This window comes from Candidatus Limnocylindrales bacterium, assembly GCA_035626395.1.
Taxonomy (GTDB): domain Bacteria; phylum Desulfobacterota; class Binatia; order UBA1149; family CAITLU01; genus DASPNH01.
In genome coordinates this window covers 57,672-115,342 of sequence record DASPNR010000011.1, presented here as the reverse complement: position 1 = coordinate 115,342, position 57,671 = coordinate 57,672, and the positions used below count along the sequence as shown (strand labels likewise).

The following is a 57,671-nucleotide window of genomic DNA, read 5'->3' as shown; positions in this document are numbered from 1 at the left end:
AGAGCTGCTCGAGCACTCCGCGCAGCCGCATCTGCCAGTCCTCCGGGTAGAGCTCGGCCAGCAGCGCGATCAGCTTCTCGATGGCCTTGATCTGCGTGTGCGAATGCTGGATGCCGCTGCCGAAGCGGTCGAGCATGTAGGCGAAGAGCTCGCGCTCCGATGCGATGGAAGCCGGCTCGGCCGTGTTCTGGAGCGACGCGGCGGGCGCCGCTGCCTGCGCATGCGCGGGGGCACCTTCGTTCACTGCCACGGCCGACGTTTCGGTGGTCACCGATGGCTGCTCGGGCTCACCCGTGCGCTGCAGCCACGACGCCGCGGCGACCGCCGCCAGCGCGACGGCCAGGGACGCTGCGGCCTTCCTCGTTCTGTTCATCGAGTGTCGCGATCGGTTGCGGGGCCCTCGCCGCTGCCGGCGAAGGCCCCCGGAGCGTCCGGTCGTTCAGTAGCCGGTGTCGGCGATGTAGTCGGTCAGCGCGGCGTAGAACTCCATCTCGTCGAACGTATCGGGCGGGATGCCGATCACGTCGAGGTGATCCTGCGGGATCTTCCACGCGTGCGACGTCATCATGATGGAGGTCGGCGCGTTCAGGCTCGTGCAGTTGCCGGTGTCGGTCTTCTCGTAGACGTAGTCGAGGCAGGCGAAGCACTCGGAGTGCTGCAGGCGAAGGCCCATCTGCTGCGAGTTCAGGCCTACGAGGCCATCGTCGTCGGTGTCGCTGCGGCTGCCGTCGCCGATTCCGCCGGCGCCGTCGTTGTCGGCATCGGTGGTGGCGTAGCCGTCGCCGTCGATGTTGTGCCAGCCCTCGGACACGATGTAGAGCGCCGGGTTCATGTCCAGGCCCTGCTGCGTGGTCAGGAAGCTGCGCGAGCGCGCGATGTAGGTCGTGCTGTTGGGATAGGTCGTGTTGAACGCCTTCATTCCCGTCGTCACGCCGTCGGTGGAGCTGTAGTCGTCGTAAACGAGCTGCTTGAGCGCGGCATAGACGTCGTTGCCTGAACCGTAGACGACGCTGCCGTAGAACTCGGCCAGCGTCGCTGCCGGCGACTCGAGCGTTCCCAGGCCGCCGTCGAGCACGTACTTGGCGATCGGCGAGCCGCGATGCGGCGAGGAGATGCTGATGCCGTACTTGACGACGTTGCGGGCCTTGGCGGTGTACAGCGACTTGGCGGCCTTGCGCAGGTCGATGCCGCCCTGCGAGTGCCCCACGATGTTGACGTACTGCGCGCCCGAGCTGGCCATGTAGCCCAGGATGTCCTGGTAGAGCTCGTACCCGCGCTTCTCGGCGTTGTTGAACGGAGTGACCGAGGCGACGAAGGACTGCTGGCTGCCGTTGATGTTCACGTTGCAGCCGACCTCGAGAAAGCTGCAAGCGTCCAGGACGTAGACGCCGTAGTCGTCGCCCCAGTAGTCGTAGCCGAGGATGTTGTCGAAGCCGCCCATGCCGTGGGCGAAGACGATGGGATAGAGGGTTTTGTTGGCGTCGCGGGCCGAGGCCGGGACGGCCGAGCAGACAAGCAGCAGGCCGGCAAGAAGCCAGGCGGTCGGTTTCATCAAGTGCTCCCCTTTCAGACGGAATTGGCTGGCCAGTCGCATCGAGGCTTGTACACCAGCGGTCGCGGGGGCGGCAACAACGGCGAAGGCTGTTTGTCGCGATTCGCACGATGACGCATCGCACAGCGCTACGAACGTCGCTGTAACATGACTGCAGTGCAGAAAGGCGGCAGCCGGCGCGTGTCGGGCCTCAGGTGCAGGTCGTGATCAGCCCCATCGCCGTCCATCGCGCGAACGCATGGAGCACTGCCGCCGGCTCGGCGCCGCGCTCGCAGAGCGCCTCCATCGTCGCACCGAGCCGCGTTCCGGCGCGCAGATAGGACAGCGCGCGCGCCGCATCCTCCTCGAGGTCGTCGAGCTGGACCTCGAGGCCGCTTTTCCAGATCAGCACGCGCTCGGGCCGGCCATTCAGGGCGATGTCGACGTCTTGCACCGCCGTGCTCCGGCTGCGCCAGATGGCACGCAGCGGCCACCGGGAGGTGACCACGGCCAGCGAGGGCTGGAAGCGCAGCACGGCCTCCTCCCATCGCTGCTCGTCCCAGCCTGCAAGGGCGGCCGGATCGAAGGCCGGCTCGACGTCGGCATGAAAGGCCTGCGCGATGCGCAGCTCGAGCTCGGCCAGGTCGGGCAGGAACGGAAGCTGCTCGGCCAGCCGATCGGTGGCCAGAAACCTCGGCAGGTCGTTGCCGGCGTGGTTGAGGTTGTAGGACCGCGGCGGGCAGGCCCGCACGTACCGCAGGGTAAGCTCGGTGAAGGCGGCCGCCCCGGCAACGTGCTCGACCGCCTCGAAGGTCTCGGCAAGCGCTTCGCGGATACGCGCCGGATAGCCGGCGGCATACGCGGTGATGCCGGTACGCGCATTCGCCCGTTGCGGGCCGCGAACGTGCCGCTCGAGCAGCGAGAGATCCTCGCGCGCCGCATCGCGGCGGCCGGTGAGGAACGAGGCCAGGATCGCCTGCGTCCGGCGCAGCTCCTCCGGCGCGGCTGCGCTACGCTGCGCGTCTGCCATGGCTCTCCTCGAAGATTCCGCGGGCGATGGCGACCTCCTCGCACAGGCGCTCGAAGCTCGGGATGTCTTCGTCCCATTCGACCATCGTGGCAGCCTCGCCGAAGCGGGTGACGGCGAGGCGATACAGATCCCACACCTCGGCTGCGACGGGCGCGCTGTGGGTATCGAAGAGATGGGTGCCCATGTCGGTGAAGCCGGCAAGATGGATCTGGGCGACGCGACCGGCCGGAATCGCGTCGAGGTAGGCGCGGGCATCCACGCCGAGGTTGCTGGCGGTGACGTAGACGTTGTTCACGTCGAGCAGCAGTCCGCAGTCGGCGCGCTCGCACAGCTCGGCCAGGAAGTCGTGCTCGCTCATCGTCGAGCACCGCAGATCGACGTAGCGCGAGGGGTTCTCGAGCGCGATGCGGCGCCCCAGGACCTCCTGCACGCGCGCGACGCGGCTGGCGACATAGCGCAGACATGCGGGCGTGTAGGGCAGCGGAAGCAGGTCGTAGAGCGGCCGCCCGCTGACGCCGCTCCAGCACAGATGATCGCTGACCAGCGCCGGCTCGATCCGATCGCACAGCCGGCGAAGCTTCCTCAGGTAATCCTCGTCGAGAGGATCGGCCGAACCGATCGAAAGGGCCACGCCGTGCAGCGCGACCGGATAGTCGCACCGCACGCGTTCGAGAACGGCCAGGGGGCGACCGGCGGTGTCGATGTAGTTCTCCGTGATTGCCTCGAACCAATCGAGCCGCCGCGGCCCCTCGAGCACGTCCCGGTAGTGCTGGGCGCGAAGGCCGGCGCCGAAGCCGAGCCGCGGCCACTGCGGAACGTCGCGGCCGCGAAAAACCGCGGCGGCCGGCGAGGCCACTTCTCAGCCTTCCTCGCCGGGACCGGCAACCAGGTGGCCGCCCTGGATGCGCAGGCACAGCTCTTTGGGAAGGTTGATGTGTCCCTGCCCCTTGCACGCGTTCTGCCCGGCGCACGGATGGCCCTTGCCGCTGCAGTCGCCGGTGCCTTTGCAGGCGTTGATGCCGTAGCAGTGCACCTTCTCCGACTCGGCCTTCTCGGCCGCCGCGGCGGCGCCGGCGTTCGAGGCCGCGACGAGGCCGAGCACGGCCGAAGCGAGCAGCAGCCGGGTGTTGCGGGTGGTGGTCATGGGATCTCCTCCATCGATGAGATGGAGGTGAGATGCCGACGGGCCGGCAAAGGGAACACGCAGGTAGCGGCCGATCGCGGTGGGACTGCGCCCGTCGGCGGTGGGACCACCGTGCGACGATCACGCCACGCCGCCGGGCGGCTACGCCACTTCGACCTACTTGACCTCCGCCTCCACGAGCCGCGCGAGCAGCGTCAGCGACTCCTGCCAGCCGAGGTAGCACGACTCGAGCGGAATCGCGTCGGGAATTCCCTCCTGCACGATGTCGAGCTCGGTGCCGCACGAGACTGCCCGCAGCGAGACCGTGGTCTCCATCGTGCCGGGGAGGCCGGGGTCGTCGAACTGGTCGGTGTAGCGCAGGCGCTCGTTGGGGATCAGCTCGAGGTACTGCCCTCCGAACGCATGCGTCTGTCCGGTCGTGAAGTTGGTGAAGGACATCCGGTAGCTCCCGCCGACGCGGGCGTCGAGGCTGTGCACCTTCCCGGTGAAGCCGTCGGGCGGAAGCCATTTGGCCATCGCGTCGGGATCGAGAAGCGCGCGGTACAGGCGCTCGGGCGTGGTGCGAAGAACGCGGTGGAGGCGGACGGTGCTGGGCATGGGTGGCTCTCCTTGTAGGATGCGGGGCGGCTTGCGCCCCACTGACACGCCTAATCGGTCGGCACCCGCCCGATTCGACAGGTCGATCGCACCGGGTACAGAAAAATTGGCTGCGCGTCTTGGCCCGGGTCACGGGCCGGCGTGCGTCGCTGCCGGTTTCGGCCCAGAACGGGGCGTCGTCGTCGCCGGCGATCGGCGCAGAGCGAGGCGTCGTGGTCGTCGCCGGCGAATCGGCGCCGAGCGGACGGTGCCCCTCGCTCGCAGAGTCGGCGCAGAGGCGGGCGAGGGCAGCGTCGGCCCGTACCAGGTCCGCTCCCCCGGCGTACTTCGCGCGATTGACATCGTCCTTCGAGCCTGGGACTGGTCCGACCACTTGGTAAGACCAATGCCGCGCTCCTCGCTCAGCCCCGCTGCCGTCCCCAAAGCCCGTCCGCGCAGCGTCGCTGCGCCGGCCGCCGCCGCCGTGACGGCCGCGGCCACGGTGCCCGATGCCGTTTTCGATCGCCTGCTGTCCGATATCGTCCGGGGCGTCCATGGCCGCGGCGTGCGTCTTCCGGCCGAGCGCGATCTGGTGCGCGACCTCGGCGCCAGCCGCGTCAGCGTGCGGGATGCACTGCGCCGGCTCGAACACTGGGGGCTGATTTCGATTCGACACGGCTCGGGCGCCGTCGTTCGGCCGCGCGGCCAGTGGACGTTCGATGTCCTTCCGGCATCGCTGCGCGAGGCCGAAGCGGTCGACGGCGTGACCGCCGCCTCGCTCATCGAGGACGCGCTGGCGCTGCGCCGCATGATCGTGCTCGGCATGCTCGAGCTGGCAGCAGGCCGCCTGCAGCACGGCGCGCTCGCGCAGGCTCGCGCCACCGTCGCGCAGGCGTGGCGCTCGCGCACCGACCTCGATCTTTTCGCCGCGCTCGACTTCCAGGTCACGCAGCAGGTGCTCGAGGCCGCGGGGATGCTTCCGGCGATGTGGCTGCTCAACAAGATCACGCCGGCCTACATCGAGTCCGTGCGCGCGATCGGACGGCGCGCAGCCGTGCCATCCGACTACGTGGCGGCGCACGAGCGCGTCTTCGACGCTCTCGAGGAAGGCGACGGCCGCCGCGCCACCAGGCTGATGCAGAAGTACATGGAGGCCGCCGACCGGCGGCGGCTGTCCGCATGGAGAAAACGATGATCAAGCAGGCAACCGCGGCTGACCACGACGCAGCGGCGAGCGACACCGGCTCGCGTTACGCGATCTCGCACTGGCCCGACACGGACGATCTCGTCGCGCGCGGCAAGCGCCTGATCGCCGAGGCGCCGCGGCCGGTGCGGCGCGAGCGAATGGCGGAGGTGCTCGAATGGTTCGAGACCCGCTGCCGCGGCTCCAAGGAGCAGACCGCGCGGGCGGCGCAGCGCATCCCAGGCGGCGTCCAGCACAACCTCGCGTTCAACTATCCGTTCCCGCTGAGCGTCACGCGCGCGGACGGGCCCTACCTCTGGGACGTCGACGGCAATCGTTACATCGACTTCCTCCAGGCCGGCGGCCCCACCGTTCTCGGCAGCAACTATCCGGCGGTCCGCGACAAGGTGATCGAGGTCCTGCGCGAGTGCGGGCCGGTGACGGGGCTGTTCCACGAGTACGAGCTGAAGCTGGCCGAGCTCATCCATCGTCACATGCCCGCGGTCGAGATGTTCCGCATGCTCGGCAGCGGCACCGAAGCGTGCATGGCGGCGGTGCGCGCGGCGCGCAACTTCACCGGCAACGCCAAGGTCATCAAGGTCGGCGGCGCCTATCACGGCTGGAGCGATCAGATGGTGCTCGGCACGCGCATTCCAGGCAGCGGCGCGTTCGAAGCTGCCGGGATCCCGGCCGACACGCTGGCGCACACACAGGAGTTCTACCCCAACGACATCCACGCGCTGCGCGCGCTGCTGGAGGCGAACCGGACGCAGGGCGGAACCGCGGCGGTGCTGGTCGAGCCGATCGGGCCCGAGAGCGGGTCGAGGCCGGTTCAGCGCGACTTCAACGGTCGCGTGCGCGAGCTGTGCGACGAGTTCGGCGCGCTGCTGGTCTTCGACGAGGTCGTCACCGGCTTTCGGCTGGGCATGGGCGGCGCGCAGGGCTACTTCGGCGTGCGTCCGGACCTGACGGTGTTCGGCAAGTGCATCGCCGGCGGTTTTCCGGCCGCGGGCGGCGTGGGCGGACGCGCCGACGTGATGAGCACGTTCGCGGCGGGTATCGGCGGCGGCACGCAGAAGACGCTGGTCGGCGGGACGCTGTCGGCCAACCCGATCAGCTCGGCGGCAGGATACTTCGCGATCCTCGAGATGGAGCGCACGGACGCGCCGATCATCGCGGGCCGCGCCGGCGATCGCCTGGCGGCGGGCCTGCAGGCGATGTGCGAGGAGCTGGGGCTGCCGTTTTTCGCCTACAACCACGGCTCGATCGTGCACCTGGAGACGCACGGCGTCCTGCTGGTGGACGTGGACGACCCCGAGTTCTTCTTCAAGATCATGCAGCGAAAGAAGATGGGCGAGGAGTACGGCGCCGCGTTCACGGCGGCCGGCATCATCACGCTGGCCGGCAGCCGCCTCTACACGAGCATGGCGGACACCGATGACGTCATCGACGATGCGCTGGCGCGATTCCGCACGGTGCTCGAAAGCGTGGAGTAGGACCGGGGCTTCGAGAGCCGGCCCCGAAGGAGCGAGGATGGGAAAGTACGACGCTTGGAAGCGGCAGGTCCTGGAGGTCAGCAAGCGGCTGTCGGAGCGCGGCTACTTCGGCACGCACTCGGGCAGCGCGGGCAACGTCTCGGCGCTGGTCGATGGCGAGGAGGCGGTCGTCGTCACTCCCTCGACCTTGCCTTACGACGACATGCAACTCGACGATCTCTGCGTCGTGGACTTCGATCTCGGCCGCATCGAAGGACATCGCGACCCGTCGATCGAGACGCCGATGCACATCGCCTGCTACCGCAACCGGCGCGACGTCAGCGCCGTCATCCACACGCACCAGATCAACGCGAGCGTGCTGGCGGTGCTGAACAAGCCGATCCCGGCGCTCTTCGACGAGGTGGTGATCTCGATCGGGCCGACCGTGGAGGTGGCGGCATACGGGCTGTCGGGTTCCGAGGAATTGCTGTCGAACGTCGTGGCCCGGCTCTCCAACCGATGCCACTGCTATCTGCTGCAGAACCACGGCGCGCTGGCCGTGGGCCCGAACCTCGAAAAGACGTTCACGTACGTCGAGCTGCTCGAGAAGGTGGCGACCATCTACGTGCAGGCCCTGGCCACGGGCCAGCCCATCACGACGCTGCCCGAGCCGCTGACCGACGCGCTCTTCGGCATCGTCACCGGCAAGCAGGACATGGAGATCGCGCGCAAGGACGGCCTTCGCGGCGCATGAACGCGCCCTCGCAGTGGATTCTCGCCATCGACCTCGGGACGTCCGGCTGCAAGGCGGCGCTCGTTTCGGTCGACGGCGAAGTGGCAGCCTGGGAGTTCCAGAGCGTCGAGACGATCCTGCTGCCGGGCGGCGGGGCCGAGCAGGATCCGCACGCGTGGTGGTCGGCGCTGGTGAGCGTATCGAGGCGGCTCGTCGCCAGGCACCCCGACATCGCAAGGGCCGTCGTCGCCGTCTGCTGCAGCACGCAAGGCGAGGGTACGGTTGCGGTCGATCGCGACGGCAAGGCGCTGATGAACGCGGTCCTGTGGATGGACGCTCGCGGCGCGGACCATCTGCGAAAGATCACGCATGGGCCCGTACGCGTGGCCGGCTACGACGCGCGCCGTTTGTGGCGCTGGATCCGCCTGACCGGAGGCGCGCCCTCGCTGGCGGGCAAGGACCCCGCCGCCCACATGCTGTTCGTCAGGCACGAGCGGCCGCAGGTCTACGAGCGCACGCACAAGTTCCTCAACGTGCTCGACTATCTGAACCTGCGCCTGACGGGACGCTTCGTCGCCACGCACGACTCGATCCTGACATCGTGGGTCACCGACAATCGCGGCGGTAGCGTCTCGTACGACGACCTTCTGGTGCGACGCTCGGGCATCGACGCCGACAAGTTCCCCGACATCGTCGCCTGCACCGAGACTCTCGGGCCCCTGCGGGCGGAGGTTTCCGCCGAGCTGGGGCTGCCGCCGACGGTCATGGTCGTCGCGGGCGCCATCGATACCTCGGCTGCGGCCGTCGGCTCGGGCGCGGTGCGCGACTACGACACCCATCTCTACATCGGCACGTCTTCGTGGCTCGGCGCCCACCTGCCGCGCAAGAAGACGGATCTGGTCTCGGCAATGGCGGCGGTGCCGTGCGCCATTGCGGGCCGCTACCTCTTGACGGGGCTGCAGGCGACCGCCGGCGGCAATCTGACGTTCCTGCGCGACCGGATCCTCTACCACAAGGACGAGCTGCTGCAGGAAGCGCAGGTGCCGGACGTCTTCCAGGTGATCGACCGGATTGCCGAGAAGACGCCGGCCGGCAGCAACGGCGTCATCTATACGCCGTGGATCTACGGCGAGCGCGCGCCGGTGGAGGACCGGCACGTGCGCGCGGCGATCTACAACCTGTCGCTGGAGAACTCGCGCGAGGACATCATCCGTGCCGTGCTCGAGGGCGTGGCGCTGAACACGCGCTGGCTGCTCAGCCCGTTCGAGAAGGTGCTCGGCCGCGCCACGGGCCCCATCCACATGGTCGGCGGCGGCGCCAACTCGCCGGTATGGTGCCGCATCTTCGCGGACGTGCTGCGGCGGCCGGTGCGCCGCATGAAGGATCCGATCCAGGCCAACGTGCGCGGCGCCGCATTCATCGGCGCCGTCGGCCTCGGCCTCATTCGCTTCGACGAGGTGCCGGCGCGCGTCCGGTGTGTGCAGGAGTACGAGCCCGACGCCGGCAACGGCGCCCTCTACGACGAGAGGTTCGCGCAGTTCGTCCGCATCTATCGCGCCAACCGCGGCGTCTACGCACGGCTCAACGCTCGGCGGTAGCGACTGCACGCGCGCGCCGCGAACGCGGACGCGCAAGCGGCGACGTCGATGTCGGATCGGACGCAGCCGCAGTGTGCTCGCCGCAGGCTGGACGCGTTGCAGAAGCTCCGCGTTTTCTTGCCATCGCCTTCCTCGCGTAACCGGCGTCGGTGCGCGGGCATCGGAGCGGCACAGGAGGCCGTTCCATGCAGCGCATCCGCTACTTCGTCCATGAGCTCCCCGCTCTCGTCGCCCGGCCGCTGAGCTGGCTGCCGCCGCTTCTGGCGCGCATCGTCGTCGGCTGGACGTTCGCGTCCACGGGCTGGGGCAAGCTCGGCAACCTCGAACAGGTCATCGGCTTCTTCGCCGAGCTCGGCATCCCTTTTCCCGAGCTGCAGGCACCCTTCGTGGCATTCACCGAACTGACCTGCGGGCTGCTGCTCGTCGCGGGACTGGCCACGCGCATCGCTGCGCTGCCGCTCATCGGCACGATGGTCGTCGCCATCGCCACCGCGCAATGGGCAAGCATCGACGGCGCTGCGGCGCTCTTCGGCCTCGTCGAGACGCTCTACATCGTGCTCTTCGCGTGGCTGACCGTCGCCGGCCCCGGTCCTGTTTCACTCGACGCTCTCGTGGAACGGGCTTTCCAGCCGCGGGAGAGCGATCCGTCGCCGGTGTTGCCGTCCGCGCTGCGGCCGACGATGCCGGCGCGCAGCTGAACCACACAGACGCCGGCTCACGCCGGAACCAACCAAGGAGAAGACGATGAACAAGACGATGAGAACCTCTCTCATGGCCGCAGCGGTGGCCGGGCTGTTCCTGAGCGGAACGGCGATGGCCGAAGAGGCCGCCAAGGCCGCGGACAAGGCGACGGCCAAGGTCAAGTGCCACGGCGTCAATGCCTGCAAGGGCACGGGCGGCTGCGGCGGCGCAGGCCATGCGTGCGCGGGCAAGAACGCCTGCAAGGGCCAGGGCTTCACGATGACGACCGCCGAAGAGTGCAAGAAGCTCGGCGGCAAGGCCGAGTAGCTTCCCCACGGCGCACGCTACGGCCGACGTCCAAGCGACCTCGACGCGGCGATGCGCACGCGGCGCCGGGCCGGAACCCCGCCCGGTCCGGCGCCTCCCCGTCCTTTTCGGACCGAGATACGCATGATGAACCGCAATTTCGTTTTCCCGTCTCCGGTGCTGCTGGCGCTGGCAGTGATGACCATGTCCGCGACGGTGTCCGCGACGGCCGGTGCTCAGCTCGGGCCGTATGCAACATCGCCGGATGCCGCCGTCGATCTTTCCGACCCCGCGGCACTGGCGGTGGTGGGAGGCGAGTGGCGCTACGCGGATGCGGCCATCGAAGTCGTCGCGCACCGCAGCGTCGGCGCCGACCTCAAGGCCAGTGGTGCGGCCAACCGCACGCACGACATCTCGCCGCGAGCGGGCACGGCCGGCTTCGACGACTCCGGCTGGCCGGTGATCGAGCCGCAGACGCTCCTGCAGCGGCGCGGCAACGGTCGGCTGTCCTTCGGATGGTATCGGCTGCGCGTGACGCTGCCCGGCCACGTCGCGCGGCATGCGGTGGCCGGCTCCACGGTCGTGCTCGAGGTCGTCGCCGACGACTATGCCGAGGTATGGGTCGACGGCGAGCTGCCCGCAGCGGTCGGGCAGAGCGGCGGCTCGGTGATTGCTGGATTCAACACCGCCAACCGCGTCGTGCTGACGCGCGACGCGAGGCCGGGGCAGACGATGACCGCGGCGATCTTCGTCGCCAACGGCCCTCTGTCCGACCCGCCGGCGAACTTCGTATGGCTTCGTTCGGCCACCCTGGAATTCTACGGCAGGGAGAAGGCTCGCGCCGGCGAGCCCCTCGAGACCAGGATCGAGCGCAACGACGCTGCGCTCGATGCCATCGTCGCGCCCGATGTCCGCATCGAGAAGGTGGCCGCAGGCTTCGAGTTCATCGAGGGGCCGGTCTGGACGCCGGACGGCCTGCTGTTCAGCGATCCGAACGCCAATCGCATCTACCGGTGGAGCCGCGACGGCCAGGTGTCGCTGTACCGCACCAGGAGCGGCTATGCGGGCCTCGACATCGGCGAGTATCGCCAGCCCGGCTCCAACGGCCTGGCGCTGGACGGGCAGGGGCGCCTGACCATCTGCGAGCACGGCAACCGGCGCGTCACGCGCATCGAGAAGAACGGCGTCGTTACGACGCTGGCCGACAGCTACGAGGGCAAGCGGCTGAACAGCCCCAACGACCTCGTCTATCGCAGCGACGGCGCTCTGTGCTTCACCGATCCTCCCTTCGGCCTTCCGCGCTATCACGACGACCCGCGCCGCGAGCTCGGCTTCACCGGCGTGTTCTGTCTGCGCGACGGGCGGCTCGAGCTCGTCAGTGACGAGCTGAGCGGTCCCAACGGGATCAACTTCTCACCCGACGAGAGCCACCTGTACGTGACCAACTGGGACCCTGGCGCCAAGACGATCACGCGCTTCTCCCGCAACGCGGCCGGAGGCTACGGCAACGGCGAGCTCTTCTTCGACATGACCTCGCAGCCGGGAGAGACGGCGCTCGATGGTCTGGAGGTGGACGAGCTCGGCAATCTCTACGTTGCCGGCCCTGGCGGCCTGTGGATCCTGTCGGCGAAGGGAGAGCACCTCGGGACGATCCAGGGACCGGAGCTGCCGGCCAACTTTGCGTTCGGCGACGACGACCGCAAGACGCTCTACATCACGGCGCACACCGGCTTGTACCGCCTCAGGCTGAAGGTGCCCGGCCGCGCACGGTAGCGCGATCTTGGTTGCCGCCATTCTCCGTGATATCGGCGCGCGCGTGACCTGCGCCGAGTTCGTGGCCGCCATCGAGAGCTACCTTGCGCGCGAGCTGACCGCCGAGACCGCGGCCGAAGCCGACACGCACCGGCGCTCCTGCGGCGCCTGCGCCGGCTACCTTCGCCGATACGAGGCCACCATCGACGCTGCCCGCTCGGCCTTCGAGGACGAGGAGCTGGAGACCGAGCTTCCCGACGAGCTGGCCGAGGCGATCCTGTCGCGGCGTCCGAAGCGTTGAAAAAGTACGCTCTCGCCCGTTCCCTTTTTCCGCAAGCGGCATCCAACGAAGCAGCGAATCCATGCGCGATGGCCGGGCGCGCGTGCTCGCAACAGTTTTCCGGATGCGCAAGATCGAGCACCACCGCCTTCCCAACCTCGCTCTTGCCGCCAAGCTGACCGTTTCGATCGCGCTGCTGTTCGCCTGGGCTCTCTACGCCGCGAGCTGGAGCGTGGCGGTGCTGGAAGCGAGCTGGGCTTCGGGAACGACCTCGCTCATGCAGTCGCTCGGCAGCGCGCTGGCCAACCTGGCGCGGCAGCAATCGGCCAACTACGCCCTGCTTCTCGTCGTCCACACGATGGCCATCGCGCTGCTGGCGTCGGTGGCGGGGTGGCTGTTTCGCCGTACTTCCATGCGACGCCGCGCGCGGACAGCCGTGCACTGGCTGGCACGGGGCTTCTTCGCCTTCGACCTTCTGATGTGGGTGACGGTGCCGTTCCTGGCGCCGGTGCGGCCGCTGGCAACCGCGTTCGCCGCCGGTGCCACGCTGCTCCTGGGCGTTCTGACGGTGATCGGGCTGAAGCAGACGTGGATCTACGCGCGCTGGAGATCCTCGGGCGTTCGCCGGCGCGTCGTCATCGTCGGTGGCGGCTTTGCCGGCCTCTACACGGCGCTCGGCCTCGACCGCCGGCTAGGCTATCACCCCGACCTCGACATCGAGGTCCTGGACCGGCGCAACTACTTCCTGTTCCCGCCGTTGCTGCCGAGCGCCGCCGCCGGCGCCATCGAGCTGCGCCAGGTCGCCAACCCTTTCCGGCGTATCTTCGAATCCACCAACGTGCGGTTTCGGAAGGCCAGCGTGGAGGCGATCGACCCGGTGCGCCGCAAGCTGGTCGCGCACGTGGAAGCGGCGGCGCACGGCAGCAGCAGCGTCGATCACGACGTCGAGATCGACTACGACTACCTGGTCCTGGCTCCGGGCTCCTGCAATCAGACCTTCGGCACGCGCGGGGTGCGCGAGCACGCCTTCTTCATGAAGGAGCTGGGCGACGCCAGCGCGGTCCGCAACCAGGTCATCGAGTGCTTCGAGCGCGCCGCCGCCGGTGGCGGCGAGCAGCTGCAGCGCGAGCTTCTCACGTTCGTCGTCGTCGGCGCAGGACCGACCGGCGTCGAGGTGGCCAGCGAGATCCACGACCTCATCTTCCAGGTGCTGCTCGCACGCTACCCGGAGATCGACGCGGACCTGGTGCGGGTCATCCTCGTGCAATCGGGCCCGCAGATCCTTCCGGGCTGGCGCGACAGCGTCGTGCGCATCACCGGCCGGCAGCTCTCGCGCATGCGCTGCCAGGTACAGCTCGGATGCCGCGTTGCTGCCGTGACGGCCAATGCCGTGCATCTGTCCGATGGAGCCGTCATTCCGGCACGCACGTGCATCTGGTGCGCCGGCGTGGCGGCATCGCCACTGCTTGCGTGTGCGCCGCTGCGCGTCGACGGCAGCGGCCGCGCGATCGTGCAGGCCGACCTACGGGCGGCCGGCTTCGAGGACGTCTTCGTACTCGGCGATGCGGCGGCCGCCATCGACGGGAACAGCGGTCGCGCGCTGCCTCCGCTCGGGCAGGTCGCATTCCAGCAGGGAAGCCACACGGCCAGGAATCTCGTGCGCCTGCTGCGGGGAAAGAGGACGCGGGCGTTCCGCTACTTCGATCATGGCTCGCTGGTGTCCGTCGGCGAGCATTTCGCGGCCGTCGACCTGTTCGGCGTCCGCATCTGGGGCTTCGCCGGCTGGCTCATCTGGCGGACGCTGTACCTGAGCAAGATGGTCGGTTTCGGCAATCGCCTGCGCATCGTCACCGACTGGACGCTCGACCTTCTGGTGGAGCGTTCGGTCGCACAGACGCAGGAGCGTCCCTCGCCGTCGCCGCTGCGTGGGCCGCTGCCGGAGCAGGCCGGCACGGGCGCCGTCGCCGCCGACTCCGAGGCGGCCTGACAACCTGCAGACTCGAGGAGAGCATCATGAGCGATACCGAGCTGAGCTGCCGCGAGCTGATCGACATTCTTGCTGCCTACCTGGACGACGAGCTCGACGCGGAGCAGCGCGCGCTCTTCGATGCGCACCTCGGCGACTGTCCCGAGTGCATGGAATATCTGCGCGGCTATCGCCGGACGATGGATCTGGCCCGGGACACGGCGGCGGCCGATCCGGTTCCCGGGGACATTCCCGAAAGACTGGTTGCGGCGGTGATGGCGGTGCTGCCGTCCCGGCGACGGCTCACCCCCTGATGGATACGTCGCTGCATCGGCCGGCGGGTGTGACGCAGCTCAACTTTGCGGCCACGCACGCAAAGGCCGATAGCGTTCAAGTTTTGAATGACGATTCACTCGACGGCCCGCGGCAACGTGCCAGGGCGCGGCCAACCCGTGCAATCTTCCAGCCCGGTGCGAGGGCCGGCGTCGACGCCGCCGCGCCCGGCATCGAGGCCGCGGAATCGTGCCGCGTTGCGCCGTGTTTCAGGGCGCTGAGACAGTCCTAAAAAAATTCACGGCAGGCGCGCGACCGTGTTCCTCCTCTGCATCAGCCGTGATCAACATCGATCGCGGTTCGGCGGTGGGCGGTTGCCAAGCCTGCCGTCGCGGGAGGGATTGCCATGCAGCACCATCGTCCCTGCTGCTCGTCCGTCTTCGCGCTCGCGACCGGGCTGGTCGCGATCCTCGTTCTGAGTTCTTCCGTGTCCGCCCAGGTCGGCTGCACGACCGCAGCCGCGCCCGCATGCAGCAGCACCGACTGCCCCGACGGCTTTCGATGCGTGTCGGGTGCCGGAGTCGGCTGCGCATGCATCCCCGACGCATTGAGCTGCGTGGCCGCAGGTGCACCGGTGTGCGACGGCGAATGTCCGCCGGGGCAGGTCTGCCAGGACGCCGGCGGCGCCTGCGGCTGTGTCACGCCCGCGACCGGATGCTCGGCGGCAACGGCTCCGACGTGCGCGCCGGATGACTGTCCGAGCGGCTTTCGCTGCGAGGACATCGGTGGAGCTGCGTGCGGATGCGTGCCGGACGTCGTCGGCTGCACTCTGGCTGCGGCGCCGATGTGCAATGGCGAGTGCCCTGCCGGACTGGTCTGCAACGACATCGGCGGCGTCTGCGCGTGCGCAAGCATCCCGACGGGTTGTGCGACCGCGTCGGCGCCGCAGTGCGCCGCCGACGACTGCCCGCTCGGCACGACCTGCACCGACCTCGGCATCGGCGCCTGCGCGTGCGTCGTCGACCTGCCCACTGGATGCCTGCAGGCTGCCGCGCCTGCGTGCGCGGTCGACGACTGTCCGCAGGGAACCTCCTGCACTGCCGTCGGCGATCTGTGCACCTGCCTCGTCGACGAGCCGTTGTCGTGCGGCCTGGCGGAGGCGCCGGCCTGCTCGGCCGATTGTCCCACCGGCACGGTCTGCACCGAGCTGCTCGGCCTCGGTGTCTGCGCCTGCGTGCCTGACGAGGGCGAGTCGCCCGATTGCACGACGCTTCCGCGCAACGACTGCAAGCAGGTCGACAGGCCGCGCCATACCAGGCTGCGCGTCATTGATGACGGCGTCGACGCCTTCGACAGCCTGGAATGGGAGTGGTTCGACGGCGCGCCGACGACGCAGATCGAATTCGGCGACCCGATCAGTGCTGTCACCAACTACACGGTGTGCGTCTACGACACGATCATGGATACGCCTCAGCTCTCGATGACGATGAAGGCGCCCGGCGGCGGCCGCTGCCGCTACGGGCCGTGCTGGACGCAGCGCCGCGCCTCCATGCGTTACAAGGACTCGGCGCGCACTCCCGACGGCATCTTCCGCCTGCGCCTGAGGCCCGAGGAGAGCGGCCGCACCAGCATCGCCCTCGGCGCAAGCCGCGGAAATCTGTCGATGCCCGATGAAAACGGAATGCCGTGGCCCTTTGCGCAGGAGAACGCCGTGATCGTCCAGTTGATCAACGACGCCGGCGACTGCTGGGGCTCACAGTATTCCGGCCCCTCCCAGCTCAGCACGCCCTGGATCTTCCGCGACAAGGGCGACTGAGCCCGCGGTGACGACGCCCGCGCCTCGGACACGAGGGGCGGGCGTCCATTTTGCGGCCGATGCCCTCTATCGAGTGGGTAGCCGCGAAAGACGCCGCTGGTAGTGCCGTGGCCGGATTTCGCATACTGCGGTCCTGCGGCGTGCGCCGGGGGGCCGGCCTGAACGTGCCGCGGGAGGGGATTGCGATGAAAGGATGGCTCTGGTTCCGGCGCGCAGCGCTCGCAACGGTTCTGGCGATCAGCGCAGCGACGACGGCGGCCGCGGCGCTCGGCGATTGCGGGCAGCCCGTAAGCAACGGCGTCAAGCCGAACACGAGCGATGCGCTCGGGATCCTGAAGGCGGCCGTCGGTGGCGATCAATGCGACGCGGAGCCGTGCATCTGCGACCCCAATGGCGATGACAAGATCCTTACCACCGATGCGCTCTATGCGCTGAAGATCGCGGTCGGTCAGAACCTCCAGCTCCTGTGTCCGTGCGCGAACTCCGTCCCGGTGGCCGATGCCGGCGACGACGGGACCGCCGTGGTCGGCGTCGGCGAAATGCTCGACGGCAGCGGCTCCTCCGACGACGACGGCGACGAGCTCAGCTACGAATGGACGCTGGTGTCGGTGCCCGACGGCAGCCAGGCGATCCTTCAGAACGCGAACACCTCCACGCCCACGCTGCTGCCCGATCTGATCGGCCAGTACGTCGCGCGCCTCGTGGTCAGCGACGGCGCCGACGTCAGCGAGCCCGACGAAGTGACGATCGATGCCACCTCCTCGATCATCGTCGAGGCAGCGCCCGCAGCGCTGGTCGTCGATGATCCGACCTCGGTCCGCATCCTCGCCCAGATCGTTCCGGACCCGCAGCTGGACACCGCAAGCGTGCAGGCGTTCCAGGTCGACGGCGCCTTCGAGCCGACCGGCAACGCCGTCTGTACGCTGCTCGACAACGGCAACCTCGGCAACGGCGACGACATCGCCGGCGACAACGTGTTCTCCTGCCTGGTCGAAATCACGGCGCTCGACCCGGGCACCTTCCACCTGGCGGTGCAGGCGCTGATCAATTCGATGCCGGTTCGCTCGGGTTTCGTTCTCGAAGCCGTCGAGCCGCTGACGATGGCGGATGCGCAGCTGATCGTCGACGTCCAGGACGAGGCGATCTCGACCTGGACCGAGAAGAAGGCGATGTTCGGCGACAGCACCGAAGCACGCCAGGCCACCGTGGACGAGATCAAGATGCTTGCGGGCGTTGCCGATGCCGGCATCTCCGAGGACGGCGTCACGATCTGGATCCTCTACGAGAACGGCGCGCACGGCGGCCTCATGCTCAATCCGGAAGGAACGCGCGGTCAGCCGACGCTGCGAATGTCGTGGGAGGGCGGCGCTGCCGGCGCGCTCGCGGCGTATCAGCCGCCGCAGTTCGAGAGGCTGCCGCGGCCGCCGTACCGCGACGGCGAGGGCGGAGCAGCCGGCGAGGAGGAAACCGCGAAGGTCGAGAACAACAACGTGCTGATCTGGGACGCGTACAACTTCCAGTTCGCGCCTTTCGACGAAGGCCCCGGCCTGCAGATGCTGTTCAGCAACTCGGAGTGTCCCAAGTTCAACGTCACCTACATCAAGGATGCGCAGTGCGACGTCGACTCCGTGGCGTCCTTCACCGACTACGGCACCATCATCATGGTGACGCACGGTGCGCTCGACGGCAGCAATCAGGTGGTGTTCCTCACCACCGAGGCCACCAGCGCCCTGGCCATCCTCTCGCACGGAGTCGACATGGCGCTCGGCCGCATCTCGACGATGGGCGGCGTCTTCGCGATCCGTCCCGGCAAGATCTCGAGCCTGTCGGGCACCTTCGACAACTCGATCATCTACAACGGCTCGTGCCAGAGCTCGGCCAACAACACGATGTCCCAGGCGTTCCGCGGCAAGGGGGCGTCCAACTACTACGCGTTCACGCGCGTGGTGAACAGCAACTTCGCCCAGAACGTGGCCACGCAGCTCTTCACCAACCTGGTCACGGGCGCGATGGATACGACGGAGGCGTTCACGCCGGTCATGCCGAAGGTCGATCCGACGATGCCGTTCGCGACGTTCACCCACCATTCCTCGGAGACGGTGGAGTACACGGGCAAGCTCATCAACGGCGACTTCGAGAAGGGCGACCTGACCGGATGGACTCCCTTCGGCGACGGTCGCGTCGTCTCCGGTCTCGGTCCCATCGATCCGACCGAGGGCAGCTACATGGGCCTGATCTCGACGGGCCTCGGCTTCACCACCGCTTCCGGTAGCATCGAGCAGACGTTCTGCCTGCCAGCCAACGCCACCAGCCTGTCGTTCGACTGGATGTTCAGCTCGGAGGAGTTCATCGAATGGTGCTTCCGCGGCTTCGATGACCGCTTCACCGTCACGCTCGGCCACGCCGGCGGGCCGAGCGAGGTCCTGGCCGAGCGCGTCGATTCGCTGTGCGGTTCGGTGGCCGTCTCCTCGCTGTTCTTCGACCAGAGCGCACCACCCTGCGAGATCGATGGCGAAGGTACGGTGGGCGCGGGCGGCAACGACTGCAAGGTCTGGAGCACGGTCTGGAACACGGAGACGTTCGACCTGACCAACCTGCTGCCGGCCAACGCGAACAAGCCGGTGACGCTGCGATTCGCGGCGAGCGACGTCGGCGACAGCATCTTCGATTCGGCGATCACGATCGACGACGTCAAGGTCGAGACGGCGCCGTGAGCAAACCGCCGCGGCTGCTGCGTGCCCTCATGGCAGCGGCCGTGGCGCTGGCCGGCTGCCGCGCAACGGCCGCCGGTCAGCTGCAGGTCGTGGTGTACGAGGGCGGCCAGCGGCGTGCGCTGCCGGTGCAGGACGCGTCCACCGCTGCGCTGCTCCAAGCCGTCGAAGACAGCGTGCACGCGGCCGATGCGGTGCTGCGTCTGGCCGTGACGCCGCAGCTGGTCGAGACGCTTCGCAACGATCACGGATGCGTGGAGGTGACCTATCCCGAGCCGCGCAGGTTCACGTTGCCGTTGCTGCAGGGCAGGGAGGTGCTTGCGCAGCGCCTGCTGGTTCCGCTGACAGGCGAGCTTGCCGGCACGATGACCACGATCCTGCTCGACCCCGGCAGCGGCTATCGAGCCGGGCCCCTGCGCGCCTCCAGGCCCACGCAACCTCTCGCCCGCCTGGCCGGGACCGGATCTTGAATCTTCCCGTCCACGACGACGCGTAGGCGAGGGCGACTTTGGACGCGGATCGTGCAAGGCAGCGCCGGTGCTGACGCTCGTCATCGGGAACTACAATCTTTCCTCATGGTCGCTGCGGCCGTGGCTGGTGCTGGAAACGTTCGGCATCCCCTTCGCGACCGTGCGCATCGAGTTGGAAGGGCCGCACCGGAAGTCACCGGCCGTCAAGGCCGCCATTCTTGCGCGGTCGCCGTCGGGTCATGTGCCCGCCCTCGAGCACGACGGTCTGACGATCTGGGACTCCCTGGCGATCTGCGAGCATCTCGCCGAAACCTTCGGCGACAGGCACCTGTGGCCACGCGACAAGGCTGCCCGGGCCATTGCCCGCTCGGTCAGCGCCGAAATGCACTCGAGCTTCTCCGCGATGCGCAACGTCCTGTGGATGAATTTTCGCGCAACGACGCCGCTGGCCGAGCTGACCGGGGACGTGGCCGCGGACGTGGGTCGCGTTCAGGACATCTGGCGCGGCTGCCGGCGCGACTACGGCGGCGCAGGCCCCTTCCTCTTCGGCGAGTTCTCGATCGCCGATGCGATGTTCGCGCCGGTGGTCTCCCGTTTCACGACCTACGCGGTGAGGGTCGACGAGGTGTGCCGTCGGTACATGGATGATGTGTGGGCGCTGCCGGCGATGCAGAAGTGGCTCGGGCTCGCGCGCCAGGAGCCGTAAGCTGGCAGCGCTTCGCTGCTGCGCCCGTCAATCCTGGAGCGCTCCCTCGCGCTCCAGGAGCGCCTTGAGCGCCTGACGCGCGCGGTGCAGCCGCGTCTTCACATTCTCGCGTGTCAGGCCGAGCATCTCGGCGACCTCTTCGGTGGAGATCTCTTCGATGTCCCGCAGCATCAGGATCGTTCGGTAGCTTTGCGGGAGCAGCTCGATGCAGTCGCGCACTCGCTGCCGCAACGCTGCTCGGTCGAGCTCCCGGCCCGCATCGACGCTTCTGTCATCGGGCAGCTCGAAGCGGTCGCGGTGCAGGCCGTCGCCGTCGAATGTCGGTAGCAGCTCCTCGATCGATATTTCCGGCCGCCGCCGACGCGCGCGCAGCCGCATCAGCGCGGCGTTGATGACGATGCGGTGCAGCCAGGTGGCGAGCTGCGAGTCGCCGGCGAAGCGGCCGATGGAGCGGTACGCCGACAGGAAAGCGTCCTGCACGACGTTGCGCGCCTCCTCCTCATCGCCGAGCATGCGGCGGGCGGTCGCGAGCATGCGGCCGCCGCAGCTTCGCACCAGCGTCTCGTAGGCGTCGCGGTCACCGTCTCGCAAGCGGGCCACGAGGCTGGCCTCATCACGAATCGCCGCGCCGACCATGGCGGCGTCCGACGGGACCACCGAGACGTCGGCATCGGTCGATGGCGGCGAGCCGCGTCGTGCGGCTCGAGCGCGGGCAGTCGATGCAGCGTTCATACGTCCTCCTCCGAAAGCAGCTCGCTGAGAAACGGCGTGGGATTGGCAAGCACCGCGTTCTGGGAGCGCAGCCGGCGAAGGAGCGCAGCGCCGGTCTCGTCGGCGAAGCGCACTCCCGACAGGTCGAGGACGAGATCGCGCTCGATCGTCCGGCATTCGGCGCAGGCCTGCTCGAGAGCCTCGGCTTCGAGCCGGGTCAGGCGTCCTTCCAGGTGCAGCCTCGTCGAGTGCAAAGCACGGTCGTCTCTTGTGATCCTCAGCATCGCTCTCCGTTTCCTCGGCGTTTGGCAGGGCTGTTGAGCAAGGCGCGTACCAGTGCCGCGGCGTTCGGCCGCGCAGGGGAAAAGTGCCGTGGTGCCGCGACTTAGGCCGCCGGCGCGCGCGCAGCGCGCAGCTGCGCCCACGGCGGGTCCGCCGCCGCCACGATCGGTCGCGGCCACGGCCACGACATTTCGCAGGCAGGCGCGAAGCGTGGCAGCCGGGACCGGGCATCGCCCGCTGGGCGCGGCCCATGGGAAATCGCTTCGTGCGGCGTTCCGGACGACGCTGCACATCGCGCTTCCTCGCAATCTCGGCGTATTTCTCGAGAAACAAACTTGTTCGCAGCGTCCGGCGCAGTTAGCACTGGAGGGGACCGTGCAGGCGGCAACGAGGCGGCCTGCATGCCGACAGGGGGAGATCGCATGCGCTGCCGTCGTCTCGCTTTCTCGACGTTCGTTATTTTTTCATTGCTCAATACTGCGACGGCCGGCGCGCTGACGCCCGGCGAAACCGAATGCCGCGACACCATCGCAGGCGCGATGGAAGACTACGCGAACACCACGACGCAGTTCCTGGTCAACTGCCACAAGCGCCGCAGCCTCGGCTCGGTTCCCGCCGATGTCGACTGCAATGACGTCGACAGCGCCGACTTTCTCGGCCGTCTGCCGGCAACACGCACCGAGCTGCGCACCGACGTCCTGATCGCCTGCCGGCGGTCCACGTCGTTGCTGGGCCAATATCCGGCGTGTCCGCCGCCGGCAGCGGCGGCCGACGATGGCGGCGCGACAACGGCGATCGACGATTTCGGCGAAGTTGCCGACTGTCTGATGGGTCTGTCGGATGCGGGTGTGGCTGCGCTTGGCGCGCAGACGATGGGCGAGCCCGGCGGCGCTCTGGCCGGCGGTCCGCGCAGGTGTCAGGGCACGCTCGGCAAGAGCTCCTCGCTGCTGGTTCGCCAGATCATGCGCGAGCGCCGCCAGTGCCAGTCCCGCTCCGACTCGAGCGGCGGCGGCGCGGCCTACGCCTGCGAGGGCGACGACGCCAGCGGTCGCATCGAGAAGGCACGCGCGCGCATGCGCAAGAAGGTCGCGCGCAGCTGCAACCTGGCGTCCTCCGAGCTGTCCACCATGAACGCGTGCGGCGACAGCCTCGAGGCCTTGCTGGCGTGCGCGCAGGCATTCGCGGACGCCACCGGCTCGGCGCTGATCCGCAATGCGTATTCGGTTCCCGTTGTTCCGGTCACCACCACGACCGTGGTCGGGCCCACTACCACGACGGCCGAGCCGCCCACGACCACCGAAGCTCCGTCTACGACCACGACCATTCCGTCGGACACCTGCGGCGACAGCTACCCGCAATGCAACGGAAGCTGCCCCTCCGGCACCGCCTGCACCTCCGATGCTGATCGTTGCCGTTGCATCTCCACGGCGAGCGGACCCTGCGAGCCGGCGACCATCCGCCGTACGATCAACGCCAAATACGATACCCCTCCAACCCGAACCAGCCTGAGCACGGGATGGTCGGGCAGCGCGCACGACGTCGATGTTCCCAACAAGACCGGCGACGTCGTCGACGTCACGTGCAACGAGGATTGCGAGAACTGCGCGGTGTCTCTCAACGTCCGTGCCGGCGACCCGACGTCGAACTGCCGCTGTACCTCCAACCCGCAGACCACCTGCACGGTGATCAACGGCGCCGATCCCGATGCATGCGGACCGGTGGATTCGCTGTGCCGCTGCTACTTCGGCGCGCCTCTGGCGTTGTCGGCCGGCGGCACTCCGGTGTGCGTCGTCAACCGCATCCGTGAGGACTACTCGGGCACGATGAACCTGCGCACCGGCGAATGGGCGGATCGCATCCGCCTCGCCTCGGTGGTGCATCTCGGCTTGAGCACGACCAACCCCTGCCCGACGTGTGACGGCGATCCCGTGCCCAACGACGGCGTTCGCGGCGGGACCTGCAGCGGTGGCCTCAGCAGCGGCTCGTGCGACGTCAATGGCGAGCACGTCACGTTCGGGCCCACCAGCTTCGACTGCCTGCCGGCGCCGGCAACCAATATCAGCGGCGGCGGCCTGCTGATCGAGCTCAATGGAAGCACCGGGACCCGTACGCTCGAAGCCGGCCTGCCGTGCGATACGCCAGCCGGCGCCGATTGTCCGTGCCGCGTCTGCTCGGCCAACAGCTCGGTCGGCTGCTCCTCCGATGCGGAATGCGCGGCGGTGGACGCCGGGGCGTGCACCGCCAGCGGCGGCGCCGGCGTGCAGCCGAACGTGTGCGAGAGCTTCGCCTGCGGTCCCGACTCGCGATGCGTCACCGGCCCCATCGACACGTACTGCGATGCCGTCACGCATCCGGACGGCCGCGGCTTCATCCCGTGCACCGGTGACAACGACTGCGCCGCCTCGGGCGGCGGCAGCTGCACCGTCCTCGACATCCGTCGCTGCTACTCCGACCCCATCGTCCTGGAAGGGCGCGCCGACATCTTCAACCCGCTGAACGTTGCCGCCTTCTGCATCCCGCCCACCACCAATCCGGCGGTGAACATCTCGGGCGGTCTGCCCGGGCCGGGAACGTTCGCGCTCGACTTCACCGCCGACATCCGCTGCCAGAGCAATCGCCAGCTGCCCTACGAGTTTCCCTCCGGCGCCAACTGCACGGCAGGCGGCACGACCACGACGACGTTGCTGCCCGTGCCCGATTGCGAGGACTCGGAGTCGCCGGTCTGCGGCGGCGTCTGCCCGGTCGGACAGGCCTGCACCGACAACGCCGGCTCCTGCCAGTGCACCGGGCTTCCCTTGCCCGCCTGCGGTGAGGCGACGGCGCCCACGTGCGGCGGCGTGTGCCCGACCGCCGGCGATCTGTGCATGGACAACAACGGCACCTGCGAATGCGTCATTCCGACGCTGCCGCAGTGCGGAGACGCCGCCTCGCCTGTCTGCGGCGGTTTCTGCCCGCAGGGCGAGATCTGCGTGGACGTGGTCGGTGCGTGCGAGTGTCAGGCGCCGGGCCTGCCGGCCTGCGGCACTGCGGCCGCGCCGACTTGCGCCGGTGTCTGCGACGTGGGCCAGGCGTGCGTGGCCGATGGCGACACGTGCGGATGCACCAACGTGCTGCCGCCGTGCGGCGATGCGGCGGCGCCGCTGTGCGCAGGCAGCTGCCCGATCGGCGCGCGGTGCGCGGCGATCGGCGACGCCTGCCAGTGCTCGCTGCTGCCGGTGCCGTAGTCGGCCGACCCGCGCGGACGCAGCTCGCGCGGGAGAGCGGCCGCTACGACGCCGTCACTTTGCCAGTCCGAGCTTCTTCATTCGGCTGCGCAACGTGCTCGGGTGCAGGCCGAGAAGCGCCGCAGCGCCGCCGGTGCCCTCGACCCTCCACGATGTGCTGTCGAGCGCGGCGGCGATGTGACGCCGCTCGGCCTCTTCCAGGGTCTCGGCAGGCGGCCGCGCCGCATCGCCGCTGTCAGCGGCCGGCGCGTGCAGCGGCACCGCCGCCGCGCCCGCCAGGGACGCGGCGTCCACTTCGAGGACGTCGCTGCGGGCAACGATGATGGCCCGCTCGATGACGTTCTCCAGCTCGCGCACGTTGCCCGGCCAGGCGTAGCGCTCCAGCCGCTCGAGCGTGTCGGGGGCGATGCGCGTGATGCGCCTTCCGATGCGCGCGGCGTGCCGCTCGACGAAGAACCGCGTGAGCAGCGGGATGTCGCCGGGCCGCTCGCGCAGCGGCGGAACACGCACCGGAAAGACGCTGAGCCGGTAGAACAGATCCTCGCGGAATTTGCCTTCGACGATGGCTCGCTCCAGGTCGCGGTTGGTGGCCGCGATCACGCGCACGTCCAGCGCGATGGGCATGCTGCCACCGACCCGCTCGATCTCCCGTTCCTGCAGCACGCGCAGCAGCTTGACCTGCACGTCCAAGGGAATCTCGCCGACCTCGTCCAGGAAGATCGTGCCGCCCTGCGCCAGCTCGAAGCGCCCGATGCGTCGCTCGCCGGCGCCGGTGAACGCGCCCTTTTCGTGTCCGAACAGCTCGGCCTCGACCAGGCCTGGCGACAGCGCCGCGCAGTTGACCTTGACCAGCGGCCGGCCGCTCCGGCGGCTGCGCGCATGGACCGCGCGCGCGAACAGCTCCTTGCCGGTGCCGGACTCGCCGCGGAGGAGGACGGTGGAATCGGTCGGTGCCACGCGCTCGATCTGCTCGACGACGTTTCGTACCGCCGCGCTGCGGCCGACGATTTCTTCGACGTTGTAGATCCAGCCGAGCTCCTCGCGCAGGTAGTCGTTCTGCCTGCGCAGATCGAGCATCTGGCGGCTGACGCGCCGCCGTTCTTCGACGTCGCGGAAGATCACGGTGTAGAGCGGGTGTCCATCCACGTCGCTGCGCGACAGCGACGCCTCGTGCATGAAGACGCTGCCGTCGGCGCGCCTGGCTGGAACGCCTTCGTCGCCGCCGGCGAAGATCAGCGCATCGGGATCGCGCGCCAGCTTCTCGATCGATTCGCCGACCAGGCGCAGTCCTTCCTCGGTGCCAAAGCGCGACACGTTGGTGCCGACGGCGTCCTGGGCCTTGCAGCCGAGGATGCGTTCGGCGGCGCGGTTGAAGAGCACGATGACGCCGTCGTCGCCGTAGCTGACGATGCCGTCGCTGGCGCCGTCGATCAGCCGCGACAGCCGCGTCTGGCTCTGGCGCAGCGCCTCGACCGCGCGCGCTCGTTCGATCTCGGCCACCGCGCGGGCTGCGAAGATGCGCATGACGTCGGTTGCGGCGGCAGCGCGCTCCTCCGACATCGGCCGCTCGTCGAGGACGGCAAAATGGCCCAGCACCTTGCCGGCCGAATCGATCATGGGAACGCCGGCGTAGCTTTGCACGTTCCAGGCCCGCAGCGCCGTGTCGCGCTCGAAGCGCTGGCGGAGGTTGTCAGGGTAGTGCCGGACCTGGCCGGACAGCACGGCTTCGCACGGCGTGCCATCCAGGGGAATCTCGAACGCCGCACCTTCGCGGCCGCGCGCCCACAGCGCCAGGCTGCGAAACCAGGTGCCGCCACGCGTCAGTTCCGAAACGAACGCATAGGCGACGCCGAGGGCCTCGGCGAGCCCGCGCACGAGGACGCGGAAGAACGCATCGCCGGTCTCGGCTTCAACCGCTTCGACCACGCGCCGCAGCAGCGCGTCGCGGTTCCTGTCGTGGGTCACGGTCATGCCCGCAGCGGCAACCTTGCTCGCGAGCCGGCGCCGACGCAACGCCCTTCCTACGGCCGCGGTCCGTGAAACTGGTAGTACGTGCACTCGATCTGCGCGTTGTACAGTTTGCGCCGCCGTTCGGCGCGCCGGCCCACCACCTGCTCGAAACCCGGCCACGACGTCAGGATGAAGAACGACCAAGTCGGCAGCCGCTCGAACACCTCCGGCATCGACTCGTAGAGCTCGAGCACGTCGCGGCGATCCTCCATGCGGATGCCATAGGGCGGGTTGGTGATGAGGCAGCCGTACTTGCGGCTCGACGACAGCTCGTGGAAGGCGAGGCGCTGAAAATGGATGTCCTCGGCGACGCCTGCGCGCTCGGCATGACGTCGCGCCATCGACAGCGCCTGCTCGTCCAGGTCGGTCGCGATGATGCGTTCCTGCATCGGCGGCTGCACCGCAGCCTCGGCCGCGCGCCGCTGTTCGTGCCAGATGCGCTGGTCGATGGCATCCCATTCCTCGGCCGCGAAGCCGCGGCGAAGCCCCGGAGCCATGTTGCGGCCGATCATCGCGGCTTCGATCGCGATGGTTCCGCTGCCGCAGAAGGGATCGATGAGCGGGCGATCGCGCTTCCAGAACGACAGCTCCACCAGCGCCGCCGCCAGCGTCTCGCGAAGCGGTGCCGCGGCGGTCAGGTCGCGGTAGCCGCGCTTGTGCAGACCGGGGCCGCTGCTGTCGATGGTGAGCGTCAGGCAGTCCTTGAGAAGGGCGGCCTCGACGGCGACGGTTGCGCCGCTTTCGGGCAGATGCCGGCAACGGTGCGCCCTCAGCAGCCGCTCCGCGATGGCCTTCTTGACGGTGCGTTGCACCGCCGGGACGCTGGCGAGCCCGCTCTTGATCGACCGCCCCGCTACGGGAAACGCGGCATCCGGCGCGATCCACTCCTCCCACGGCAGCTCGTAGGACAGGTCGAGCAGCGTATCGAAATCGGTGATGCCTTCGCGGCGTGCCACGCGGACGAGAATGCGGTCGGCGCTGCGCAGCCAGATGTTCGCACGCACGAGCGCGGTGGCGTCGCCGGAGAATTCGACCCGGCCCGTCTGCGGCGATCGCGCGTCGGCATGGCCGAGCGTCGCAAGCTCGCGCATGACCACGGCTTCCAGGCCGAACGTGGACGTGGCGACGAGGTCGAGCTTCACGTGCGCCACGCTACAGGGGTTCGCGTGTGTAGCCCAATGGAGTGGCACGCACGCGAGCGCCGGCGGGCGCGCGCGACGATTTCGGCGGCGCGGTGAGCCACAGTCGCGGGAGGTTCATGCTAGAGTCCGACGGCACGGAGGTCACGTGCGCATCGCCCAGGTTTCTCCTCTGTATGAAAGCGTTCCCCCACGATGTTACGGCGGCACCGAACGGGTCGTTTCCTGGCTCACCGAAGAGCTGGTCCAGATGGGACACGAGGTCACGCTCTATGCCAGCGGGGATTCGGTCACGAGCGCAAGGCTGGTGGCCACCTGCCCGCGCTCGCTGCGACTGAACGAGAGCTCCTGTGACCAACTCGCGCACCACCTGGTGATGCTCGAGCGGCTGAAGCGCGAGGCCCATTACTACGACATCATCCACTACCACTGCGACTACATGCATTTCCCGTTCTCCCGGCAGATCCGCACGCCGCACGTGACGACGCTGCACGGCCGTCTGGACATTCCCGATCTGGTGCCGCTGTATCGCGAGTTCTCGGAGATGGTGGTGGTGTCGATTTCCAACGCCCAGCGCGAGCCTCTGCCCTGGCTTCCATGGGCGGGCACCGTGCACCATGGGCTGCCTCCCGACATGTACGAGCTGTCGGAGAACGCCGAAGGGTATCTGGCCTTCCTCGGACGCGTCTCGCCGGAAAAGGGCCTGGATCGTGCAATCCGGATCGCGACTCGTCTGGGCTGGCCGCTGAAGATCGCGGCCAAGGTGGACGCCGCCGACCGGCGCTACTTCGAGGAGACGATCAAGCCGCAGCTGGATCGGCCTGGCATCGAATGGATAGGCGAGATCGCGCAGGCCGACAAGCAGGCGTTTCTCGGCAACGCCGCCGCGCTCCTGTTTCCCATCGACTGGCCGGAGCCTTTCGGGCTGGTGATGATCGAGGCGATGGCGTGCGGCACGCCGGTCATCGCGTTCGAACGAGGATCGGTAGCGGAAGTGATCGAGGACGGGGTCAGCGGCTACGTCGTGCGCGACATCGACGGCGCCGTGCAGGCCGTCGCGCGCATCGACCGCCTCAGCCGCAGGCGCTGCCGCGAGCGGTTCGAGCGCCGCTTCGTCAGCAGCCGCATGGCGCGCGAGTACGTGAAAATCTACGAAAGCGTGGCTGGACGAATGACCTCCTCCGACCCTTGCGTAGCCGGCGACACGCCAGGCGGCTCCGTGGCTGGAGGAGACGGCGGCCTGCGCCTGTCGTAAGAGCCGGGCGTGCGAAGCAAAGGTGAGATTGCGTGAGCGAAATCATCCAGGTCCAGGACGAGTACTACATTCGCGCATCGTCCTCGCTCGCCGACGACCGGACACGGGTCCTCAAGCATGGGGAGACCTTCGCAGTCTTCGACCGCTACGGCGACATCCGGCCGCTCGGCCTGCGCGAGCAGGGCATCTACCACGAAGGGACGCGCTACCTTTCGCTGCTGACTCTGCATCTGGGCAGCGAACGTCCGCTGCTGCTCAGCTCCACGGTCAAGGAAGACAACGCGCTGCTGGCGGTCGACCTGACCAATCCCGACATCTCGCATGACCATCAGGTGGTGGTGCCGCGCGGGGCGGTGCACATCTTCCGGAGCAAGTTCCTGTGGCAGGGTGCCTGCTACGAGCGCATCCGCGTCACCAACTATTCGCTGGCCCACGTCCGGCTTCCGATGACGCTCCGCTTCGACGCCGACTTCGCCGACATCTTCGAGGTGCGCGGCATGGAGCGTCGCTCGCACGGCCACCGCCGCGAGCCGGCTCTGGACGAGGGAAAGATCGCGCTCTCCTATCTAGGACTCGACGACGTTACGCGCACCTCCTACATCACCTTCGATCCGGTGCCGGCCTCGCGTTCCGCCGAACACATCGAGTACCGGCTCGATCTGGCGCCGCGCGACGTCGTCACCGTCTTCCTGACCGTCTCCTGCAACGTCGGCGAGCGCTGCCGCATCACGGTCGACTACGCCACCGGTGCGGCGCTGTCCGACGACGCGTTCCGCTCCGCCCGCGAGCACGACAGCGTCATCCACACATCCAACGGGCAGTTCAACGACTGGATCAATCGCTCTCTGGTCGATCTGCACATGATGACCACCAACACGCCCGACGGGCCCTATCCTTACGCGGGCGTGCCGTGGTTCAGCACGGTCTTCGGGCGCGACGGCATCATCACGGCGCTGGAGACGCTGTGGGTCAATCCGGGCATCGCGCGAGGCGTGCTCGCGCATCTGGCCGCCACGCAGGCGCGCGAGGATGATGCGGAGCGCGATGCGAGGCCCGGGAAGATCCTGCACGAGACGCGCAAGGGCGAAATGGCCGCGCTCGGCGAGGTTCCCTTCGGGCGCTACTATGGCAGCGTCGATTCCACGCCGCTGTTCGTGATGCTGGCGTGGGAGTATGCCGAGCGCAGCGGCGACATCGCGTTCGTCGAGTCGCTGTGGCCGAACGTGGAGCGCGCGCTCGAGTGGATCGACCGCTACGGCGACACCGACGGTGACGGCATGGTCGACTACCAGCGCCGCTCGCCCAAGGGGCTGGTGCAGCAGGGCTGGAAGGACTCGAACGATTCGGTCTTCCACGCCGACGGCGAGCTGGCCGACGGGCCCATCGCGCTGTGCGAAGTGCAGGGATACGTGTACGCCGCCTACAGGGCCGCCGCGCAGCTGGCCACGATGCTCGGCCGGCCGCATCTGGTCGACGGGTACATGACCAAGGCCACCGCGATGAAGGAGCGGTTCGAGACCAGGTTCTGGTGCGAGGAGATTGCCAGCTACGCACTGGCGCTGGACGGGGCCGGCCGCCCCTGCCGCGTTCGCACGTCCAACCCTGGCCATTGCCTGTTCGCCGGCGTCGCCTCGGCGGAGCGCGCGGCGCTGGTTGCGCAAAGCCTGATGAGCGAAGACATGTATTCGGGCTGGGGCGTGCGCACGTGCTCGTGCGTGGAGAAGCGGTACGACCCGATGTCGTACCACAACGGCTCGGTGTGGCCGCACGACAACGCGCTGATCGCGGCAGGGTTCTCGCGCTACGGCCTGCAGCACCACGCCGCGCGCATCATGAACGGCCTCTTCGAAGCCGCCGGCTTCATGGACCTGCACCGTCTCCCCGAGTTGTTCTGCGGCTTCGATCGGCGTCCCGGCGAAGGTCCCACCATGTACCCGGTGGCATGCTCGCCGCAGGCTTGGGCCGCCGGTGCCGTTTACATGCTGCTCCAGGCCAGCCTGGGCCTTCACATCGACGCACGCCGCCGAGAGGTGCGCTTCTCCAATCCGTCGCTGCCGCGCTTCCTGCGCTGGATTCGCATCAGCAACCTGCGGGTGGACGGCCAGAGCGTCGATCTGTTTCTGGAGCGCTACCGCGGCGACGTCGGCATCAACGTCATCCGCCGCGAAGGCGGCGTCCGCGTGGTCGCGGTGAAGTAGGGTTTGCACCTGGCGCCTCGCGCTCCGTTCGCCGTCGACATCGCCTCTCGGCGGCCCGCGGCTCGAATCCTGGAATCGCGGCGCCTTCTGCTCAGCGTTTGGGCAGGTCGGGACCTTGACGAGACGCAATGGTGGGTCACACTCGGAAGCAAGCTTCGAAAAAGGAGAGCCGTGAAATGACAGCACTTCTCCGATGCTCGACGCGGCCGCACGCCCTCGCCGCGACCGCAATCGTCCTCGCGCTGAACGCTCGGCCGGCGGCGGCCGAGCTGCTCGGCGGCCAGCTCACTGCGCAGGACGACGCAATCGTCGAAGCGCAGGACCCGGATCCGGAAGGCAAGGGAGCGGCCGGCGATCCCCTGCAGTTCCTGTGGCGCGAGCGCATGGGCAAGCTGCAGGAGCGTGAGAATCATCCGCCGCCCGAAGGCGAGGACTCGAAGAACCCCGTGCTCGATACCGACAAGCGTCCGGGCGCGCGCTACGAGTACGAGGACTCGAGCGCACGCCTTTGGCGCAGCGGCACCGCGATCGAGCGCAGCGACACCGAGCCGTACGAGCGCGGCCGCGCCGGCGAGCAGCAAAGTTATCGCGGCGCCGCCGGCTTCAGCGACGGCGATCCGGGCCGCGCCGGCGAAGAGGACTATCGCCGCGGCGGCGCCGGCTATCGCGGCGAGGACTGAGAGCGCCGCCCACTCGTCGCGCGACAGGAAAAGCTCGTGTCTGTCACTTGTCGCGCAGCAGCGCGTGATCGGGCGTCCGAATGCGGAGGGGGCGACCCGCGGCCGTTCATTTCAGGAGCTTCCGGGCAACCTTCAGGTCCGCGATGAACCTGTCGGTCTCGCGCCGCCGCGTTTCGTCGTCCGGCGCGCGCAGCAGCGACGACGGATGCACCGTGGCCAGGATCGGAACGCCGTAGTCCGACTCCAGCACCTTGCCGCGCTGCTCGGTGACTCGGAACGCCTTGCCGAGCAGCGACTGCGCCGCGGTTGCACCGAGGGCCACGAGCAGGTCGGGTTTGACGACGTCGATCTCGGCTTCCAGCCACGGCCGGCACGCGACCATCTCGGTCGTGCTCGGTTTCTTGTGGATGCGGCGCTTGCCGCGCGGCTCCCACTTGAAGTGCTTGACCACGTTGGTGACGTAGGCATCGCCGCGCTCGATGCCGGCGGCCTCGAGCGCGCGATCCAGCAACTTGCCGGCTGGGCCGACGAACGGCTTGCCCGACAGATCCTCGTCGTTGCCCGGCTGCTCGCCGACGAACATCACGCGCGCCGTCGTCCTGCCTTCGCCGAAGACGGTCTGCGTGCCGCGCTTCCACAGGTCGCACGCGCGGCAGGTGGCGGCAGCCTTCTTGAGAGAGGACAGGGTGGGCCGCGGCGGCACGGGAGCCTTGCCGGGACCTTCGCCCGGCGATTGCCGTCGCACCGCCATCGCTCTTCAGCTGCGCGGGCGGCCGCGGCATCGCCATCGCGTGGCGAGGCAGGCGCGGTCACTCGCTGCTTGCCGAACGCGCATGCTACCTCTGCGGCTGGTCCGAGCGCGGGCCCAGCTCGGCGATGTGCTCGCGCCGGATACGCTCGACGATGGCGGCGAAATCCGCCGGCGTCACCACGCGGCTCTTCGGCCGCGGAAACGGGAAGCCGGCTGCGGCCACGGCGTCGCTGACCTCGATCTCGAGCGTCGCATCGTCTTCGAAGCGGACGCCTTCCAGGCCCGAGGGCACGCGCAGGATCAGCTCGGGGCCTGCGTTGGTGCAGCCCACATCCGGGCCCGGCGCGGGCGCGAACGCCTGGTCGACCAGCCAGGGCTCCACCAGAGGACCGATGTTGAAGTCGCGTCGCAGCACCAGCTTGAAGTCTGGCAGCCGTGCCTGCGACGTCCACCAGATTCCGTCCACGGATCGCATCGCCTGCAGGGCGTCCTGCCGCGGGACCGTCTCCAGGCGCTTGAGCGCCATGGCCATCCACGCGTTCATGGCACGGTTGTAGTCGTCCTCGTCGCCGGTATCGCGCAGCGCGATGATGCCGCCAGCCAGCTTGATGCCCACCAGGTTGGAGTAGAGATCCTCGGGCGAAAAAGCGGAGACCTTCTCGGGCCAGGTGGGAATCGTGCCGTAGCCGTACCAAGTGGCGATCTCGTGCCAGACCGAGATCTGGTAGGCCAGCCACTGCGCCATCGCCAGCGACAGCGGCCGCCGGCCGATCGCGGCAATGCGCTGGCGGGGAATCGCGCGAAGGCGGATGCGGCGCGTGCCGCCTTGGTCCGACAGCAGAATGTCGCCGCCGGCGTCCATCTTGCGCGCGATGGAGTTGGAGAGGTAGACGGTCATGTCGGCGTTGTCGCGGATGTGCGCGACGTCGATGAAGCCGCCGCGGCACGTGTAGACGAGACCGTTGTTCTCGCGCTCGATGACGCCGCGCTCCTCGTCGGTAGCCGTCTCGAACAGGCCGATGTTGAACTTGTGCGGGCCGATCTCTTCGGGCCCGCGGATGTTGTCGAGCGAAAAGCCCGGCACGGGGACCGCACCGACGGCGACCTTGAGGTCTGCGCCGAACGCACAGCACGGCCGCAGATTGGTCGGCTCGGGTACCTCCGGAATCGAGGTGGGATCGAACGCCGCGGTGGCGCGGCGATAGGTGTCGCCGAGCGCGGCGGCAACGGCACCGTCCGGCGCTCGGACCTCGGCCGGCGCCCGCCACTGCGGCATCATTCGGGCGCAGCCGGCAAGTGCCACCAGCGCCAGGAGCGCAGGAGCAATGTGCAGGCGCCGCCGGCGTCCGAGAAGGTGTGGCCAGGATCGAGACGCTTGGCGCATGGTCTCTAAGTCTATCAGCGACGCGCGATTGTCGAGAGGGCCCTGTGAGTTGCGCAGGGTTGCGCAACCGGCATCTAGCGCGCGTCCTCGGCGCCCCTGGGCGGCGCAGTCGGATGCGTGGATGCCGCGTCGTAACCGCGGATTCCGTCCCAGCCGTAAGCCCATCGCCATGGAAAGGGCAGCCACGGAGCGCCGCTCAGTCGCAGCGTGCCATACATCAGGCAGGCAAGAGGGGCGTTGCCCGTCTTCTCTGCGACGCATCGTCGGAAGACCTCATCGGCGTGCCGGCGCGCCTGCGCATCGCCGCCGCACCAGTAGGCGATGTCGTGCTCGATGCAGCACTGTTTCCATCTGCCGTCGGGTGAGGCCGAGCAGCCGTCGGTAGTGAAGGGGTGGGGTGGCAGTCCGGCGTTGCCGCGCTGCCGCTGGCACTGGCCGCTCGCGCGAGCGCCGAGTTCCGCCGCCAGACCGATGTCGTTGCGATACGGGTGCATGGTCGAATGGGTGGGAGTGCACGCGGCCGCCGCGCAGGCCGATGCGAAAAGGAGAAGATGCGCCAGGATCGGAGGCTTCATTGCGACGGCACGAGCGGAGCGGCCGGCGAAAACTAGGCCATGTCGCCGCTTCGTCCAAACCCGCCCCCGATTCCCCGCTGGCGTACGGCCGCGGGCGTGTGTACCTTCGCTTTCGCGACTTTACGCGGGGGAGCTCCTACATGACTTTTCGTACCTTCCGGGCCGTCGCGATGACGGCGGCCGCATCCTTCTGCCTGTCCACCACCTCGATGGCCGCATTGTCCGACAAGGATCGCTGTCTCGACGGCAAGCACAAGGCTGCCGGCAAGCACGTTGCCTGTCTGGTCAAAACGTTGGCCGCCTCGGTCGGTGAAGTGCCCGATTTCACGCGCTGCGACGACGCGCTCGCCGACGCCTTCGCCGGCGTCGAAGACAAGTATGGCAGCCAGTGCCGCACCGCGGGCGATGCGGCCGGCATCGGCGCTCGCAACCAGTCCCTCGTCGACTCGCTGGAAGTCCTGACCGATCCCGCCGGGGCCGGCACGCGCGAGGCGCTCGCGTGCGCGCTGGCACGGCTGAAGGCGGCCGGCCGCCGCGCCTCCTGCGGCGCCAAGGCGCAGAGCCTGCTCATCAAGAGGGACCTGGTGGCTCGCGACACCGCCGTCTGCGACTCCAAGCTTGCCGCGGCGCTGGCCAAGGCCGAGGAGGGCGGCTCCTGCATCGGCGTCGTCACCGCCGAAGCGATCGCGACCCTGATCGATACGACGTTCGCCGAGATCGAAGCCGATCTGGCCAATCTTGGAACGGAGGACTTCGCCAACCGTGGCCGATACCGCGCGGCCAGGCAGACGCTGACGTTCGTCGACACGACGCGCCCGACCGCCGCCAACAATGGCTTTCCATCGTTGCCCGAGCGCACGCTCGTCACCGACATCTATTACCCGTCGGTTTCGACGAGCACGGGCGCGCCCGTGGCGGAAGGCGGACCGTTCCCGGTGCTCATCCGTGCGCATGGCCTTGGCGGCTTCCGCACCGATTCCACCGAACTCATCCGTCATCTGGCAGGTCACGGCTACGTCGTGGTGTCGCCCGACTTTCCGCTCTCGAACCTGAACACGCCGGGCGGCGCCACTCTGCTCGACCTGGAGGCGCAGGCCGGCGACGTCAGCTACCTGATCTCGCAGCTGGAGGCGCTCGACGCGCAGGCGGGCGGCGCCTTCGAAGGCAAGCTCGATCTGTCGCGCATCGGTGCGATCGGGCATTCCCTGGGCGGCGCAACCGTCTTTGCGGCGACGTACCACCCGACGCTGCGCGACCCGCGCATCGACGCGGTCGTGGGCCTGGCGCCGTTCGCCTGCTTCTACCAGGAGGCCTTCTTCGACGGCGGCGCCACCGCGCCGATGATGATCCTGGCCGGCGACGAGGACATGATCACCGGCTACGCGAGCAACCATCTTGCCGTCTTCGGCCGTGCCAACGCCGAGAAGTACCTGGTGACCCTGGCAGGCGGCACGCATACCGCATTCATCAACGAGCTGTTCGGCGGCGGCTCCAATCCCGACGAGGAGCTGGCCTGCCCCTCGCTGCTGCCGCCGGGCGCCGAGCGCCCCTACTTCCCCGACTTCGGCATTCCCGAGGATTTTCTCGGCGGCGCCGCTGCCGGCGTCGACACGACCGGCTCGACCTGCGAGCCGATCTGTCCGCCTCCTCCCGCGACCTACATGGACTGGGACCGCCAGATCGAGCTGGCCAGCGCCGGCACGCTGGCGATGTTCGAGAGGGAATTTCGTGGCAGTATATCGGCGGACCGTTTCATCACCGGTCGCATCGACGACGAGAACGACGACGTGACGCTCGCGTACGAGCGCTAGGCGTCGGGTTGCGTACGAAGCGCGGCGCAAGCAGGAGCACGAACATGGCAGTGGTCGATCTCAAGGAGCGAAGGGAGCAGCAGGGCAGCGAGCCGCAGCCGGTGCTGAAGTCCGCCAAGCTCGCCGGTGTCTGCTACGACATCCGCGGGCCGGTGCTCGAGAAGGCTCGCCAGATGGAGGAGGAAGGGCAGCGCATCATCAAGCTGAACATCGGCAACCCCGCGCCCTTCGGCTTCAAGGCTCCCGACGAGATCGTCTCCGACGTCATCCACAATCTTCCGGAGGCCTCCGGCTACTGCGATTCCAAGGGCCTGTTCGCCGCGCGCAAGGCGATCATGCACTACAGCCAGCAGAAGAACATCGCCGGAGTGCAGATGGAGGACATCTACGTCGGCAACGGCGTCTCCGAGATGATCGTGATGGCCATGCAGGCCCTGCTCAACAACGGCGACGAGGTGCTGATCCCGGCGCCCGACTATCCGCTGTGGACGGCGGCGGTCAGCCTGTCGGGCGGCGTGCCGCGCCATTACCTGTGCGACGAGAGCCGAGACTGGCAGCCCGACCTGGCCGACATCGAGGCCAAGATCGGTCCACGCACGCGCGCGATCGTCATCATCAATCCGAACAACCCGACGGGCGCCGTCTATCCCGTCGACTTCCTGCGCGAGGTGGTGCGCCTGGCGCGGCAGCACGGCCTGATCGTCTACGCCGACGAGATCTACGACAAGATGCTCTACGACGGCGTGCAGCACACCTCCATCGCCTCGCTGGCCGAGGACGTCCTGTGCATCACGTTCAACGGGCTGTCCAAGAACTATCGCGCCTGCGGCTATCGCGCCGGCTGGATGATCGTCTCGGGACCGAAGTCGCACGCGCAGGACTACATCGAGGGCCTCAACATCCTCTCCTCGATGCGCCTTTGCGGAAACGTGCCGTCGCAGTACGCGATCCAGACTGCGCTCGGCGGGCATCAGAGCATCGAGGAGCTGGTGGCTCCCGGCGGGCGCCTTTGCCGCCAGCGCGACCTGGCGCACGAGCTCCTGACGGCCATCCCCGGCGTCACCTGCGTCAAGCCTCAGGCCGCGCTGTACCTGTTCCCGCGCCTGGATCCGAAGATGTATCCCATCAAGGACGACCAGCAGTTCATTCTGGAGCTGCTGCTCGAGGAGAAGGTCCTGCTGGTGCAGGGAACCGGCTTCAACTGGCCGGCCACCGATCACTTCCGCGTCGTGTTCCTGCCCAACAGCGACGATCTGCGCGAGGCTATCGGACGCATCGCTCGCTTCCTGGAGCGATACCGGCGGCGGCACGGCTGAGGGCCGCCGCCGCGCAGGCGGCGCCGCTGCAACGGGAACCGGCGGCACCGGAGGCGAGCCGACACGCGCCGTGATCGTTTCCGCTCGTCGCTTCCGCCTCGATCGGGTTGCGCCTTTCTCATGACGCCAGTCGATGGGATGATCGATCGCAAGGGCCGGCATCGCCCGCGCGGCATGCTGCTCTGCCTCGATCTTCATGCCGGTGAACCTGCCCACACCTGATCGCGAGGTCATCCACGCCGTTCCGCCCGATCCCCATTCGCGCTGGCGCGCAACGGCCACCGCGGCGCTGCTCGTCGTGGGTCTGCTGCAGATGGCGGCCGATCTTGCGGGTCGGCCTTCCCTGCATGCCGTGGCCGCGGCAACCGTCGCCTCGCCGGCCCCGAAAGTGTTCTCGCCGCTGCGCGGGCTCGAGACGTTCTCCACGCGCTTCTTCATCGAATGGCTGGACGGCAGCGGAAACGAGCGGTCGCTCGAGCTGACGCCGGAGGTCTACGAGCGCATTCAAGGACCCTACAACCGCCGCAATGTCTTCGGCGCCGCGCTCGCGCACGGACCGGTGCTGGTCTCCGATCCTCGTACGCGCCGCATGTTCGCGTGGGTGTCCAACTACGCGATGTGCGAGCCGCCGGCGGTTCTGCTGTGGGAGTTCGGGATCGCCGAGGGTGCAAGCAAGGTGCGCGTGCGGCTGGTGCCGCGTGAGGGCAGCCGCCATGACCCCGCGCTCCCGCTGGTGCTGAGCGCGCCGTGCAAGAGATGATGCGAGGCCTCTTCCTCGAGCGGCACATGGAGTGGACGCCCGGCCTGTACTCGGCCTGGCGGATGATCTTTGGCGGCTACCTGTGCCTCCACTTCCTGCAGCTCCTGCCGTGGGCGATGGAGCTGTGGTCGAATGTCGGCGTCCTGCCCCACGGCGGCGACAGCCCGCTGCAGCTGCCGGTGCATCTGTACGCGCTCTCGGACCGGCCTCTGTTCGTCACCGTCTCCATCGTGGTGGCTGCGCTGCTGTCGCTGCAGCTCGCGCTCGGCATCGCCGATCGCACCGCGGCCTTCCTGCTCTGGTACATCTTGGCGAGCCTGCTCGCGCGCAATCCGCTCATTTCCAATCCCGGCATCCCCTTCGTCGGATGGCTCCTGCTCGCGCACATCGTGGTTCCGCCTGTGCGAACGGTCGCCAACGAGCTGCCGGCGGCATGGCCTCCGCAGCCGCGCTGGCGGATGCCGCCGGCGCTATGGGCGTCGGCATGGGCGATCATGGCGCTGTCGTACAGCTACAGCGGCTACCACAAGCTGCAGAGCCAGTCGTGGGTGGACGGCACCGCGCTGATGCGCATGCTCGACAGCCCGCTGGTCCGCGACACGCTGTTGCGCGAGGTGCTCCAGGGGCTGCACGAGTACGTGCTCGGCTTCCTGACCTGGGCTGCCCTGGCGCTGGAGCTCCTGTATGCGCCGCTGGCGCTGATTCGTGCGCTGCGGCCGTGGCTGTGGCTGGGCATGGTGCTCATGCACCTTGCGCTGCTGATGCTCGCCGATTTCGTCGACCTGAGCCTGGCCATGCTCATGATCCACTTCTTCACGTTCAACCCCGGATGGCTGACGCTGCGCGTGCCGCTGCGCCGGCGCGCGTGGCGCATGGAGGCCGATGCGAGCGCGTGAGCTGGTGAGCTCGAGCACGACCGGCGACGGCCGCGCGGTGACGCTGCACCGCGAGGCCGGCGGCTACATCGTGCGCGTGGCCAACGAGCCGCTGATGGGAAGCCGCGCGCACGGCTCCGAGCAGATCATGGCCGAGCGCAGCCTTGCGGCGCTGCGCGCCACCAGACCGCGCGTCCTCGTGGCCGGCCTCGGCATGGGCTACACGCTGCGCGCGGCGCTCGACGTGCTGCCCCGCCAGGCGGAGGTGGTGGTGGTCGAGCTGCTGCCGTGCATCGTGGAGTGGAACCGCGGCGTGCTGGCGCCGCTTGCCGCGCGGCCGCTGGAGGACCATCGCGTGCGTCTCGAGCAGATGGACCTCGTCGACTACCTGCACGGCGTCGAGGTCAGGTTCGATGCCATCCTGCTCGATGTCGACAACGGGCCGGAGGCTTTCACCGTCGCCGGCAACTCGCGGCTGTACGAGCCGGCCGGCTTGCGCATGCTGCGCGCCGCGCTGGCGCCAGGCGGCGTCCTGGCGGTGTGGTCGGCCTTCGACAGCCCGCGTTTCGAGAAGGCGTTGGCACGCGCAGGCTTCGCCGCCGAGACCGTGGCGCTGCGCGCGCGTGGCGACAAGGGCGGGCGCCACACGGTGTTTCTCGGGCGCGCCGCCTAATTGGCATCCGGCTGCAGCGCAGCTCGTTCGTCCTCGGGCCCCTGCAAGACATTGCCGGTCGGACAAGACAGCTGCTGCGGCAGGTCGACGCACGTGCGCAGCACGGCGATGGCGTCGGTGGCCGTGACGTCGAAGCTGAAGTTCACGTCGCACCAGCAGACCTTGCAGTCCTGGAGCCCTACCGCGCCCTGCAGGATGAAGACGGCATTGACCACGCAGCGCTCGGCGCTGTACGGACGACCGCAGCTGCGGCACTCGTCGGTGGCTTCGTTGCAGCTGTCGTTGCACAGGGTGAACAGGCCGCACGGGTTCTCGCCCACGCATTGGCCGCTTTGGCAGCTCTCGAGCGCGGTGCAGAAGAGGCCGTCGTCGCACGGCTCGTTGTCGGGAAGCGACTGCTGGCCGCAGGAGCCGTCGACGGGGTTGCAGACACCGGTGTTGCACGCATCGCCGGCAAAGGAGCAGTCGACGGGCGCTCCGGTGCACACGCCCGCGCCGCAGATGTCTCCGTCGGTGCATGGATCGCCGTCCGAGCACGACAGCCCGTCGTTGGTGGCCATCGCGATGCACATGCCGTTGCCCGGGTTGCACACGCCCACGTTGCACTGGTCGTTGAAGACCGAGCAGTCCATGGGAGCGCCGCCGCAGACGCCATCGGTGCAGACATCGGGGACGGTGCACAGCAGGCCGTCGTTGCAGCCGGTGTCGTTCGGCTTCGGCAACGGCTCGCACTGGCCGGTGACGGGATTGCAGACGCCGTCGTTGCACTGGTCACCGCTTGCCGAGCAGTCGAGCGGCGTGCCCGCGCAGACGCCGCCGGTGCAGACGTCGCCGATGGTGCAGAGCGAGCCGTCGTCGCAGCCGGTCCCGTTCTCGACCGCCACCGCTTCGCACCCGCCGGTGGCCGGGTTGCACGCTCCGTTGTTGCACGCGTCGGACTGCGCCGAGCAGTCGATTGGCGTGCCGGCGCACGTGCCGCCGGTGCAGACGTCGCCGGTGGTGCAGAGGGAGCCGTCGTCGCATCCCGTTCCGTTCTCGACCGCCACCGCTTCGCACATGCCGGTGCCGGCGTTGCAGACGCCGTTGTTGCACTGATCGCCGAACGAGGAGCAGTCCGCTGGGGTGCCGGTGCAGACGCCCGAGACGCACTTGTCGCCGGTGGTGCAGGCCAGCGAGTCGTCGCAGTTCTCGCCCTCGCCGATGGGGTGCGCCTCGCAGTTGCCGGTGGCGTCGTTGCACACGCCGTCGGCGCAGATCGTGCTGAAGCCGCTGCAGTCCTTGACCGTACCGGCGCAGACGCCGCCGGTGCACTGGTCGCCCAGGGTGCAGGGTGAGCCGTCGTTGCAGGGCGTCGTGTCCATCACCGGCGTCAGCAGACACCCGACCATGGAGTCGCACGATGCGGTGTTGCAGTCGTTGGCCATGCCCGAGCAGTCCACGGCCATGCCGCCGCCGCACGCCGCGAACATGCACGTGGTGCCGGTCGTGCAGGCATCGCCGTCCTCGCAGGCCATGCCGTCGGTGATGCTGTCGTCGGGATCGCACACGCCGGCGCCGTCGCACTGCTCGTTGAGCGTGCAGGGGTTGCCGTCGTTGCACGGCTCGAAGTTGCCGACGTGGTCGCAGACCGCGGCATCGTTGCAGATGTCGTTGGTGCACGGATTGCCGTCATCCGTGCAAGGGGCGAAGTTGGGCGGATGGCTGCAGTTGCCCATGCCGTCACATACGTCTGCGGTGCACGGGTTGCCGTCGTCGGTGCAGGGGTCTCCGACGACGTTGGCGCAGCTCTTGGTGTCGACGTTGCAGAAGGTCTGGCACTCGGCGCCGCCCACGCACAGGTCCGCCGAATGCATGCACGTTCCGGTCGCGGGGTCGCACGTGTCGGTGCCGTTGCAGGTGGTTTCGTCCTCGCAGGGGTTGCTGTTGCCCTCGTGCAGGCAGGTGCCGGCGCCGTCGCAGTGGTCGTCGGTGCAGACGTTGAAGTCGTCCGTGCATGCCGCCGTCACGTCGTCGAACTTGCAGCCGGGCGAGCAGCAGTCGCCCGCTTCGCGCGCGCCATCGTCGCACTGCTCGTCCTGGGCCGCCTCGAGGACGCCGTTGCCGCAGGGGCCGAAGGACAGGATCCACGCGGCGCCGGCTCCCATTCCGTCGTCGTCGAAAGGGTGCCCGACGACGATCTCGCGCAGGCCGTCCTGATCCAGATCGGAAAGCGCCGCCACCGACGCGCCGAAGGATTCGGCCGGGTCCAGATCGGCGGCGAAGTCGGCGGTGCCGAAGCCGACGCGCTCGGCACCGACGACGTTGGTGCCGTCCAGCGTCAGGATCCAGATCGCGCCGCGGTTGCCGCTGTCGCCGGAAGCGCCGACGATCAGGTTCCGCTCGGCCGGAGCCAGGTTGCCGAAATCCAGCGCCGCTCCGAATCCGTCTCCCGCTGCGAGCGTGCCGCCGGCCGCAACGAAATCGGAGGACGTCGGCGTGATCTTGCGGCTTGCCAGCACCGAGCCGTCGCTGCCCAGAAGGAGAAGCCGCACCGAGCCCGAGTCGGCGGCGTTGTCGTCGTCGAGGTTGTTGTCGCCGGGCGCACCCACCGCGATGTCGCGATTGCCGTCGCCGTTGGCATCTCCGATGCCTGCCACCGAGGAGCCGTTGAGGTCGCCGGCGGCCAGCGGCGCTGCCAGCCCGTTGCTCGCATCGATTCGCTCGAAGCCGACGACGGTGCCGCCCGAGCCGAGAAGCAGGATGTAGACGCCACCGGCATCGACGCCGCCGGTGTCGATGCCCGGAGCGCCCACGGCAAGATCGGCGAATCCGTTTCCGTCCTGATCGCCGATGACGGCGACCGAGGCGCCGAAGTTCTCGTTCATGCTCGGGTTGGTCATGAAGCCGGGAACGCCGAACGTGATCACGGTTTCGGTCGTCGCGAACGTGAAGCGGTTGACGAGGATGATGGTGATGGCGCCCTGATCGGTCAGGGAGCCGTCGAAGCCGGGCACTCCCGTCACCAGCGCGATGTCGTCGGGGCCGCCGGGCCCGGCCCCGGAAAGCCCGTCGAAGACGTCGATGCTGCTGCCGAGCCCGCCGCCCACTTGCAGATTGGTGGCATCGAGCTGGAGCCGGAACGCGAGGTTGATGGTGGCATCGTCCTGCAGGCCCACGAGCCAGATCGCTCCCGCGCCGGCCTCGACGCTGGAATCTCCAGGCGCGCCGACGGCGATGTCGTCGAACCCGTCGAACCCGAAGTCGGAAACGCCGGCCATCGAGGCGCCGAAGCGGTCGTTCTGCGCGAGCATCAGGAAGATGCTCGTCTCGCTCGAGATCTTCGAGAAGTCGTGGATCGTCTCGTACTGCGCGAGCGCCGGCGCGGCCGACGCGCACACCAGCATCGTCCACGCAGCGCCGCAGCGGCGCAGCCAGGACGCGCTGCCGGCAGAGCGTGCGATTGGTGACCGGCGGCGTTGCCCCCGTAGTTTCTGCAGCATCGGTTTCCCCCGGGCCCCGGCGGCAATGGCATCGGACAAAGCGTCCGCGCGCCGCGCGAACCTATCGGCCGGTGGCGTTTGAAGCCACCCCGGCGCGTCGGTGCCGGAAGCGTCTTCGCGATCCCGACAGCCCGGTTGCGGCCCGGCCTCCATCGCAACAGTGAAGCGAATGCGCTCGAGCGCCAGGTGCAGCGCCGGCACCGGCACTAGACCTTAGCCCGCGCGGCTGCTTAACCTCGTCCTCCCCGTGCGAGCGCCATCTCTCAGCTCAATGCGTATTGCCCTTCTGCTGGGGTCGGTGCTGGGCATCGTTCGTTTTGCCGGCTGCGACCCGCTTCTGCTGCTCGACACTCGCGCCACCGACTTCCGCCTCATGCAGCGCGGGCGCCAGGAGCCGTCGCCGGAGGTGGTCATCGTCGCCGTCGACGACGCCAGCATTGCGAGCGTCGGGCGCTGGCCGTGGTCACGCACCACGATGGCCACGCTCCTGGACCGCATCGACGGCGCCGGCCCGAGCGTCATCGGCTTCGACGTGGTGCAGTCGGAAGCGACCGCGCCGCCGGACTTGGAATCGCTCAGGGGACATGTGGACGACGAATCGGTCGAGAAGGTGCGCAGGGCACTGGCCACCGTCGGCAGCGAGGACGCGCAGCTGGCTGCCGCGGTGGCGCGGTCGGGCAAGGTGGTTGCCGGCTACTTTTTCGAAATGGACCACGCAGTGCCGCGCGCTTCGGAGCCGGCGCTCGGCGCCTACAAGAGCGTGCAGGTGCAGGGCAGCGGCGAGCGTCAGATTCCGAAGGCGCTCGGCGTGGTCGCCAATCTCGACATCATCAACAAGTCCGCGCGCGCCACCGGCTTCTTCAACACGTTTCCCGATCCTGGCGACGGATATTTTCGGCGCGTGCCGATGGTCATCCGCTATGGCGACCAGCTCATGCTGCCGCTGCCGGTGGCGATGCTGTCGGTGCTGTGGCCCGATCGCGTCACATCGGTGCGCATTGCGCCGTTCGGCGTCGAGGAGATCCGCATCGGCAAGCAGGACATCCCGGTGGCGGAGGACGGCCAGCTGCTGCTCAACTATCGCGGGCCCAAGCTGACGTTTCCGCACATCCCGGCGGCCGAGGTCCTGGCGGGCCGCGTCGATCCTGCCAGGTTCAAAGACAAGCTGGTGCTCGTCGGCGTCACGGCAACCGCCGTGGCCGATATCCGCGCCACGCCACTGGACGGCGTTTTTCCAGGGGTGGAAATCCAGGCCACGGCGCTCGACAACATCCTGCGCGCCAGTTTCCTGCGTCAGCCGCGCTGGACGGTCCTGCTCGACGTCGGCGCCATCTTCGGCATGGCGGTGATGCTCGGCCTCATGCTGCGCTGGGCGCGCGGCGTCAGCGGCGCGCTGGCGGCGCTGTCGATGCTGGCCGCCTACCTGGTCGGCAGCCAGTGGATGTTCGTCACGACCGGCATCCCTCTGGGCATCGTTCACCCGATCCTGGCCGTGGTCGTCGTGTACGCGACCATCGCCGTCTACCAGTACGTGGTGCAGGAGGGGCAGCGGCGCCGCGCGCGCGAGGCGTTCAGCCGGTATCTCAACCCCGAGATCGCGCGCGCGCTGAGCGAGAACCCCGAGATGATCCGGCTCGGCGGCGAGCGTCGCGAGCTGACGGTGCTGTTCTCCGACATCCGCGGCTTCACCAGCATTTCGGAGCGGCTCGAGCCCGAAGACCTCGTCGAGCTGCTCAACGTCTATCTCGGGGAGATGACCGAGGTGATCTTCGAGCAGTCCGGAACGCTCGACAAGTACGTCGGCGACGCGATCATGGCGGTGTGGGGCGCGCCGCTGCCGCAGCCGACGCATGCGGCGCTGGCCTGTGAGGCCGCACTGTCGATGTGCCGGCGTCTGGTGGAGCGCACGCAGGATTGGCAGGCCGAGCGCGGATGGCCGCGCATCGAGGCCGGCATCGGCCTTCACACCGGCGACATGGTGGTCGGCAACATGGGCTCGACCCAGCACCTCAGCTACACCGTCATCGGCGACAACGTCAATCTCGCCTCGCGCCTGGAATCGCTGACGAAGACCTACGGCGTGCAGGTGCTGGTGAGCGCCGATACCCTGGCGGCGGCAGGGAAGGATTTCCTCGCGCGCGAGCTCGATATCGTCGCGGTCAAGGGGCGCTCGGCGGCGGTGACGATCTACGAGCTGCTCGGGCACGTCGCCGAGCGCGAGCGCTGGCAGGAGCTGCTCGACGTATTCGCCGAGGGCGTCGCCGCCTACCGCCAGCGCAACTTTCGCGAGGCGATGGCGACCTTCGGCCGCGTGCTCGACAGCCATCCCGACGACAGGCCCAGCAGCATGTACGTCGAGCGCTGCCGCGCGTTCCTGGCTACGCCGCCGCCGGCGGACTGGCAGGGCGTGACGGTGATGGAGAGCAAGTGACGGGATCGTCGGTGGCTGCGGCGAGAGGGTGCATCAAATCACTGCATAAGCCCGCACCGGCTGCTCGAACCCCTTGAGCAGAACGGTGCCGAGATCGGAGAACTCGAAGTCCGAGCAGTGCGTGCAGACATCCGTCGATACCAGCGTCTGCCCGGGCTGCGCCTGCGCGCACAGCCTGGCCGCGAGCTGCACCGTGGCCCCGAAGAAATCGCCTTTGCGCTCGACCGGCTCGCCGCACGCAAGGCCGATACGGACGCGAACGGGCTCCGGTGCATGCTCGGCGCCGAGCGCGGCGTGGATCGCCGCCGCGGACCGCACGGCGGCGGGTGCGGCCGTGAAAGCGGCCATGATGCCGTCGCCGAGGTGCTTGACCTCACGCCCGCCGTGCTCGCCGAGAGCATCGCGGACGATGCGATCGTGAAGCTCGACGATCTGCAGCGCCGCGTGGTCGCCGAGCCGCTCGGTGATGGCGGTCGAGCCGACGATGTCCGTGAACAGGATCGTTCGTAGCCCCGGATCGTACGTGTCGCTCTTCGGCAGCGTGGCCGCTCCCGTCGCGGCGACGGCACCCTGCCCAAGGAACCCGTCCACGAGGTCCGGATCCACCTCGATGATGCGCTCGGCGAGCAGGCCGTGCGCGTGCGCGTGCACCGCGTTGGCGGCCTCGGCGTCGGGCGCCGTGCACAGGCAGAAGATCTTGCCACCCGACTCGTTGAACCAGTACTTGACGTAGTTGACGCCGTACCTGTCCTGGCACTCCATGTCCTTCTGATGCGCCTCGGCAATGGCGTCACGGGTGGCGCCGGTGACCTCGTGGATGTCGATGAAGTAGCGCATCGGCACCGCTTCAGAATTCGATGTCCAGATCGGTGGGGCCGGTGATCACTGGAACGGGCTCGCCGACCATGTCGCCGCCGGTCTTGCCGGGCTCCTCGGGTGGGATGTCCGAGATCGGCTTCTGGCCCTTGTCGGGCGACTCGACGCCCACCGGCACATTGCCCGGCTGATCCTGCACCGGAACCTCCTTGCCGCCCACGATCGGATCCTTGTCCGCATTGCCTTCGGGCACGCCCGAGCCTGGGAACTCCACGCCCGAGACCAGCGCACGGTAGATGTCGTCGCTGACCTCGATCTGTCGCGGCGGTGTCGGGAACTGTCCTCTGGCGATGAAGGTGATCTCGCGCGGCCGGATGATCACACCGCGCCGCACCAGGTCCATCACGCTGTGCACGGCCACACGGCCGCCGAGGCCCAGCACCTGCGAGGTCTCGGTGCCCACGTCGTGCGCGACGATGAACTCGGTGCCGCGAACTCCGGACACCGACGTCGGCGTGGCGATGCGATAGGAGGCGGCCGACTCGCCGTAGTAGTCGCTGACGAGGGCGCGCACCTTGCCCTGGAACAGCCGGATGACCGAGCTGATCGTTCCTTCGTCCGGGTTGAACACGGATTCGTCGATCGCCAGCACGGTGTCGTCGCCGACGTTCAGCACCGAGTCGTCCTGGAACAGGATGCGAGCGCGGCCGGGGTTCCCCGTGCGAATCGTGTCGCCGACGCGAACGCGGCTGCCCACCGTCGCTGCCGTAAAAGCGTTGTCGCGCCCGATCTCCACAGTGCCTTCCATGCTGACGACCTGGCCCGCATCCTGCGCCAGAGCCGGCACGGCGTAGCTGCATGCGACAAAGACGGCGGCTGCCACGACTGCGTTGAGCATCAGTATCGCGCCTCCAGGCCGAGCGACACGATGTGCCGGTAGTACTCGAAGTTGGCCTTGTCCGAGTAGTTGCCGCGGAAGACGTAGGAGCCGGCCAGCCACAGGAAGCGGTTGAGGCGATGCTCCACGCGCGTGATGACGTGGTGCTCCTCGTCGTCGCGGCCGCGGCTGGCATCGTCGTAATCCTTGACCTTGAACGCGTACATCGCCGACGCGGTCATCGCGTCGGTCAGCGGCCATTCCACGCCGGCTTCGACCTGATGCCCCAGGTACTCGAAGCGGCGGCCGATGCCGGCCGTGGCGTCTTCGAAGTCGAAACGGTAGCCGAACATCAGCACGCGCCCCGGCGCGCCCAGGTCGAGGATCTGACGGATGCCGGGGGCGTGGTTGACGTTGTCGCGCAGCGGATCGAAGTCGTCGTGCACGAAGTCGCGGTAGCGCATTCGGTAGTAGAGCTCGGTGCGGCCCAGGCCTTCCTCCTCGAAGCGTATCCAGGGGAAGGCCGTGATACCGTGCGCGAGGCTTTCGAAATCCAGGAGCGAGAACTCGTACTGCCCGGTGAGACCGATGGTGGCCGGCCCGCGAAACAGCGCCAGCTGGCCCTGCGCCTTGTGCGTCTGCACGTCGAACTCGTCCAGGTCGAAGTGCAGGCTCTGCAGGAAGTCGTACGCGAACGACAGATGCGTGCGCGAGGTGACGTACGGCGAATAGGCCGCCCCGGCGGTGATGACGGTACGGAAGTCGTCCTCGTCGCTGACGCCGTACAGCGAGGCGATGAAGTCGTCGTCGGGGGCCAGGGCCACGTTGCTGTCGTATTCCATCGCCGCTCCGCCGTGCAGGCGGAAGACGACGGCATCGGTCTCGCCGATCTGCTCCAGGAACACGCGCGCCTGGCGCCCGATCTCCGAATCCGGCGCGTTCTGGACCACGTAGGCGAAGTCGGCTTCGGCCGCCGCCTTGTCGCCGGCGCGATAAGCCGCCAGGCCGCGGTAGTAGCGCGCCGTCGGCGAGGCCTCGGCGGCCGACAGTCCCTGGCGCGCCTCGGCGTGGCGGCCGCGCCGCAGCTCGTTCATGCCGTACAGCACCGCCGCGCGCTCGGCGGTGACCGGGTGGAGGCGTGCACGCTGGAGCGGCGCCGCCGCCTCCTCGTGCCGTCCGAGCTTGAACAGGGCATAGCCGAGCTCGAGATCCGCATTCTCGATCGCGGCGTTGCCCGCCACCACCAGCCTCAGGTCGGCGACCGCTTCCTCGAAGCGTGCCGCGCGTCCATAGGACACGGCGCGGTAGTAACGCGCGTGCAGGTCGGAAGGATCCGCCTCGACCGCCTCCTCCATGAGCGCGATCGCCTGCGGCACGCGGTCGGCGTGCAGCTCGGCAAGGCCCTTGGTGTAGAGCCGCTCGCAGCGCGCGCTGTCGACGGCGACTGCAGGCCGGGCAGCGAGCAGCACGAGCGCGGCAGCCGCGGCGACGGCGAGCCACGTGATCGGCAACGTGATCCGTGTCATGCGCGCCTCCATCGTCAGTTCTGCGCGCACGTCTCGACGTCGGCGACGACATCGATGTCCGCGGGCATGAGGTCTCCGGAAGTCGCTTCGATGACCGTGATCACGAAATCGGTGCCGGTCGGAGTGGTCTCGGCCGAGAAGGCGCAGGTGGCCAGCTCGGTCGGGGCGTCGAACGCGTTGGCTCGCGCCATGCCGATCTGCAGCATCCGCGCCGCGTCGTCGTCGTTGAACACCGCCACGGCGCCAGGTACCTCGCTGACGCAGTCGACGGCGCTTGCGCTGCCGACGAACTCGCCGCCGGCCGCGGTGTAATCGACCTCGAAAGCCACACCGGTCAGGTCGATGTCGTCGGGCACGCGGAACGTGACGCACAGCAGCGGCAGCGTGGTCGTCGTCGTGCTGATGGTCGTCGTCGGTGCCAGCGTCGTGGTGGTGCCGATGGTCGTCGTCGTCGTCGCGATGGTCGTCGTGGGAGCGGGCAATGTCGTCGTCGTGGTGCTCGACGTCGTCGTGGTGGTCGATGACGTCGTCGAAGTCGTGGACGTGGACGTGGTGGTGCTGGTCGACGTCGTCGTGCTGGTCGTGGTGCTCGAAGTCGACGTGGTGGTGGTCGACGTCGTCGTCGTGTCCGCCGGTGGCGGCACGTCGATCAGGAAACGCTCGTCCATGCTGCGCGGCGGCGTCGCGTCGTTGCGCGCGGTCACCTGCACCTGCGCCGGGCCCTCGTCGATGATCTCGTCCGCCCGCACGCGCAGGATCACGCCCATGACGTCGAGGACGCCGCCCGGGCTGCAGTCGGGAACCTGCGGACCGCCGTCGTCGTCGCATGGCGTGCTGTCGATGACGGTGGTGCCCGTGTCGTCGATGCGAACGCGCGGATCGACGACGTCGTGCACGGCATCGCCGATCACCACCTCGACGGTCGGTCGCGCCTCGTCGGCGCTCTCGCCTTCGGCTGGATCGGAGGACACCAGGAACGGCACCGAGAAGACCTGCACGCTTACCTGGTTCACCTCGTTCGGGAACAGGTCGAGCTCGAGCGGGTCGGAAGAGAAGCTGGGGCCGATGTCGCCGGTGGCCTGGCACGCCTGCCCCTGGTTGTCGCGTGTCGGGCAGGTGCGCAGGGCGCCGTCGGCGGGAGCGAAGGTGGCCGGGAAGCCGTCTACTCGCAGAGTGGCCTCTCCGGCAGGAACGTCGGCGAGCTGGATGCGGCGGTTCTCGAACGCTTCGCTTCCGCGCACAACGGCCACGCAGCACGGTTCGAATTCGTCGTCCGATCGCGATGCGAAGAGGAAGCGGACCGCGCTCACCGAAGGCGGGATTTCCGGACCGAAAGAGGCCGCGCTTCCTTCACCGGCACGTGCGCCGGTCGCGTGCGTTGCCGCATCGGGGTCGTCGCTCTCCCACAGGACGCGGAAGCTGAGTTGAACGGCGGAATCGACGGTGCCGCCACTGCCGCCGCCTCCGCCGCACGATGCGAGCGGGAGTACGAGCAGGGCCGCCAGGGCTGTTCGAGGACCGATCATTCGGCGAAGAAGCCTCCGTCGCTGCGATGCCGGCTGCCGGCGAGCTATACGAGGAGGGCTCACCGCTTACAAGGCAGCCGGCGGTGGTTCAGTCGGAGACGGCCTGCAGCCGCACCGAGTCGTTCCTGCGCGCCCACCCGAAGACGGCTTCCCAGCACGGACCGTCGCTGCTCTGGAGCTGCACCGTCAGCGGAAACGCGTTCACCGGCAGATCCGGCAGAGCCAGGTTGTCGCCCTCGCCGCTGACGACCATTCGCGCCTGAGCGTCCTCGCCCGCCTTCAGCGTCAGCTTGCGCAGGCCGCCCGGCGTCAGCTCGCGATCGTAGTAGCGAAGCGTGCTCGCGGACATCCGCCAGCAGTCGACGCCGCCACAGGTGCCGCCCGCCGGCGCCAGCGCGGTCGAGACCAGGGCTTCGGCGGCGTCGTATATGCACAGCGCGTAAGCCGTCGAGGAAGCGGGATCGCCGAGATCTTCGACGGCGATGGCTTGGCCGGCGCTCCACTTCCACGACAGCTTGGCGCCGCTTCCCGCCTGCGCCGACGTCAGCGTCAGCCTGCTCTTTCCCGCCCCGAACGGTAGGGCACAGCTCTCGACCGGCGAGGCCGCGCACGGCTCGAGCGTGCAGATGGACGAGCAGCCGTCGCCGTCGCGCGCGTTGCCGTCGTCGCACTCCTCGGCGCATCCACCGTCGAGGTCTCCGTTCCCGCACACGCTCGATCCGCTGCACTGCCCGCTGGTGCAGACGTCGTCGCCGGTGCACCGATCGCCGTCGTCGCACGGCGCGCCGTCGTCGGCGAGGCCGTCGGCGGGACACTGGCGCGTCGAGCCGGTGCAGGTCTCGGCAACGTCGCAGGTGCCGGCGCCGCGGCATGGCGTGCCCGCGGGCGCGACCGCATCGGCTGGGCATGCCTCCGCCGTCCCGTCGCACGATTCGGCTACGTCGCATGCACCATCGGCCGGCCGGCAGACCTGCGTGCTCTTGGCGTCGACTGGACATTCGTTGCCGCTGCCGTCGCAGCTCTCTTCGATGTCGCAGGCACCGGCGCTGGCGCGGCAGACGTGCATCCTCTTTTCGTCGGCCGGGCATTCGTCGCCGACGCCGTCGCAGAAATCCTCCTGATCGCAGACGCCGGCGCTGGCGCGGCAGGAGATGGCCAGCTTGGCATCGGCCGGGCAACGCGCGTCGCTGCCGGTGCAGCTTTCGGCGACGTCGCAGGTGCCGCCGTCGGCGCGGCACGGCGTGCCGGCGGCCGCGAAAGAGTCGGCGGGACAGGAATCGCCCAGACCCGAGCACACCTCGGGCAGGTCGCATGCTTCGGTGGCCGCGCGGCATACGGCGCCCGGCATCGCACGCGCGTTGGCGGGGCAGGCGTTGCCGGCGCCGTCGCACACTTCGGCGACGTCGCAGGCGCCGGCCGCTTTCCGGCAAACGGACGTGCTCTTGGCGTCGGCCGGGCAGACGCCGCTGGCGCCGTCGCAGACTTCGGCAGGATCGCACGGGCCGGCCGAAGCGCGGCACGGCGTCACGGCCGGGCGCACCGTGCACTCGGCGGTGCAGCAGGAACCGGCGTTGCCGTTCTCGCTGCCCTGATCGCACTGCTCGCCGCCATCGACGGTGCCGTTTCCGCACACGCCGAGCGGCGGCCGGACCGTACAGTCCGCGGTGCACGTGGAGCCGGGCGTGCCGTTGGCGGCACCGTCGTCGCACTGCTCGCCGTCGTCGTCGTAGCCGTTGCCGCAATCGGCATCGTAGACGATGGAGATGTGCAGTTCGCCGCCGGCGGGGCTGGCGTAGTCGGAGACGTCGAACAGATACGTCGTGCCCTTGGAGACCACGATGTCGATCCGCGAGGTGCGCTCGCCGATCTGGTCGTCGTCGCTGCAGCCCTGCTGCGTCAGCGATCCGCACGTCCCGCGATTGCCGGTCAGCACGGTGTCGTAGTCGCTGCCCTGGGTGTCGACGATGATTTCGCCATCGCCCGGCGCGGTCATCGCATACCAGACGGTGTTGGAGTTCTGGCGCGGCGAAGACTGCGGCGCGCCCGAGCACGTCTGCAGAGGATCGGCCGCATTACCGGTGGCGCCGCGCGTGTCGAGCGCCTCGAAGAACGGCGTCGTGGTGACCATGCGCGGCGCCGTGCACTCGTCGTTGTCGGGCGCCGGCAGCAGCGTGACGCTGACGATGTGGCCGTCCTCTTCAACATGGCGCGCGTCGGGGCCTGGATAGTCGCTGGCCGATTCGCGCACGAAGCTGGCGCGCTCGCCCAGGCGCACCGCGCATTCGTCGCCCGCGCCGTTGCCGTCCGGATCGCTCGAGCAGCTCATCTCGAACCGGAACGTCAGCGTGTGCGTCCGCGGCACGCCATCGCTGCGACCCTGGATGCGCGGAAGAGAGAAGCGATTGGAGATCCTGGCGAAGCCGTGATTGCCGCCGCCAGCGCTCATGAGGTCGCCGGGATCGGTCAGGTCGAGCGTGCCGCGCACCAGCGTGCCGCCGTCGTAGGTGCCGACCACCGACCCGATGTCTGCGCCGGCCACGCCGCCGCCGTCATCGACGAGCGTGAGCGCACCGCGCAGCGCGGTGTCGATCTCCAGGACGTAGGCCGCAGGGGCGGTGACGGCGAACTCGATGGTGTAGTCGACCTGGCACGTGATCTGCGCCGCGGCGGTGCCCTCGTCGTCGGCGGCCGCCACGGCCGCAAAGCGGGTGCGAAAGGAGCCAGGCTCCGAAGCGAGAATGTCGGCCGACGTCAGGCGCTGCGTGCGGGGGTCGCCGGTCTGCAGGCTGTCGGCGCAGCCCGAGCCATTGGCCGTCATGGTCAGGCCCGTGATGGTTTGTGCCGATGCGGCCAGGGGTTCGAGCAGCGCGACGAAGAGGACGGGAAGGAACGCAGGACGAAGGACGGCCACGGCGCAAGTCTCCTTGCCGCCCGTCCCCGCCCGTATGTAAGCCGGAAGCCGTGACGTCAGCCAGTAGGGTGTGAGCAGATTTCCCGCTGGGATGCAGCCATTGGACTCAGGTGCCGCGCCGGAAATGGCTCTAGGAAATGCGCGAGCGGACCCTACAAGGGAGAGGCCACAGGAGGTTGCGCCATGATCAAGCTCTATTCGGGTCCGCTCAGCATGTTCGGCGCCAAGGCCGAGATCGCGTTCAAGGAAAAAGGCGTGCCATGCGACCGCGAGTTCGTGCCCTTCTCCCTGGCCACCTTCTACGAGCCCAAGCATCCGGAGGTCGCGCGCATCAATGCCAAGAAGCAGGTGCCGGTGCTGATCGACGGCGATCTGGAGCTTTTCGATTCCACTCAGATCTTCGAGTACCTCGAGGACATCCAGCCGAGCCCGCCGCTGTGGCCGTCCGACAAGCGCGAGCGTGCGCGCGCGCGGCTGCTCGAGCTGAAATCCGACGAGGTGTTCTTTCCCAACGTCATCCTTCTGATGCCGCACCTGCGCGGCAACGCCAGCGACGACGTCGTCAATGGCGCCATCGCTGCCATTCAAGACTACTACGCGCAGATGGACGCGCGCTTGGAGCGCGGCGACTATCTTGCCGGCGCCTTCACCTATGCCGACATCGCGTTCTACATGGCGCAGTTCTTCGCCGGGTTTCTTGGACAGCCGCCCGGCGAGGAGCATGCGCGACTGCTGGCATGGAAGAGCCGCATGGCCGCGCGCCCGGCCGTTGCAGCCGTCGTCGATCCGATGCGCGCGTTCCTGGCCGAGTACGGCGTCGCCGCGCCGTGATCGGGACCGCTCTCAATCCTGCAGCACGATCGTTTCGCGGTAGTTGCGCATGAGGATGGTGAAGGCGATGGCCGCGATCGTCATGAAGCCGGCGAACAGCAGGTAGTACTGCACCCCGCTGATGCGCGAAACGCCCTGGTCGTCCTGGATCAGGACGTTGACGAGCGACGTCAGCAGGTTGCCGGCCGTCACCGACAGGAAGTACAGCGACATCACCAGCGACTTCAGCGTTCGCGGCGCCTGCGTGTACGAGAACTCGAGGCAGGTGATCGACACCAGCACCTCGGCCGCCGTGATGACGACATAGGCGAACAGCTGCCAGCCGATCGAAGGCGACAGCCCCGCCTCGATGCGAAGCTCCACCCAGGCCGGGATCAGGAATGCGGGTACGGTGAGGAACAGGCCGATGGCGATCTTGCGGATCGCCGTCAGCCGCGTCACGCGCTCGAGCGCCGGGTAGATCGCGTACGAGAACACCGGCACCAGCGTCAGGATGAGCAGCGGGTTGATGGCCTGGATCTGCGCCGGCAGCCAGGTGATGCCGAGGAAGTCGCGGTTCATGTGCTCGGCCTGCTGCACCCAGGCCGAGGCCGTCTGGTCGTAGAGCGCCCAGAACACCGCGACGAAGACGTAGATGCCGCAAAGCCGCGCCAGCGTGCGGCGCGCCGCCGGATTGCGGAGCTCGTCGATGAAGCGGGCGCCGCCCGGCGGGACGTGCACGAATTTGTGGCGCCCCAGCCAGAACACCCACGTCGCGATCAGCATGAGAAGGCCCGGAACGCCGAAGGCCACGTGCGGACCTGCCGTCTCCAGCAGGTAGGGCGTCAGCAGGCTGGACACGAACGCGCCCAGATTGATTGCCAGATAGAACCACCCGAAGACCCGGGGCAGCAGGTGTGCGTTGCCTTGTCCGAACTGATCGCCGACGTGCGCGGACACGCACGGCTTGATGCCGCCCGAGCCGATCGCGATCAGGGCCAGGCCGACGGCAAGACCGAGCCGCGTGTCGTCGAGCGCCAGCGCCAGATGGCCGAGGCAATAGACGACGGACAGGGACAGGATCGTGCGGTACTTGCCGAGCACGTAGTCCGACAGCAGGGCGCCCAGCAAGGGGAAGAAGTAGACGGACGCGGCGAAGACGTGGAACCACTCGCGCGCCTCGGCGTCGGTCATCGGCGCCGCCTGACCGCTGCGGTCGAGCAGGTGGTGCGTCATGAAGACGACCAGGATCCCGCGCATGCCGTAGTAGCTGAAACGCTCGGCGGCCTCGTTGGCGACGATGTAGGGAACGCCGCCGGGCATGTCGGGTGAAGGGGAGGGCGCGGTGCGGTAGGGCTGTTGCGGCATGCGGTGGCGGCGTCGCCGGTGACGAGGCCGGGCCCAGCGTTAGCCGCCGCGGTCGCTCGTGGCAATCCGGCCCGGCGCGGTGGCGATGGTCGCACAGCCTGCGCCTTGGACGGCTGGGTGCCAGGCTGTACACGGCTGAAGCCGCAACCGGCGGCCCAACAGGACCACGATGCTGGTATGCAAGCTTGGCCGCCCGATCGTGCCGCTAGCGGCCGCCCTCATTGCCGCCGCCGCGCCGCCCGCCGGCGCTGAAACGGTGTACATCAACGACTTCAACCTCGTTCGCGCCTACGACACGACCACGCGTCCCGCGCAGGCCACCCGCCTGATCGGCGAGGCCGAGCTCGGCGCCGCCGGCTCCGTCACCGTAGGTCCCGACGGCCGTCTCTTCGTCGTCGACCGCGGGGTGAGCTTCAACAAGGCCGATATCGTCGAGCTCACCGCCGCCGGCGAGCTCGTCGGCACGTTCAAGGCCGACACGGGACTGCAGGCGCCCGAGAAGATGGCATTCGGCCCCGGCGGCGACCTCTTCGTCGTCACGGCCATCGGCAATCCTGCCGGCGTGTACCGTTTCGACGGCGCCACCGGGATGGCGGAGGGCGTCTACACCACCGGCATCTCGCTGAACTTCCCGTTCGGACTGGCGTTCGACGACGCGGGCAAGCTCTACGTCAGCGACACCGGTCCGAGCGCCGCGTGGGTGCATCGGTTCGGGACGACCGGCGTGTTCGAAGAGACCGTGCTCGTACACAAGACGCAGAAGGCCGAAGACATGCTCAACCATCCCCGCGGCCTGTGCTGGGGGGAGGACGACCTGCTCTACATCGTCGATCACTTCGATGACGTCGTCTTGCGATACGATCCGGCACAGGACGACGTCGAGGTGTACGCCCAGGCGCTGCAGGATCCGCACGACTGCGTGTTCGGCGAAGACGGCACGCTCTATGTCAATGTCTCCGGCCCGCGCGGCATCCTGCCGATCGCGCCACCGGCAGGCGAAGACCCGGCAACGCCCGGCGACCTCTTCGGCACCGATCTTCCCGGTCACCGCATTCTCGCCATCGGCCCCGCGACGCTGACCGAGGGCACCAGCACCACGGCCACCAGCACGACCACGACCACCGAGACGCCCGCCATCGTCTGCGGCGACGCCAACGACGACGGTGACGTGAAGGCATCGGACGCGCTCATCGTATTGCGCGCGGCGATCGGCGTGGGGCAATGCGCGCTTGCACGCTGCGATGCCGACGGCAGCGGCGCGCTCACCGCCAGTGACGCGCTGCGCGTGCTGAAGAAGGCGGTCGGCACCGACATCGCGATGCTCTGCCCTGTCTGATCGCTCCTGCTACCGCTCGCGCGACGTTCGCTGCGCCGCCAGGCGCCGGGCGCGGCCGCGCGAGGCAAGGTAGGCGGCCGTCAGAAAGATCGCACCGAGTACCGGATAGACGAGCCAGAACCGCTGCGCCGCCGTCGCCCGGCCGCGTGGCCGCTCCCTGCCCGTTGCCAGCGGCGGGAGTTGGGCGAGGCTGCCTTCGGGCAGGTTGAAGCCGCTCTTGCCGCGGCCGAACAGGTAGGAGTACGCGTAGAAGACGCGGCCGTCGTAGCCGCGCTGCGCCGCCGCCACCGTCTGGCCGAACAGCTCGGGCGTGTAGGAGATCTGCCCGGGCCGCTGAAACGCCTCCAGCCCCGCCAGCACCTCGCGATTGCCGGTGCGGTAACGCGTGGCCAGCGCGACCTTCTCGATCCAGTCGATGGTGCGCTTCTGCTCCTGCACGTAGGCCATCGGAATGACGGTATCGAGATGCGCCGCCAGCGCCGCGTAGTCCTGGCCCGTCTTCTCCATGACGCGATAGGAGGTGGCGGCGTCCGCATACAGCGCAGCCGACATCTCGACGTCGCGCCCGCGGCGCGCGCGCACCAGGTCGGCGACGTCCTCGGCGACCTGCCGGATGTGCTCGCTGCGCCAGCGCGTCCAGGCGTTGTAATAGCGGTCGAACATCTCGCGCAGCGGCATCTCGTCGATGGCCTGCGACTGGCGAAAGGCGGCCACGT

Annotated in this window: 47 protein-coding genes (2 of these 47 cut by a window edge); 26 read left to right on the top strand and 21 right to left on the bottom strand. The window is 68.6% G+C overall.

The window, feature by feature from the left end; all coding sequences use genetic code 11:
* The 6 genes from VEC57_06395 to VEC57_06370 all read right to left on the bottom strand — a co-directional run.
* Nucleotides 1-373, bottom strand: partial view of a hypothetical protein gene (locus VEC57_06395; GenBank protein HYB98750.1) — the 5' end (the start) only. The gene continues 674 nt to the left of window position 1, outside the view; the window shows 373 of its 1,047 coding nt (coding positions 1-373); the start codon lies at nt 371-373; its stop codon lies off the left edge, out of view.
* 66 nt (nt 374-439) lie between these two features.
* Nucleotides 440-1,552 carry a hypothetical protein gene (locus VEC57_06390; GenBank protein ID HYB98749.1) on the bottom strand — a complete coding sequence of 371 codons (1,113 nt, stop codon included), beginning with the start codon at nt 1,550-1,552 and terminating at the stop codon, nt 440-442.
* Between the two features lie 190 nt (nt 1,553-1,742).
* Complete coding sequence (locus tag VEC57_06385; protein HYB98748.1) at nt 1,743-2,561, bottom strand: putative DNA-binding domain-containing protein; 819 nt, start codon at nt 2,559-2,561, stop codon at nt 1,743-1,745.
* Nucleotides 2,542-3,417 (bottom strand): DUF692 domain-containing protein, encoded by an 876-nt coding sequence (locus VEC57_06380; protein ID HYB98747.1) that lies wholly within the window; start codon nt 3,415-3,417, stop codon nt 2,542-2,544. Before VEC57_06380 ends, VEC57_06385 begins: the two co-directional genes overlap by 20 nt.
* Before the next feature lie 3 nt (nt 3,418-3,420).
* Nucleotides 3,421-3,705 carry a hypothetical protein gene (locus VEC57_06375; GenBank protein ID HYB98746.1) on the bottom strand — a complete coding sequence of 95 codons (285 nt, stop codon included), beginning with the start codon at nt 3,703-3,705 and terminating at the stop codon, nt 3,421-3,423.
* Nucleotides 3,706-3,861: 156 nt separating this feature from the next.
* Nucleotides 3,862-4,302 carry an SRPBCC family protein gene (locus VEC57_06370; protein HYB98745.1) on the bottom strand — a complete coding sequence of 147 codons (441 nt, stop codon included), beginning with the start codon at nt 4,300-4,302 and terminating at the stop codon, nt 3,862-3,864.
* 385 nt (nt 4,303-4,687) lie between these two features.
* Here VEC57_06370 and VEC57_06365 point away from each other — a divergent pair, with 385 nt between their 5' ends.
* The 14 genes from VEC57_06365 to VEC57_06300 all read left to right on the top strand — a co-directional run bounded on the left by VEC57_06365 (nt 4,688) and on the right by VEC57_06300 (nt 20,231).
* The gene (locus VEC57_06365; GenBank protein HYB98744.1) at nt 4,688-5,476 is read left to right on the top strand and encodes a GntR family transcriptional regulator; all 789 of its coding nucleotides are present in this window, start codon (nt 4,688-4,690) and stop codon (nt 5,474-5,476) included.
* The gene (locus VEC57_06360) at nt 5,473-6,960 is read left to right on the top strand and encodes an aminotransferase class III-fold pyridoxal phosphate-dependent enzyme (GenBank protein HYB98743.1); all 1,488 of its coding nucleotides are present in this window, start codon (nt 5,473-5,475) and stop codon (nt 6,958-6,960) included. The genes VEC57_06365 and VEC57_06360 overlap by 4 nt, the downstream gene beginning before the upstream one ends.
* A 37-nt stretch (nt 6,961-6,997) precedes the next feature.
* On the top strand, nt 6,998-7,693 hold the full coding sequence (locus VEC57_06355) for a class II aldolase/adducin family protein (protein HYB98742.1): 696 nt from the start codon (nt 6,998-7,000) through the stop codon (nt 7,691-7,693).
* The gene (locus VEC57_06350) at nt 7,690-9,270 is read left to right on the top strand and encodes an FGGY-family carbohydrate kinase (protein ID HYB98741.1); all 1,581 of its coding nucleotides are present in this window, start codon (nt 7,690-7,692) and stop codon (nt 9,268-9,270) included. The genes VEC57_06355 and VEC57_06350 overlap by 4 nt, the downstream gene beginning before the upstream one ends.
* Nucleotides 9,271-9,455: 185 nt before the next feature.
* Nucleotides 9,456-9,968, top strand: coding sequence for a DoxX family protein (locus tag VEC57_06345; GenBank protein HYB98740.1), 513 nt, complete (start codon nt 9,456-9,458; stop codon nt 9,966-9,968).
* Nucleotides 9,969-10,014: 46 nt separating this feature from the next.
* Entirely contained in the window at nt 10,015-10,278 is a 264-nt protein-coding gene (locus VEC57_06340; protein HYB98739.1) for a hypothetical protein, read from the top strand.
* Between the two features lie 123 nt (nt 10,279-10,401).
* Entirely contained in the window at nt 10,402-12,030 is a 1,629-nt protein-coding gene (locus VEC57_06335) for an SMP-30/gluconolactonase/LRE family protein (GenBank protein HYB98738.1), read from the top strand.
* A gap of 43 nt (nt 12,031-12,073) precedes the next feature.
* Complete coding sequence (locus tag VEC57_06330) at nt 12,074-12,310, top strand: hypothetical protein (GenBank protein HYB98737.1); 237 nt, start codon at nt 12,074-12,076, stop codon at nt 12,308-12,310.
* A gap of 82 nt (nt 12,311-12,392) precedes the next feature.
* Nucleotides 12,393-14,276, top strand: a complete 1,884-nt coding sequence (locus VEC57_06325; GenBank protein HYB98736.1) for an NAD(P)/FAD-dependent oxidoreductase — start codon at nt 12,393-12,395, stop codon at nt 14,274-14,276.
* 26 nt (nt 14,277-14,302) lie between these two features.
* Nucleotides 14,303-14,569, top strand: a complete 267-nt coding sequence (locus VEC57_06320) for a zf-HC2 domain-containing protein (protein HYB98735.1) — start codon at nt 14,303-14,305, stop codon at nt 14,567-14,569.
* A gap of 365 nt (nt 14,570-14,934) precedes the next feature.
* Nucleotides 14,935-16,344 carry a hypothetical protein gene (locus VEC57_06315; protein ID HYB98734.1) on the top strand — a complete coding sequence of 470 codons (1,410 nt, stop codon included), beginning with the start codon at nt 14,935-14,937 and terminating at the stop codon, nt 16,342-16,344.
* Between the two features lie 185 nt (nt 16,345-16,529).
* Nucleotides 16,530-19,058: a choice-of-anchor L domain-containing protein gene (locus tag VEC57_06310; GenBank protein ID HYB98733.1), complete on the top strand. Its 2,529-nt coding sequence runs from the start codon at nt 16,530-16,532 to the stop codon at nt 19,056-19,058.
* The gene (locus VEC57_06305) at nt 19,055-19,525 is read left to right on the top strand and encodes a hypothetical protein (protein HYB98732.1); all 471 of its coding nucleotides are present in this window, start codon (nt 19,055-19,057) and stop codon (nt 19,523-19,525) included. The genes VEC57_06310 and VEC57_06305 overlap by 4 nt, the downstream gene beginning before the upstream one ends.
* Nucleotides 19,526-19,592: 67 nt before the next feature.
* On the top strand, nt 19,593-20,231 hold the full coding sequence (locus tag VEC57_06300; protein ID HYB98731.1) for a glutathione S-transferase family protein: 639 nt from the start codon (nt 19,593-19,595) through the stop codon (nt 20,229-20,231).
* A gap of 27 nt (nt 20,232-20,258) precedes the next feature.
* On the opposite strand, the gene VEC57_06295 is transcribed toward VEC57_06300, so the two are convergent.
* Nucleotides 20,259-20,963, bottom strand: a complete 705-nt coding sequence (locus VEC57_06295; protein HYB98730.1) for a sigma-70 family RNA polymerase sigma factor — start codon at nt 20,961-20,963, stop codon at nt 20,259-20,261.
* Nucleotides 20,960-21,226, bottom strand: a complete 267-nt coding sequence (locus VEC57_06290) for an STAS domain-containing protein (GenBank protein ID HYB98729.1) — start codon at nt 21,224-21,226, stop codon at nt 20,960-20,962. Before VEC57_06290 ends, VEC57_06295 begins: the two co-directional genes overlap by 4 nt.
* Nucleotides 21,227-21,691: 465 nt before the next feature.
* On the opposite strand from VEC57_06290, the gene VEC57_06285 reads away from it, so the two are divergent.
* Complete coding sequence (locus VEC57_06285) at nt 21,692-24,448, top strand: hypothetical protein (protein ID HYB98728.1); 2,757 nt, start codon at nt 21,692-21,694, stop codon at nt 24,446-24,448.
* 54 nt (nt 24,449-24,502) lie between these two features.
* Here the strand turns inward: VEC57_06285 and VEC57_06280 are convergent, their stop codons facing one another.
* Both VEC57_06280 and VEC57_06275 read right to left on the bottom strand, forming a co-directional pair.
* On the bottom strand, nt 24,503-26,419 hold the full coding sequence (locus tag VEC57_06280) for a sigma 54-interacting transcriptional regulator (GenBank protein HYB98727.1): 1,917 nt from the start codon (nt 26,417-26,419) through the stop codon (nt 24,503-24,505).
* A 50-nt stretch (nt 26,420-26,469) separates the two neighbouring features.
* On the bottom strand, nt 26,470-27,600 hold the full coding sequence (locus VEC57_06275; GenBank protein HYB98726.1) for a class I SAM-dependent RNA methyltransferase: 1,131 nt from the start codon (nt 27,598-27,600) through the stop codon (nt 26,470-26,472).
* A gap of 145 nt (nt 27,601-27,745) precedes the next feature.
* Here VEC57_06275 and VEC57_06270 point away from each other — a divergent pair, with 145 nt between their 5' ends.
* The 3 genes from VEC57_06270 (at nt 27,746) to VEC57_06260 (ending at nt 31,730) form a co-directional block, all read left to right on the top strand.
* Nucleotides 27,746-28,852, top strand: a complete 1,107-nt coding sequence (locus tag VEC57_06270) for a glycosyltransferase family 4 protein (GenBank protein HYB98725.1) — start codon at nt 27,746-27,748, stop codon at nt 28,850-28,852.
* A gap of 32 nt (nt 28,853-28,884) precedes the next feature.
* Nucleotides 28,885-31,050 carry an amylo-alpha-1,6-glucosidase gene (locus VEC57_06265; protein HYB98724.1) on the top strand — a complete coding sequence of 722 codons (2,166 nt, stop codon included), beginning with the start codon at nt 28,885-28,887 and terminating at the stop codon, nt 31,048-31,050.
* 176 nt (nt 31,051-31,226) lie between these two features.
* Nucleotides 31,227-31,730 carry a hypothetical protein gene (locus VEC57_06260; GenBank protein ID HYB98723.1) on the top strand — a complete coding sequence of 168 codons (504 nt, stop codon included), beginning with the start codon at nt 31,227-31,229 and terminating at the stop codon, nt 31,728-31,730.
* Nucleotides 31,731-31,836: 106 nt separating this feature from the next.
* Here the strand turns inward: VEC57_06260 and VEC57_06255 are convergent, their stop codons facing one another.
* The 3 genes from VEC57_06255 to VEC57_06245 all read right to left on the bottom strand — a co-directional run bounded on the left by VEC57_06255 (nt 31,837) and on the right by VEC57_06245 (nt 34,440).
* Nucleotides 31,837-32,475, bottom strand: a complete 639-nt coding sequence (locus VEC57_06255; GenBank protein ID HYB98722.1) for a UdgX family uracil-DNA binding protein — start codon at nt 32,473-32,475, stop codon at nt 31,837-31,839.
* Nucleotides 32,476-32,566: 91 nt separating this feature from the next.
* Complete coding sequence (locus VEC57_06250) at nt 32,567-33,865, bottom strand: DUF4056 domain-containing protein (GenBank protein HYB98721.1); 1,299 nt, start codon at nt 33,863-33,865, stop codon at nt 32,567-32,569.
* 74 nt (nt 33,866-33,939) lie between these two features.
* Nucleotides 33,940-34,440 (bottom strand): hypothetical protein, encoded by a 501-nt coding sequence (locus VEC57_06245; GenBank protein ID HYB98720.1) that lies wholly within the window; start codon nt 34,438-34,440, stop codon nt 33,940-33,942.
* Between the two features lie 140 nt (nt 34,441-34,580).
* Here VEC57_06245 and VEC57_06240 point away from each other — a divergent pair, with 140 nt between their 5' ends.
* The 5 genes from VEC57_06240 (at nt 34,581) to VEC57_06220 (ending at nt 39,875) form a co-directional block, all read left to right on the top strand.
* Entirely contained in the window at nt 34,581-36,251 is a 1,671-nt protein-coding gene (locus VEC57_06240; protein HYB98719.1) for an alpha/beta fold hydrolase, read from the top strand.
* A 44-nt stretch (nt 36,252-36,295) separates the two neighbouring features.
* The gene (locus VEC57_06235; GenBank protein ID HYB98718.1) at nt 36,296-37,567 is read left to right on the top strand and encodes a pyridoxal phosphate-dependent aminotransferase; all 1,272 of its coding nucleotides are present in this window, start codon (nt 36,296-36,298) and stop codon (nt 37,565-37,567) included.
* A gap of 196 nt (nt 37,568-37,763) precedes the next feature.
* The gene (locus VEC57_06230) at nt 37,764-38,327 is read left to right on the top strand and encodes a hypothetical protein (GenBank protein HYB98717.1); all 564 of its coding nucleotides are present in this window, start codon (nt 37,764-37,766) and stop codon (nt 38,325-38,327) included.
* Nucleotides 38,324-39,223 (top strand): hypothetical protein, encoded by a 900-nt coding sequence (locus tag VEC57_06225; GenBank protein HYB98716.1) that lies wholly within the window; start codon nt 38,324-38,326, stop codon nt 39,221-39,223. The genes VEC57_06230 and VEC57_06225 overlap by 4 nt, the downstream gene beginning before the upstream one ends.
* The gene (locus tag VEC57_06220) at nt 39,210-39,875 is read left to right on the top strand and encodes a hypothetical protein (protein HYB98715.1); all 666 of its coding nucleotides are present in this window, start codon (nt 39,210-39,212) and stop codon (nt 39,873-39,875) included. The genes VEC57_06225 and VEC57_06220 overlap by 14 nt, the downstream gene beginning before the upstream one ends.
* Here VEC57_06220 and VEC57_06215 read toward each other — a convergent pair.
* Entirely contained in the window at nt 39,872-43,258 is a 3,387-nt protein-coding gene (locus VEC57_06215) for an integrin alpha (protein ID HYB98714.1), read from the bottom strand. The genes VEC57_06220 and VEC57_06215 overlap by 4 nt on opposite strands.
* A 367-nt stretch (nt 43,259-43,625) precedes the next feature.
* Between VEC57_06215 and VEC57_06210 the strand changes: the two genes are divergently transcribed.
* Entirely contained in the window at nt 43,626-45,785 is a 2,160-nt protein-coding gene (locus VEC57_06210) for an adenylate/guanylate cyclase domain-containing protein (protein HYB98713.1), read from the top strand.
* A gap of 33 nt (nt 45,786-45,818) precedes the next feature.
* Here the strand turns inward: VEC57_06210 and VEC57_06205 are convergent, their stop codons facing one another.
* The 5 genes from VEC57_06205 to VEC57_06185 all read right to left on the bottom strand — a co-directional run bounded on the left by VEC57_06205 (nt 45,819) and on the right by VEC57_06185 (nt 53,441).
* Complete coding sequence (locus VEC57_06205) at nt 45,819-46,622, bottom strand: nickel-binding protein (protein ID HYB98712.1); 804 nt, start codon at nt 46,620-46,622, stop codon at nt 45,819-45,821.
* A gap of 10 nt (nt 46,623-46,632) precedes the next feature.
* Nucleotides 46,633-47,499: a FecR family protein gene (locus VEC57_06200; GenBank protein HYB98711.1), complete on the bottom strand. Its 867-nt coding sequence runs from the start codon at nt 47,497-47,499 to the stop codon at nt 46,633-46,635.
* A complete protein-coding gene (locus VEC57_06195; protein ID HYB98710.1) occupies nt 47,499-49,004 on the bottom strand; it encodes a tetratricopeptide repeat protein in 1,506 nt (501 codons plus the stop codon). The genes VEC57_06200 and VEC57_06195 overlap by 1 nt, the downstream gene beginning before the upstream one ends.
* A gap of 14 nt (nt 49,005-49,018) precedes the next feature.
* The gene (locus VEC57_06190) at nt 49,019-50,530 is read right to left on the bottom strand and encodes a hypothetical protein (protein ID HYB98709.1); all 1,512 of its coding nucleotides are present in this window, start codon (nt 50,528-50,530) and stop codon (nt 49,019-49,021) included.
* Nucleotides 50,531-50,618: 88 nt separating this feature from the next.
* On the bottom strand, nt 50,619-53,441 hold the full coding sequence (locus VEC57_06185; GenBank protein ID HYB98708.1) for a hypothetical protein: 2,823 nt from the start codon (nt 53,439-53,441) through the stop codon (nt 50,619-50,621).
* A 183-nt stretch (nt 53,442-53,624) separates the two neighbouring features.
* On the opposite strand from VEC57_06185, the gene VEC57_06180 reads away from it, so the two are divergent.
* The gene (locus VEC57_06180; protein ID HYB98707.1) at nt 53,625-54,272 is read left to right on the top strand and encodes a glutathione S-transferase family protein; all 648 of its coding nucleotides are present in this window, start codon (nt 53,625-53,627) and stop codon (nt 54,270-54,272) included.
* Between the two features lie 12 nt (nt 54,273-54,284).
* On the opposite strand, the gene VEC57_06175 is transcribed toward VEC57_06180, so the two are convergent.
* On the bottom strand, nt 54,285-55,619 hold the full coding sequence (locus VEC57_06175; protein HYB98706.1) for a POT family MFS transporter: 1,335 nt from the start codon (nt 55,617-55,619) through the stop codon (nt 54,285-54,287).
* Nucleotides 55,620-55,788: 169 nt separating this feature from the next.
* Here VEC57_06175 and VEC57_06170 point away from each other — a divergent pair, with 169 nt between their 5' ends.
* Complete coding sequence (locus VEC57_06170) at nt 55,789-56,955, top strand: dockerin type I domain-containing protein (protein HYB98705.1); 1,167 nt, start codon at nt 55,789-55,791, stop codon at nt 56,953-56,955.
* Between the two features lie 9 nt (nt 56,956-56,964).
* Here the strand turns inward: VEC57_06170 and VEC57_06165 are convergent, their stop codons facing one another.
* Nucleotides 56,965-57,671, bottom strand: the 3' portion of a protein-coding gene (locus VEC57_06165; protein ID HYB98704.1) for a polysaccharide deacetylase family protein. Its footprint extends 1,192 nt past the window's final position; only the last 707 of its 1,899 coding nucleotides appear in the window; the start codon falls outside the window, past its right edge; the stop codon is at nt 56,965-56,967.

Bases quoted from the DNA above. Each gene is read 5' to 3' on its own strand.
- VEC57_06390 (HYB98749.1), bottom strand. From the start codon at position 1,552: ATGAAACCGACCGCCTGGCTTCTTGCCGGCCTGCTGCTTGTCTGCTCG.
- VEC57_06385 (HYB98748.1), bottom strand. From the start codon at position 2,561: ATGGCAGACGCGCAGCGTAGCGCAGCCGCGCCGGAGGAGCTGCGCCGG.
- VEC57_06375 (HYB98746.1), bottom strand. From the start codon at position 3,705: ATGACCACCACCCGCAACACCCGGCTGCTGCTCGCTTCGGCCGTGCTC.
- VEC57_06370 (HYB98745.1), bottom strand. From the start codon at position 4,302: ATGCCCAGCACCGTCCGCCTCCACCGCGTTCTTCGCACCACGCCCGAG.
- VEC57_06365 (HYB98744.1), top strand. From the start codon at position 4,688: ATGCCGCGCTCCTCGCTCAGCCCCGCTGCCGTCCCCAAAGCCCGTCCG.
- VEC57_06360 (HYB98743.1), top strand. From the start codon at position 5,473: ATGATCAAGCAGGCAACCGCGGCTGACCACGACGCAGCGGCGAGCGAC.
- VEC57_06355 (HYB98742.1), top strand. From the start codon at position 6,998: ATGGGAAAGTACGACGCTTGGAAGCGGCAGGTCCTGGAGGTCAGCAAG.
- VEC57_06350 (HYB98741.1), top strand. From the start codon at position 7,690: ATGAACGCGCCCTCGCAGTGGATTCTCGCCATCGACCTCGGGACGTCC.
- VEC57_06345 (HYB98740.1), top strand. From the start codon at position 9,456: ATGCAGCGCATCCGCTACTTCGTCCATGAGCTCCCCGCTCTCGTCGCC.
- VEC57_06340 (HYB98739.1), top strand. From the start codon at position 10,015: ATGAACAAGACGATGAGAACCTCTCTCATGGCCGCAGCGGTGGCCGGG.
- VEC57_06335 (HYB98738.1), top strand. From the start codon at position 10,402: ATGATGAACCGCAATTTCGTTTTCCCGTCTCCGGTGCTGCTGGCGCTG.
- VEC57_06320 (HYB98735.1), top strand. From the start codon at position 14,303: ATGAGCGATACCGAGCTGAGCTGCCGCGAGCTGATCGACATTCTTGCT.
- VEC57_06315 (HYB98734.1), top strand. From the start codon at position 14,935: ATGCAGCACCATCGTCCCTGCTGCTCGTCCGTCTTCGCGCTCGCGACC.
- VEC57_06310 (HYB98733.1), top strand. From the start codon at position 16,530: ATGAAAGGATGGCTCTGGTTCCGGCGCGCAGCGCTCGCAACGGTTCTG.
- VEC57_06295 (HYB98730.1), bottom strand. From the start codon at position 20,963: ATGAACGCTGCATCGACTGCCCGCGCTCGAGCCGCACGACGCGGCTCG.
- VEC57_06290 (HYB98729.1), bottom strand. From the start codon at position 21,226: ATGCTGAGGATCACAAGAGACGACCGTGCTTTGCACTCGACGAGGCTG.
- VEC57_06280 (HYB98727.1), bottom strand. From the start codon at position 26,419: ATGACCGTGACCCACGACAGGAACCGCGACGCGCTGCTGCGGCGCGTG.
- VEC57_06260 (HYB98723.1), top strand. From the start codon at position 31,227: ATGACAGCACTTCTCCGATGCTCGACGCGGCCGCACGCCCTCGCCGCG.
- VEC57_06250 (HYB98721.1), bottom strand. From the start codon at position 33,865: ATGCGCCAAGCGTCTCGATCCTGGCCACACCTTCTCGGACGCCGGCGG.
- VEC57_06245 (HYB98720.1), bottom strand. From the start codon at position 34,440: ATGAAGCCTCCGATCCTGGCGCATCTTCTCCTTTTCGCATCGGCCTGC.
- VEC57_06240 (HYB98719.1), top strand. From the start codon at position 34,581: ATGACTTTTCGTACCTTCCGGGCCGTCGCGATGACGGCGGCCGCATCC.
- VEC57_06235 (HYB98718.1), top strand. From the start codon at position 36,296: ATGGCAGTGGTCGATCTCAAGGAGCGAAGGGAGCAGCAGGGCAGCGAG.
- VEC57_06230 (HYB98717.1), top strand. From the start codon at position 37,764: ATGCCGGTGAACCTGCCCACACCTGATCGCGAGGTCATCCACGCCGTT.
- VEC57_06225 (HYB98716.1), top strand. From the start codon at position 38,324: ATGATGCGAGGCCTCTTCCTCGAGCGGCACATGGAGTGGACGCCCGGC.
- VEC57_06220 (HYB98715.1), top strand. From the start codon at position 39,210: ATGCGAGCGCGTGAGCTGGTGAGCTCGAGCACGACCGGCGACGGCCGC.
- VEC57_06215 (HYB98714.1), bottom strand. From the start codon at position 43,258: ATGCTGGTGTGCGCGTCGGCCGCGCCGGCGCTCGCGCAGTACGAGACG.
- VEC57_06210 (HYB98713.1), top strand. From the start codon at position 43,626: ATGCGTATTGCCCTTCTGCTGGGGTCGGTGCTGGGCATCGTTCGTTTT.
- VEC57_06205 (HYB98712.1), bottom strand. From the start codon at position 46,622: ATGCGCTACTTCATCGACATCCACGAGGTCACCGGCGCCACCCGTGAC.
- VEC57_06200 (HYB98711.1), bottom strand. From the start codon at position 47,499: ATGCTCAACGCAGTCGTGGCAGCCGCCGTCTTTGTCGCATGCAGCTAC.
- VEC57_06195 (HYB98710.1), bottom strand. From the start codon at position 49,004: ATGACACGGATCACGTTGCCGATCACGTGGCTCGCCGTCGCCGCGGCT.
- VEC57_06190 (HYB98709.1), bottom strand. From the start codon at position 50,530: ATGATCGGTCCTCGAACAGCCCTGGCGGCCCTGCTCGTACTCCCGCTC.
- VEC57_06180 (HYB98707.1), top strand. From the start codon at position 53,625: ATGATCAAGCTCTATTCGGGTCCGCTCAGCATGTTCGGCGCCAAGGCC.
- VEC57_06175 (HYB98706.1), bottom strand. From the start codon at position 55,619: ATGCCGCAACAGCCCTACCGCACCGCGCCCTCCCCTTCACCCGACATG.
- VEC57_06170 (HYB98705.1), top strand. From the start codon at position 55,789: ATGCTGGTATGCAAGCTTGGCCGCCCGATCGTGCCGCTAGCGGCCGCC.